At 60.5% G+C, this 57,671-nt stretch carries 46 protein-coding genes, 2 tRNA genes, 1 rRNA gene and 3 pseudogenes (1 of these 52 running past the window's edge); 22 read left to right on the top strand and 30 right to left on the bottom strand.

Features of this window, described 5'->3' with window-relative positions; translation table 11 throughout:
- A protein-coding gene (locus tag KUW18_RS18235) for a T6SS effector BTH_I2691 family protein (RefSeq protein ID WP_222562053.1) crosses the window boundary here: on the bottom strand, positions 1-1,723 show its 5' portion. It extends 953 nt beyond the left edge of the window; only the first 1,723 of its 2,676 coding nucleotides appear in the window; the start codon lies at positions 1,721-1,723; its stop codon lies off the left edge, out of view.
- A gap of 463 nt (positions 1,724-2,186) precedes the next feature.
- Between KUW18_RS18235 and KUW18_RS18230 the strand changes: the two genes are divergently transcribed.
- Together KUW18_RS18230 and KUW18_RS18225 are read left to right on the top strand one after the other, a co-directional pair.
- Positions 2,187-3,302 (top strand): glycosyltransferase, encoded by a 1,116-nt coding sequence (locus KUW18_RS18230; protein ID WP_222562052.1) that lies wholly within the window; start codon positions 2,187-2,189, stop codon positions 3,300-3,302.
- Positions 3,295-4,377 carry a YbhN family protein gene (locus tag KUW18_RS18225; protein WP_222562051.1) on the top strand — a complete coding sequence of 361 codons (1,083 nt, stop codon included), beginning with the start codon at positions 3,295-3,297 and terminating at the stop codon, positions 4,375-4,377. The genes KUW18_RS18230 and KUW18_RS18225 overlap by 8 nt, the downstream gene beginning before the upstream one ends.
- A 324-nt stretch (positions 4,378-4,701) precedes the next feature.
- On the opposite strand, the gene sucD is transcribed toward KUW18_RS18225, so the two are convergent.
- The 9 genes from sucD to sdhC all read right to left on the bottom strand — a co-directional run bounded on the left by sucD (position 4,702) and on the right by sdhC (position 16,362).
- Positions 4,702-5,574, bottom strand: a complete 873-nt coding sequence (gene sucD / locus KUW18_RS18220; RefSeq protein WP_206944421.1) for a succinate--CoA ligase subunit alpha — start codon at positions 5,572-5,574, stop codon at positions 4,702-4,704.
- On the bottom strand, positions 5,574-6,740 hold the full coding sequence (gene sucC, locus KUW18_RS18215; protein WP_206944423.1) for an ADP-forming succinate--CoA ligase subunit beta: 1,167 nt from the start codon (positions 6,738-6,740) through the stop codon (positions 5,574-5,576). The genes sucD and sucC overlap by 1 nt, the downstream gene beginning before the upstream one ends.
- A gap of 184 nt (positions 6,741-6,924) precedes the next feature.
- The gene (gene lpdA / locus KUW18_RS18210) at positions 6,925-8,361 is read right to left on the bottom strand and encodes a dihydrolipoyl dehydrogenase (protein ID WP_222164255.1); all 1,437 of its coding nucleotides are present in this window, start codon (positions 8,359-8,361) and stop codon (positions 6,925-6,927) included.
- 63 nt (positions 8,362-8,424) lie between these two features.
- On the bottom strand, positions 8,425-9,966 hold the full coding sequence (odhB, locus tag KUW18_RS18205; RefSeq protein WP_222164256.1) for a 2-oxoglutarate dehydrogenase complex dihydrolipoyllysine-residue succinyltransferase: 1,542 nt from the start codon (positions 9,964-9,966) through the stop codon (positions 8,425-8,427).
- A gap of 39 nt (positions 9,967-10,005) precedes the next feature.
- Positions 10,006-12,843, bottom strand: a complete 2,838-nt coding sequence (locus KUW18_RS18200; protein WP_206944429.1) for a 2-oxoglutarate dehydrogenase E1 component — start codon at positions 12,841-12,843, stop codon at positions 10,006-10,008.
- Between the two features lie 300 nt (positions 12,844-13,143).
- Complete coding sequence (locus KUW18_RS18195) at positions 13,144-13,854, bottom strand: succinate dehydrogenase iron-sulfur subunit (RefSeq protein WP_206944431.1); 711 nt, start codon at positions 13,852-13,854, stop codon at positions 13,144-13,146.
- A 12-nt stretch (positions 13,855-13,866) separates the two neighbouring features.
- The gene (gene sdhA, locus KUW18_RS18190) at positions 13,867-15,639 is read right to left on the bottom strand and encodes a succinate dehydrogenase flavoprotein subunit (RefSeq protein WP_222483599.1); all 1,773 of its coding nucleotides are present in this window, start codon (positions 15,637-15,639) and stop codon (positions 13,867-13,869) included.
- A 4-nt stretch (positions 15,640-15,643) separates the two neighbouring features.
- Positions 15,644-15,991: a succinate dehydrogenase, hydrophobic membrane anchor protein gene (sdhD, locus tag KUW18_RS18185; RefSeq protein WP_206944437.1), complete on the bottom strand. Its 348-nt coding sequence runs from the start codon at positions 15,989-15,991 to the stop codon at positions 15,644-15,646.
- Entirely contained in the window at positions 15,985-16,362 is a 378-nt protein-coding gene (sdhC, locus tag KUW18_RS18180) for a succinate dehydrogenase, cytochrome b556 subunit (RefSeq protein ID WP_206944439.1), read from the bottom strand. The genes sdhD and sdhC overlap by 7 nt, the downstream gene beginning before the upstream one ends.
- Before the next feature lie 477 nt (positions 16,363-16,839).
- Between sdhC and gltA the strand changes: the two genes are divergently transcribed.
- Both gltA and KUW18_RS18170 read left to right on the top strand, forming a co-directional pair.
- A complete protein-coding gene (gltA, locus tag KUW18_RS18175; RefSeq protein ID WP_206944441.1) occupies positions 16,840-18,126 on the top strand; it encodes a citrate synthase in 1,287 nt (428 codons plus the stop codon).
- 155 nt (positions 18,127-18,281) lie between these two features.
- A complete protein-coding gene (locus KUW18_RS18170) occupies positions 18,282-19,175 on the top strand; it encodes an NAD(P)-dependent oxidoreductase (protein WP_222164258.1) in 894 nt (297 codons plus the stop codon).
- 500 nt (positions 19,176-19,675) lie between these two features.
- Here the strand turns inward: KUW18_RS18170 and KUW18_RS18165 are convergent.
- From KUW18_RS18165 to gltX, 3 genes are all read right to left on the bottom strand, one after another.
- A tRNA-Glu gene (locus KUW18_RS18165) sits at positions 19,676-19,751 on the bottom strand.
- Between the two features lie 17 nt (positions 19,752-19,768).
- Positions 19,769-19,844, bottom strand: a tRNA-Ala gene (locus KUW18_RS18160).
- A gap of 263 nt (positions 19,845-20,107) precedes the next feature.
- Positions 20,108-21,595 carry a glutamate--tRNA ligase gene (gltX, locus tag KUW18_RS18155; protein ID WP_222562050.1) on the bottom strand — a complete coding sequence of 496 codons (1,488 nt, stop codon included), beginning with the start codon at positions 21,593-21,595 and terminating at the stop codon, positions 20,108-20,110.
- Positions 21,596-21,864: 269 nt separating this feature from the next.
- Here gltX and KUW18_RS18150 point away from each other — a divergent pair, with 269 nt between their 5' ends.
- Positions 21,865-22,620 carry an SDR family NAD(P)-dependent oxidoreductase gene (locus KUW18_RS18150; RefSeq protein WP_222562049.1) on the top strand — a complete coding sequence of 252 codons (756 nt, stop codon included), beginning with the start codon at positions 21,865-21,867 and terminating at the stop codon, positions 22,618-22,620.
- 102 nt (positions 22,621-22,722) lie between these two features.
- Positions 22,723-23,313: a helix-turn-helix domain-containing protein gene (locus KUW18_RS18145; protein ID WP_206944449.1), complete on the top strand. Its 591-nt coding sequence runs from the start codon at positions 22,723-22,725 to the stop codon at positions 23,311-23,313.
- Positions 23,314-23,491: 178 nt separating this feature from the next.
- Here KUW18_RS18145 and KUW18_RS18140 read toward each other — a convergent pair whose 3' ends face one another.
- Entirely contained in the window at positions 23,492-24,115 is a 624-nt protein-coding gene (locus KUW18_RS18140; RefSeq protein ID WP_224907398.1) for a hypothetical protein, read from the bottom strand.
- 278 nt (positions 24,116-24,393) lie between these two features.
- Here KUW18_RS18140 and KUW18_RS18135 point away from each other — a divergent pair, with 278 nt between their 5' ends.
- From KUW18_RS18135 to KUW18_RS18125, 3 genes are all read left to right on the top strand, one after another.
- Entirely contained in the window at positions 24,394-26,919 is a 2,526-nt protein-coding gene (locus KUW18_RS18135) for a collagen-like triple helix repeat-containing protein (RefSeq protein ID WP_222562048.1), read from the top strand.
- Positions 26,920-27,101: 182 nt separating this feature from the next.
- Positions 27,102-28,802, top strand: coding sequence for a ShlB/FhaC/HecB family hemolysin secretion/activation protein (locus KUW18_RS18130; protein ID WP_222483595.1), 1,701 nt, complete (start codon positions 27,102-27,104; stop codon positions 28,800-28,802).
- Between the two features lie 423 nt (positions 28,803-29,225).
- Positions 29,226-30,707: a YfcC family protein gene (locus KUW18_RS18125; protein WP_222483594.1), complete on the top strand. Its 1,482-nt coding sequence runs from the start codon at positions 29,226-29,228 to the stop codon at positions 30,705-30,707.
- 127 nt (positions 30,708-30,834) lie between these two features.
- Here the strand turns inward: KUW18_RS18125 and KUW18_RS18120 are convergent, their stop codons facing one another.
- The 3 genes from KUW18_RS18120 to KUW18_RS18110 form a co-directional block, all read right to left on the bottom strand.
- Entirely contained in the window at positions 30,835-31,170 is a 336-nt protein-coding gene (locus KUW18_RS18120; protein ID WP_206944459.1) for a zinc ribbon domain-containing protein YjdM, read from the bottom strand.
- 80 nt (positions 31,171-31,250) lie between these two features.
- Positions 31,251-31,943, bottom strand: coding sequence for a hypothetical protein (locus KUW18_RS18115; RefSeq protein ID WP_222562047.1), 693 nt, complete (start codon positions 31,941-31,943; stop codon positions 31,251-31,253).
- Between the two features lie 97 nt (positions 31,944-32,040).
- A complete protein-coding gene (locus KUW18_RS18110; protein WP_206944463.1) occupies positions 32,041-32,520 on the bottom strand; it encodes a YbhB/YbcL family Raf kinase inhibitor-like protein in 480 nt (159 codons plus the stop codon).
- A 204-nt stretch (positions 32,521-32,724) separates the two neighbouring features.
- Here KUW18_RS18110 and KUW18_RS18105 point away from each other — a divergent pair, with 204 nt between their 5' ends.
- Positions 32,725-33,186, top strand: a complete 462-nt coding sequence (locus KUW18_RS18105; protein ID WP_222562046.1) for a flavodoxin family protein — start codon at positions 32,725-32,727, stop codon at positions 33,184-33,186.
- Between the two features lie 139 nt (positions 33,187-33,325).
- On the opposite strand, the gene KUW18_RS18100 is transcribed toward KUW18_RS18105, so the two are convergent.
- Positions 33,326-34,276, bottom strand: coding sequence for a DMT family transporter (locus tag KUW18_RS18100; RefSeq protein WP_206944467.1), 951 nt, complete (start codon positions 34,274-34,276; stop codon positions 33,326-33,328).
- 107 nt (positions 34,277-34,383) lie between these two features.
- Here KUW18_RS18100 and KUW18_RS18095 point away from each other — a divergent pair, with 107 nt between their 5' ends.
- Positions 34,384-35,175, top strand: coding sequence for an AraC family transcriptional regulator (locus KUW18_RS18095; RefSeq protein ID WP_222483589.1), 792 nt, complete (start codon positions 34,384-34,386; stop codon positions 35,173-35,175).
- Between the two features lie 178 nt (positions 35,176-35,353).
- On the opposite strand, the gene fadA is transcribed toward KUW18_RS18095, so the two are convergent.
- A complete protein-coding gene (gene fadA / locus KUW18_RS18090; protein ID WP_206944471.1) occupies positions 35,354-36,532 on the bottom strand; it encodes an acetyl-CoA C-acyltransferase FadA in 1,179 nt (392 codons plus the stop codon).
- 23 nt (positions 36,533-36,555) lie between these two features.
- Complete coding sequence (gene fadB, locus KUW18_RS18085) at positions 36,556-38,709, bottom strand: fatty acid oxidation complex subunit alpha FadB (RefSeq protein WP_222562045.1); 2,154 nt, start codon at positions 38,707-38,709, stop codon at positions 36,556-36,558.
- 414 nt (positions 38,710-39,123) lie between these two features.
- Here fadB and KUW18_RS18080 point away from each other — a divergent pair, with 414 nt between their 5' ends.
- Together KUW18_RS18080 and slyA are read left to right on the top strand one after the other, a co-directional pair.
- Positions 39,124-40,434, top strand: a complete 1,311-nt coding sequence (locus tag KUW18_RS18080; RefSeq protein ID WP_222562044.1) for a DUF5924 family protein — start codon at positions 39,124-39,126, stop codon at positions 40,432-40,434.
- Between the two features lie 130 nt (positions 40,435-40,564).
- Entirely contained in the window at positions 40,565-41,011 is a 447-nt protein-coding gene (gene slyA, locus KUW18_RS18075) for a transcriptional regulator SlyA (RefSeq protein ID WP_206944476.1), read from the top strand.
- 174 nt (positions 41,012-41,185) lie between these two features.
- Here slyA and KUW18_RS18070 read toward each other — a convergent pair whose 3' ends face one another.
- A complete protein-coding gene (locus tag KUW18_RS18070) occupies positions 41,186-41,716 on the bottom strand; it encodes a preprotein translocase subunit YajC (protein WP_206944478.1) in 531 nt (176 codons plus the stop codon).
- Positions 41,717-41,826: 110 nt separating this feature from the next.
- Between KUW18_RS18070 and KUW18_RS18065 the strand changes: the two genes are divergently transcribed.
- A complete protein-coding gene (locus tag KUW18_RS18065) occupies positions 41,827-42,273 on the top strand; it encodes a universal stress protein (RefSeq protein WP_206944481.1) in 447 nt (148 codons plus the stop codon).
- Between the two features lie 93 nt (positions 42,274-42,366).
- Here the strand turns inward: KUW18_RS18065 and KUW18_RS20000 are convergent.
- The 3 pseudogenes from KUW18_RS20000 to KUW18_RS19990 all read right to left on the bottom strand — a co-directional run.
- Positions 42,367-42,582, bottom strand: a pseudogene (locus KUW18_RS20000) (ABC transporter ATP-binding protein); the annotation flags it as partial.
- A gap of 429 nt (positions 42,583-43,011) precedes the next feature.
- Positions 43,012-43,329: pseudogene (locus KUW18_RS19995) on the bottom strand (ATP-binding cassette domain-containing protein); the annotation flags it as partial.
- A gap of 192 nt (positions 43,330-43,521) precedes the next feature.
- A pseudogene (locus tag KUW18_RS19990) lies at positions 43,522-44,295 on the bottom strand (ABC-F family ATP-binding cassette domain-containing protein); the annotation flags it as partial.
- Positions 44,296-44,525: 230 nt separating this feature from the next.
- On the opposite strand from KUW18_RS19990, the gene KUW18_RS18055 reads away from it, so the two are divergent.
- Positions 44,526-45,380, top strand: coding sequence for a TatD family hydrolase (locus tag KUW18_RS18055; protein ID WP_242520956.1), 855 nt, complete (start codon positions 44,526-44,528; stop codon positions 45,378-45,380).
- Position 45,381: 1 nt separating this feature from the next.
- Positions 45,382-45,870, top strand: coding sequence for a hypothetical protein (locus KUW18_RS18050; RefSeq protein WP_206944485.1), 489 nt, complete (start codon positions 45,382-45,384; stop codon positions 45,868-45,870).
- Positions 45,871-45,876: 6 nt separating this feature from the next.
- On the opposite strand, the gene KUW18_RS18045 is transcribed toward KUW18_RS18050, so the two are convergent.
- Positions 45,877-46,437 (bottom strand): elongation factor P hydroxylase, encoded by a 561-nt coding sequence (locus KUW18_RS18045; protein WP_315900690.1) that lies wholly within the window; start codon positions 46,435-46,437, stop codon positions 45,877-45,879.
- 937 nt (positions 46,438-47,374) lie between these two features.
- Between KUW18_RS18045 and KUW18_RS18040 the strand changes: the two genes are divergently transcribed.
- From KUW18_RS18040 to KUW18_RS18020, 5 genes are all read left to right on the top strand, one after another.
- A complete protein-coding gene (locus KUW18_RS18040) occupies positions 47,375-48,433 on the top strand; it encodes a GSCFA domain-containing protein (RefSeq protein WP_222562043.1) in 1,059 nt (352 codons plus the stop codon).
- On the top strand, positions 48,430-49,152 hold the full coding sequence (locus KUW18_RS18035) for a hypothetical protein (protein ID WP_222562042.1): 723 nt from the start codon (positions 48,430-48,432) through the stop codon (positions 49,150-49,152). Before KUW18_RS18040 ends, KUW18_RS18035 begins: the two co-directional genes overlap by 4 nt.
- A gap of 560 nt (positions 49,153-49,712) precedes the next feature.
- Positions 49,713-51,158: an MATE family efflux transporter gene (locus KUW18_RS18030; RefSeq protein WP_315900689.1), complete on the top strand. Its 1,446-nt coding sequence runs from the start codon at positions 49,713-49,715 to the stop codon at positions 51,156-51,158.
- Complete coding sequence (locus KUW18_RS18025; protein ID WP_206944493.1) at positions 51,155-52,195, top strand: DUF3080 family protein; 1,041 nt, start codon at positions 51,155-51,157, stop codon at positions 52,193-52,195. The genes KUW18_RS18030 and KUW18_RS18025 overlap by 4 nt, the downstream gene beginning before the upstream one ends.
- 101 nt (positions 52,196-52,296) lie before the next feature.
- A complete protein-coding gene (locus KUW18_RS18020) occupies positions 52,297-53,007 on the top strand; it encodes a hypothetical protein (RefSeq protein ID WP_206944495.1) in 711 nt (236 codons plus the stop codon).
- 77 nt (positions 53,008-53,084) lie between these two features.
- Here the strand turns inward: KUW18_RS18020 and tusA are convergent, their stop codons facing one another.
- A complete protein-coding gene (gene tusA / locus KUW18_RS18015; protein WP_206944497.1) occupies positions 53,085-53,339 on the bottom strand; it encodes a sulfurtransferase TusA in 255 nt (84 codons plus the stop codon).
- Between the two features lie 26 nt (positions 53,340-53,365).
- Here tusA and KUW18_RS18010 point away from each other — a divergent pair, with 26 nt between their 5' ends.
- Positions 53,366-53,653 carry an antibiotic biosynthesis monooxygenase family protein gene (locus KUW18_RS18010; RefSeq protein ID WP_206944499.1) on the top strand — a complete coding sequence of 96 codons (288 nt, stop codon included), beginning with the start codon at positions 53,366-53,368 and terminating at the stop codon, positions 53,651-53,653.
- A 172-nt stretch (positions 53,654-53,825) separates the two neighbouring features.
- On the opposite strand, the gene rlmM is transcribed toward KUW18_RS18010, so the two are convergent.
- The 4 genes from rlmM to rrf all read right to left on the bottom strand — a co-directional run.
- Positions 53,826-54,887, bottom strand: coding sequence for a 23S rRNA (cytidine(2498)-2'-O)-methyltransferase RlmM (gene rlmM / locus KUW18_RS18005; RefSeq protein ID WP_206944501.1), 1,062 nt, complete (start codon positions 54,885-54,887; stop codon positions 53,826-53,828).
- Positions 54,877-55,314: a DUF2721 domain-containing protein gene (locus tag KUW18_RS18000; protein WP_206944502.1), complete on the bottom strand. Its 438-nt coding sequence runs from the start codon at positions 55,312-55,314 to the stop codon at positions 54,877-54,879. Before KUW18_RS18000 ends, rlmM begins: the two co-directional genes overlap by 11 nt.
- 163 nt (positions 55,315-55,477) lie before the next feature.
- A complete protein-coding gene (locus KUW18_RS17995; RefSeq protein WP_206944504.1) occupies positions 55,478-57,034 on the bottom strand; it encodes a BCCT family transporter in 1,557 nt (518 codons plus the stop codon).
- Between the two features lie 523 nt (positions 57,035-57,557).
- Positions 57,558-57,671, bottom strand: a 5S ribosomal RNA gene (gene rrf, locus KUW18_RS17990); the annotation flags it as partial.

Raw genomic sequence — 57,671 nt, 5'->3', positions numbered from 1 at the left:
AGGTATTGTTGGCGATATCAGCACTACTGACGAATCCCAGCTTACGAGCCATGGCGTCCGCCATTGTCGCCAACAGGTTCTCTGTCTGGGAGCGTTGATCCATGTCTGCCCCAAGCACACGTTTCAGCGGCCCCACGACCTTGCTGCCCCAAAACGCCGCCTCGAAGACCATCTCCTTAACCATATCCATGGCCGGCCTGTAGTTGGCAAAGGTGGCCCGCCACAGGTAAGAGTCGATGTCATCAAGCGATCGCTCGATCAGGTCGTCGACCGCCTCCTGGCCCACTTCCGTCATGCTCATGCCGACGGTCATGGCAGCGACCGCCACTTCATAGGCCGCACCATTATCCAGATCACCTTCGTCATAGCCCTGGAGGGCATGGCGGACATCGTCGGACGCCAACCAGTCCCGGTGAATCTCGGCTAGGCGAACTACCGCATGGGTATCCCGTTCAAGATGGGCACGATAGTGTGATTCAAAGTCGAGGCGCTGCTGTTCGTTGTAGCATTCCAGGTACTTTTCCCAACTTTGCTCGATAGCGCGACGTCGATACTCTGGCGCACGGGAATCCTGCTGCCCCCGCAGGATTTCCAGCTCTCGGCGACCTCGCTCGATCCTGCCCCGATCGATATCCCCCATCAGCGCCCAGCGACGCGCCTGCTCTGTATGATCTGTCAGCGCATCAAATTCTTCGGCAAGCCTCTGATCACCAAATACCTCTGCTCGTCTCACCCGCTCGATATACCGGTCAGCCTGGTGTTCAGCCTTACTTTGTACCGCCTCGCGGATCCCCTCGATCAACTCCGAAGTCACTTTCTTTTCCACGACATCCTTGCGACGGGCATAGCTATCAAGACAAAGCTTGGCCTGGTTGCGAAAGTGATTGACCGACATACATATGCCAATGGGATCCGGCACAGCCACGATTGGCGTCTTATCGATCCACTGAGGGGTATCCTGCACCATCCAGTTCATGCGCTCCCGCAACCTTTGTGTCGCTGAAGGCAGGCGGTCGTCGAGGCCAAGAAAGGGAAACCCATCATCCTCCTGGCCTTCTCGGGGATAGTAGTCACTATACTCCATGACGTACTTGCCAAGCTCTACCGAGGGAATCGCCCCAGCGCTGTCGCCCGTATTCAGCCAGGCGGCTACATCGAAAGGGCTGAACAGTCGATCTCTCAGGCCGCCCTCGTTACGCTCAAGCCGTCCCAGCATGGCGTCGGTCAAGGGATGATCACTGTAACCCACGTGAACCGTGCTGGCTTCCTGGGCTTTGGGCAACGAAATCAACCGTGCGGTGAGGTTATTCTCCGGCACATTACAAGGAGGGTTCGTATAGGTCTCACCACTCGTGATCGCCCCGGCATCACGTTTGATGGGGTCGAACTCTTCAAATCTCGAGTCATGGGTAATAGCCCACGCTTGCCAGCGCGCTCGACGTTCATCAAATAGATACAGATACCCTTCACGCATCAAACGAAGCACATAGCGTACCTCGCGCGGTGCAGGAAACTGACGATTGGCATGCACCGCCATGGACCAAGGAAGGTCCTGACGCCAGTCACTCGTATGGCGATCCGATACGCCATAACGCACTGGTAAGATGGGTAGTCCTATTCTGTCGCAGCAACGACATCCGGCCGGTTTGGTACCGGGCAATGAACTCGCTTCTTCCATCGCCTCAAGTAAGTGAACGACGTCCGAGAGTTTGAAATCTTCCATAGGTCACCGAGTCTTAACGGTCTATCATCCTGTGATAACGGGCCATGACACGCGGCGGAGTTTGTCGAACATCACAGCATGCCTCTACTACACCCAACGCAATGCTTGGCCCATGTCCATTTGTCGTCACGTACCAGTTCTTAAAGCCTGCGCCTCCCACATCTTCACTTAGAGGTACAACCAGGCATTACCCGACTACCAATAACCGTAATGTGCCCCGCCTCGCCTTACTTCAGCTTAAGGGATGGTCTATCAGCCCTCTGTAGGAGATCTCCCTAGTTCTTGCCCTATTCAACTGTTACCTCCGTTTTCCTGAGGCCGGGCTATGCTATTCAAGAAAACGGCGACCCGTGGGTCGCCGTTTTTTTGTTGGGCCTCAATGCGCACCGCCTCCCCCTGTCGCAGAACTGTCGCATTTCCCTCGTAGGCTCGTGGCTACGATGTCACTGCCACGGAGGCTTCCTTGCATCTCGCCGACGTCACCATGTTCCACGCGCCGTCTAGCGGCGGTGTTCGTACTTATCTGCAGGCCAAGCACCGGGTCTTTTCACGCTTTCCCGAGTGGCGCACAAGCCTGGTGGTGCCTGGCGCAGAGCGAGACAGTCTAGGGGACCACCATCAGCTGCCCTCCTTGCGTATTCCCCTGGGACAAAGCTATCGCTTTCCGCTTCGCCGCCGCCCCTGGAAAGACGCGCTCGTGGACCTGTCCCCCGACCTGATCGAGGCCGGCGATCCCTACGTGACGGCCTGGGCCGCCCTGGACGCCGGCCAGCAGCTTGGGATACCCGTGGTCGGCTTCTATCACTCGGATCTTCCACGCCTGATGGGCGATCGTTTCGGCGCCACAGTGCGACGGCGTCTGGAGCGCTATGTGGTCAACCTCTACCAGCGCTTTGACAGCGTGCTGGCGCCCTGCCAGGCCATGGCAGACCGACTTGCCTCCTGGGGTGTCGATCGCGTACGCGTGCAACCCCTTGGGGTGGATCTGGCCACCTTCCATCCTGACAAACGGGATCCAGCATTGAGACTCAAGCTGGGCCTGGAGGCCGATAGACGCTTGCTGGTCTTTGTGGGCAGGTTCTCCCAGGAGAAGAACATCGACATTCTGCTGGACACTGCCAAGCGCCTGGGCTCCCCCTATCACCTGCTGTTGATGGGTCCTGGCATGCCAACTCAGGTACCGTCCAACGTCAGCGTGATCAATCGCTGCGTTGGCACCCATGAAGTCGCCAGGGCCCTGGCCTCCAGCGATGCACTGCTGCACGCGGGCACCCGCGAAACCTTCGGGCTGATCGCCCAGGAAGCGATGGCCAGCGGAATCCCGGTGGTCGGGGCACGCGCCGGGGCCTTGATCGAGAACGTTCCGCTGGGCGGTGGCATTCTGTGTCAGCCGCATTCTGCCTCGGCCATGGCCGAGGCCACCGAAGCCCTGTTCGCCAACGATCCCAAGGCCTCGGGACGCCATGCCCGGCGCTTCGTCGAACGTCAGTTCGATTGGGACAAGGTCATGCTGTCACTGCTGCACCACTATGAAGCCGTCGTCGACCCTATCGTTCCTGCCAAGCGACGCCATGGCTGAAGGGCCATCCACCGATAGCGGACTCAGGCTTGCCCAAGACGGCACGCGCCAGTCTCCCCGACATCGCACAGGACTGCTGGTGAAGGCCGGCCTGCTGGCCCTGACCATCGTGCTCTCGCTGGTGCTGCCCTGGTGGCTGGGAGGGACTGGCACCCTGGGCGCGGTCATGGCCTTTCCCCCTGAAACGCTGTGCCTGATGGTGGCGTTGGCGATCCTCTGCTGGAATCTGAACGCGGCACGCCTGCGGCTAATGCTGAATGGCCGCGCAGGACGGCTTGGCCAGACGGGTGCCCTGGCCATCGAGATGTCGTCAAAATTCGCCCTATGCGCCACTCCGGCCGGCGGTGGCGGCGTCGCCACACTACTGTGGCTGCTGTCGCGCCGGGGTTATCCCGCGGCTCAGGGCTCGGCGATCTTTCTGGTCGACCAGCTGGCCGACATGCTGTTCTTCAGCCTGATGCTGGGGCTGCTGGTGGCGCTGTCGCTGGGAGGAGTGGCAAGCTGGCCCCATCAGTCGCTGGTCGAGGCGGCACTGATCGGGCTCATGGCCGCACTGGCCGCTTTCACCGCCATCATCGTCTGGCTACCGCGATGGCTTCGCTATCCGCCGCGGTTGTCCGCCATCACGGCCTGGTGGCCTGCACGCCTGTCTCTCAAACCGCGAGCAAGACGCTGGGGCGTCAGGCGCTTGCTGCGCTGTCGCCACACCCTTATGAACACACTTCAACTGCCGCCACCGATACTCGCAGGCATCTTCCTGCTTTGCAGCCTGCACTGGCTGGCACGCTACAGCCTTCTTTATCTGGCGGTGCTCGGTGTCGGTGGTCAGGCCGACTGGGCCTGGACCTTTCTGGTCCAGATGCTGGCCATGGCCGCCAGCCAGCTCAGCGTGCTACCCGGCGGCGCCGGGGCTGCTGAAGTCAGCGTCGGCGCGCTGCTGCTGCCCGTCATGGCGCGGGAGCAAGCGGCCGCCGCAGTGATCATCTGGCGTCTGGTCAGCTATCACCTTTACCTGGTGGCCGGGGCCCCGGTCTTTGCAGTGCAGCTATCAAGCGTGTGGAAGCGTCGCCGCTAAGGCGTCAGGGCGGGCGTCAGGGCGGGCGTCAGAGCGTCAAGGCTCTCGTCCGCCAGCTCAGAGGCCTTTAGACCTCGCGATAGACCTGCACGTTAGCCCCGCACGGTAGACTCGAACGTTAGCCCCGCACGTCAGACCCAAACGTTAGCCCCGGACGATAGACCCGCGATCTAGCCCCGCGATCTAGCCCCGCGATCTAGCCCCGCGATCTAGCCCCGCACATTAGAGACCAGAGATTCAGGCGACATATCCGTGGAAACGCCCACAAAAAAGGCCACCCGAAGGTGGCCTTTGTGCTGACGCCTGTTGTGACGCCAGGACCGCTTACCAGCCGGTCGCTTCCTTCAGGGCATCGCCGATCTGGGCGAGGGAACGCACGGTCTTGACGCCCGCCGCTTCCAGAGCCGCGAACTTCTCGTCCGCAGTGCCCTTGCCGCCAGCGATGATGGCACCAGCGTGGCCCATGCGCTTGCCAGGAGGCGCAGTCACACCTGCAATGTAGGAGACCACCGGCTTGGTGACGTGCTCCTTGATGTAGGCAGCGGCTTCTTCCTCGGCAGTACCGCCGATTTCACCGATCATGACGATGGCTTCGGTGGCCGGATCCTTCTCGAACATCTCGAGGATGTCGATGAAGTTGGAGCCCGGGATCGGGTCGCCGCCGATACCCACACAGGTGGACTGGCCGAAACCATGGTCAGTCGTCTGCTTGACCGCTTCATAGGTCAGGGTGCCGGAACGAGACACGATACCGACCTTGCCAGGCTTGTGGATGTGGCCCGGCATGATGCCGATCTTGGTCTCGCCAGGAGTGATGACACCCGGGCAGTTCGGACCGATCAGTCGCACGCCCAGCTCATCGCACTTGACCTTGACGTCCAGCATGTCGAGGGTCGGGATGCCTTCGGTGATGCACACGATCAGCTTGATGCCGGCGTTGGCCGCTTCCAGGATGGAATCCTTGCAGAAGGGAGCGGGCACGTAGATCACGCTGGCTTCAGCGCCGGTCTGCTCGACGGCTTCCTTGACGGTGTTGAACACCGGCAGGCCCAGGTGTTCCTGGCCGCCCTTGCCCGGGGTCACACCGCCGACCATCTTGGTGCCGTAGGCGATGGCCTGTTCGGAGTGGAAGGTCCCCTGGCCGCCAGTGAAGCCCTGGCAGATGACCTTGGTGTTCTTGTCGATCAGGATGCTCATTACTTGCCCTCCGCTGCCTTGACAACCTGCTGAGCCGCATCGGTGAGGCTCTTGGCAGCGATGATGTTCAGACCACTGGAGGCCAGTTTCTCGGCACCCAGCTCGGCGTTGTTACCTTCCAGACGCACGACGACCGGCACGTTCACGCCGACCTGCTCGACAGCACCGATGATACCTTCGGCGATCATGTCGCAACGCACGATGCCACCGAAGATGTTGACCAGTACCGCCTGGACGCTGTCGTCGGACAGGATGATCTTGAAGGCTTCCGCCACACGTTCCTTGGTGGCACCGCCGCCCACGTCAAGGAAGTTGGCCGGCTGGCCACCGTGGAGCTTGATGATGTCCATGGTGCCCATGGCCAGACCAGCACCGTTGACCATGCAGCCAATGTTGCCTTCCAGGGCCACGTAGTTCAGGTCCCACTGGGCGGCGTTGGCTTCGCGCTCGTCTTCCTGAGACGGGTCACGCATTTCCTGCAGGTCCGGGTGGCGATACAGCGCGTTGCCATCCAGGTTGATCTTGGCGTCGAGGCAGTGCAGGTTGCCTTCGTCGGTGATCACCAGCGGGTTGATCTCGAGCAGCGCCAGGTCCTTGTCGTGGAACATCTTGGACAGGCCCAGGAAGATCTTGGTGAACTGCTTGACCTGGGCACCCTCGAGGCCCAGGGCGAAGGCCAGTTCACGCGCCTGGTACGGCTGCGCGCCAACCAGCGGATCGATCTCGGCCTTGAGAATCTTCTCAGGCGTCTCTTCGGCGACCTTCTCGATCTCGACACCACCTTCGGTGGATGCCATGAACACCACGCGGCGGGTGCCACGATCCACCACCGCGCCCAGGTAGAGCTCGTTGGCGATGTCGGTGCAGTTCTCGACTAGAATCTTGGCGACCGGCTGACCGTGTTCATCGGTCTGGAAGGTCACCAGGTTCTTGCCCAGCCACTGCTCGGCGAAGGCCTTGGCCTCGTCCGGGCTCTTGATCAGCTTGACGCCACCGGCCTTGCCGCGGCCGCCAGCGTGCACCTGGGCCTTGACGACCCACTGCTCGCCACCGATCTTCTTGCACGCCTCATAGGCTTCTTCCGGGGTGTCGCAGGCAAAGCCCTTGGATACAGGCAGACCATAGTCGGCAAACAGCTGCTTGCCTTGATACTCGTGAAGGTTCATCGATTCATGCCATTGGTTGCATGTGACTCGAACGGCGCCCCACCCTGCCCCGCAGGATCAGTCGTGTGGGACGCCACCGACCGCCACCGATACATGGTCGGCGGCGATGCGTCGGCAACAAGCGCCGGCAAGCCTGCCAGAACTGCACAGGCTTGCCGGAGTGCGCCGGACGCTTGTTGTCTTGCTAGCGCTTCTTGCGGTTGGCGACGTGGATGGCATGGCCTTCCACTGCCAGTGCGGCTTCGTGAACCGCCTCGGACAGACTCGGGTGCGCATAGCAGGTCAACGCCAGGTCCTCGGCACTGGAGCCGAATTCCATGGCGATCACACCCTGGGCGATCAGCTCACCGGCATGCTGGCCGACGATATGCATGCCCAGCACGCGATCGGTTTCCGCATCGGCGATGATCTTGGCCTGACCGTCGGTGGCGTTGTTGGCCATGGCACGACCGCTTGCCGCAAACGGGAAGCTGCCGGTCTTGACCTTGATGCCAGCCGCCTTGGCGTCCTGCTCGTTCATGCCGACCCACGCCACCTCAGGGTGGGTGTAGATCACGCTGGGGATGGCGTCATAGTTCATCTGGGCCTTATGGCCAGCGATGACGTCAGCCACCATCACGCCCTCTTCAGAGGCCTTGTGGGCCAGCATCGGGCCACGCACGCAGTCGCCGATGGCGAAAACGCCCGGCACGCTGGTGCGGCACTGATCGTCGACGTGAATGAAACCACGCTGATCCAGCTCGACGCCCAGGCCATCAGCGACCACGCCCTTGGTGTAAGGACGACGGCCGACGCAGACAATCAGCTTGTCGAAGGTCAGTTCCTTCTCGCCTTCATTGTCTTCGTACTTGACGACCACTTCCTCGCCCTTGACCTCGGAGCCGGTCACGCGAGCATTCAGCTTGATATCCAGGCCCTGCTTCTTGAGCAGTTTCTGGGTTTCCTTGCCGATGGCGGAGTCGACCATGGGCAGGAAGCTGTCGAGCGCTTCCAGCACGGTCACGTCGGAACCCAGACGGCTCCATACGCTACCGAGCTCGAGGCCAATGACGCCGGCACCGATCACGCCAAGACGCTTGGGCACGTCCTGGAATTCGAGCGCGCCGGTGGAGTCGACGATCAGGCCTTCGGTCAGCGGTGTCGGCGGAATCTCTACCGGCACGGAGCCAGCGGCGATCACGATGTTATCCGCTTCGACGGTGCTGGTGCCGCCGTCCTTGTCAGTGACCTCGACCTTGTTCTTGGCCACGACCTTGCCGGTCCCTTCGATGGCAGTTACGCCATTGGCCTTGAACAGTCCGGAGATACCGCCGGTCAGCTGCTTAACGATCTTGTCCTTGCGGGCCATCATCTTGGACACGTCCATGCTGACGTCGCCCGCCTGGATACCCATGTCGTCGAAGTCGTGCTTGGCTTCGACGTACTTGTGGGACGCCTCGAGCAGCGCCTTGGACGGAATACAGCCCACGTTCAGGCAGGTACCGCCGTGCACTACCTTGCCTTCCTTGCCGATCCACTTCTCGACGCAGGCAGTCTTCAGACCCAGCTGGGCAGCACGGATGGCGGCCACGTAGCCCCCCGGGCCCGCGCCAATGACGATCACATCATACTTGTCGGCCATGTTGGCTCCTGTTCGTTCTGTGTGCAGAGGCTCTGCAATAAATCCCTGTCACTGCCAATCAGGTCAGATTTCCAGCAGCAGACGCGCCGGATCCTCGAGCAGCTCCTTGATGGTGACCAGGAACTGCACCGCGTCCTTGCCATCGATCATACGGTGGTCATAAGACAGCGCGAGGTACATCATCGGGCGAATCTCAACCTTGCCGTTGACCGCCATCGGGCGCTCCTGAATCTTGTGCATACCGAGGATCGCGGTCTGCGGGGGATTCAGGATCGGCGTGGACATGAGCGAGCCGAAGATGCCGCCGTTGGTGATGGTGAAGGTGCCGCCCTGCATGTCTTCAATGCCCAGCTTGCCTTCGCGACCACGCTTGCCGAAGTCGACAATGCCTTTCTCGACGTCGGCGATCTTCATGCTGTCGGTGTCACGCAGCACCGGCACCACCAGTCCACGATCGGTGGATACGGCCACGCCGATATCCTGGTAGCCGTGGTAGACGATGTCATCGCCGTCGATGGACGCATTGACGTCCGGGAAGCGCTTGAGCGCCTCGGAGGCCGCCTTGACGAAGAAGCCCATGAAGCCAAGCTTGACGTCGTGGGCCTTCAGGAAGGTGTCCTTGTACTGCGAGCGCAGCTCCATCACCGCACCCATGTCCACCTCGTTGTAGGTGGTCAGCATGGCAGCGGTCTGCTGGGCCTGGACCAGACGCTTGGCAATGGTCTTGCGCAGGCGCGTCATCGGCACGCGCTTCTCAGGGCGCTCGCCCTCGACGGCAGGTGCTGCCGCACTGGCGGCGGCCTTCTTGGCCGGCGCTGCCTTCTTGGCACTGCCTTCCTTGACCGCCTTGAGCACGTCTTCCTTGAGCACGCGACCGTCCTTGCCGGTGCCCGTGATCGCGCTGACATCAAGGTCGTGCTCGGCGATCAGCTTGCGCGCCGCCGGTGCCACGATCTTGTCGCCCACCTGCTCGTCGCTGCCACCGTCATCGGCACTGGCCTTCGGAGCCTGCTTGTCAGCGGTCGGAGCGGCACCACCAGCGCCGACTTCGAAGATCGCCAGCACGGCTTCCGACTCGACGGTGCCGCCTTCCTCGACCTTGATCTCGGCGAGCGCGCCATCTTCCGGTGCGACCACTTCCAGCACGACCTTGTCAGTCTCGATCTCGGCCAGCACTTCATCGCGCTTGACCGCTTCACCGACCTTCTTGGTCCAGCTCGCTACGGTGCCTTCCTGAACAGATTCAGGGAAGCTCGGCGCCTTGACGTCACGCTTCTCACCACCGCCCTTGGGAGCTTCTTGCGCGTCGCCTTCGGCGTCGCCCTTTTCGGCCGGCTTGGCCTCTGACTTCTGCTCGGCGCTGCCGCCGCCTTCACCGATGCGGCCCAGCACTTGCTCGGACTCTACCGTGTCGCCTTCTTCCACCAGCACTTCGGACAGGGTGCCAGCTTCCACCGCCACAACCTCGAGCACGACCTTGTCGGTCTCGATCTCGACGATCAGCTCGTCACGCTCGACGCTGTCACCGGGCTTCTTGTGCCAGGTGCCCACGGTGCCCTCGGCAACGGATTCCGGAAAGGATGGTGCCTTGATCTCGGTAGCCATGTCGTATCCTTAATGTTCTCTCTCTTCCCGATGGTCGCCTTAGAGATTGAAGGCGTCTTCCACCAGTTGGCGCTGCTGTTCGGTATGTACGGACATGTAGCCCGCCGCGGGTGCCGCTGACGCCGGCCGTCCAGCAAACTTCAGCTGGGAGCCCAGACCGTCCTTGAGCGAGTCGGCAACGACACGCAGGTTGTGCTGCATGGAGTACCAGGCACCCTGGTTGAGGGGCTCTTCCTGACACCAGACGATATCGGTGACGTTGGAGTACTCCTTGAGCGTTTCGATCAGCTCTTCCTTGGGGAAGGGGTAGAGCTGCTCGACGCGAACAATCGCCACGTCGTCGCGCAGGTTCTCCTCGCGCCAGTTGGCCAGGTCGTAGTAGACCTTGCCGGCACACATGATGATCCGCTCGACCTTGTCGGCATCACGCTGCCCCTGATCCGGCAGCACCATGTTGAAGCTGCCTTCGGCCAGTTCTTCCAGGCTCGAGGTCGCTTCCTTGTGGCGCAGCAGGCTCTTCGGCGACATCACCACCAGCGGCTTGCGCAGCGGGCGAATCACCTGGCGACGCAGCAGGTGGAAGATCTGGGCCGGCGTGGTCGGGACACAGACCTGCATGTTGTGCTCGGCACACAGCTGCAAGAAGCGCTCGAGACGTGCTGACGAGTGCTCAGGCCCCTGCCCTTCAAAGCCGTGAGGCAGCAGCATGGTCAGGCCACACAGACGTCCCCACTTGGTCTCGCCAGAGGAGATGAACTGGTCGACCACGACCTGGGCACCGTTGAAGAAGTCACCGAACTGAGCTTCCCAGATGACCAGCGCATTCGGCATGGTCGTCGAGTAGCCATACTCGAAGGCCAGCACCGCTTCCTCGGAGAGGAAGGAGTCGTGAATGGTGAAGCGCGGCTGACCGTCTGCCATGTGCTGAAGCGGCACATGGGTGGAGCCATCCTTCTGGTTGTGAATCACCGCGTGACGGTGAGAGAAGGTGCCACGCCCCACGTCCTGACCGGTCAGACGGATCGGATGGCCCTGATCCAGCAGCGTCGCGTAGGCCAGAGTCTCGGCAAAGCCCCAGTTCATGGCCATGCCACCGCCCTGCATCTTGCGGCGATCTTCGTAGATCTTGGCGACCTGACGCTGCACCTTCACACCGTCCGGAATCTCGCACATCTTGGCGGCGAGCTGCTTCAGTCGCTTCATGTCGAAGCTGGTATCGGCGTGCCCGGTCCACTCATGACCCAGGTACGGCTTCCAGTCGACAAACAGCGAGGTGTTGGGTTCCTGCACGAGCGCATTGGCCACGTGATTGCCGGCGACCAGATCATCGCGGTACTTCTCGACCACGGCCTTGGCGTCGTCTTCGGACAGCACGCCCTGCTTCACCAGACGGTCGGCATAGAGGGCACGAGAAGACGGATGATCCTTGATCTTCTGGTACATCATCGGCTGAGTGCCGGAGGGCTCATCCGCTTCGTTGTGCCCGCGACGACGGTAGCAGACCAGGTCGATGACCACGTCCTTCTTGAACTGCTGACGATAGTCCAGTGCCACCTGGGTCACGTGGAGCACCGCGTCGGGATCGTCACCGTTCACGTGCAGGATCGGGGCCTGCACCATCTTGGCGATATCGGTGCAGTACTCGGTGGAGCGTGCATCTTCCGGGTGGGACGTGGTGAAGCCCACCTGGTTGTTGATGACGATATGCACCGTGCCGCCAGTCTTGTAGGCGCGGGTCTGGGACATCTGGAATGTCTCCATCACCACACCCTGGCCAGCGAAGGCCGCGTCACCGTGAACGTTGATCGGCAGCACCTTGCCACCGTCCAGGTCATCACGACGATCCTGGCGAGCACGCACGGAGCCTTCCACCACTGGCGCCACGATCTCGAGGTGCGAGGGGTTGAAGGACATCGCCAGGTGAACTTCGCCACCAGGCGTCATCACGTTGGAGCTGAAGCCCTGGTGGTACTTGACGTCGCCGGAGCCGCGTTCGATCAGCTTCTTGCCGTCGAACTCGTCGATCAGCTCACCCGGGTTCTTGCCGAGAATATTGACCAGCACGTTCAGGCGGCCACGGTGGGCCATGCCGATGACGACTTCCTTGGTGCCGTAGCTTCCGGCGCGCTGGATCAGTTCGTCCATCATCGGGATGAAGGTCTCGCCACCCTCGAGGCCGAAGCGCTTGGTGCCGGGGTACTTGGAGGCCAGGTAGCTCTCCAGACCTTCGGCGGCTGTCAGACGCTCAAAGAGCTGCTTGCGGCGGTCATCACCAAAGTCGGGCGCAGAGCGCACGGACTCGAAACGCTGCTGCAGCCAGCGCTTCTCTTCCGTATCGACGATGTGCATGAACTCGCAGCCGATCGCGCGGCAATAGGTGCGATCCAAGGCATCGACGATTTCCTTGAGCGTTGCCTGCTCCTTGCCCAGGAAGAAGGACCCGGTCTGGAACTCGGTGTCGAGGTCGGCCTTCGACAGCTGGTGGAACGCAAGATCCAGATCCGGCACCGGCTTGGCATCGCGCAGCCCCAAGGGGTCGATGTCGGCCTTCTGGTGACCACGGAATCGGTAGGCGTTGATCAGCTGCAGGACCTTGACCTGCTTGCGGCTTTCTTCGCTGTCGGCAGTCGCTGCGCTGGCTACCGCGGTGCGGCGCTCGCGGCCCAGCTGATAGAACTGATCACGGATCGGTGAGAGGGGGGTCTCGTCGGACGGGGCGCCTTCCTGGCGGGACAACTCGTCGAAGTAGTCGCGCCATTCATCGGGGACGGCGCTGGGGTCGTCGAGGTACTGCTCGTAGAGCGCTTCCACGTAGTGGACGTTGCTGCCCGTCACGTGAGAGGAGCGCCACATCAACTCCATTATGCCTTGTTGCATCTCTCGGTCACCCTGCACTGATGGGGTGGTAGTGGGCTCGATGCTAATCCGTACCGCGGGCGTGCTGTCACAGGACATCTAGCGCGATGCCCTGCCCTTCATCACCCATGGCACTGACTATCAGCGAGCGCCCTGGTGGTTCTGCCGCGACCTGTCGGCCGTCGGTCTCTCTGCCTTGCGGTCTTGCTTCATGCTCAAAAGCCGGTGCCCATGGCACCGGCTCTTGACGCTGTCATCCGCGGGCGCGACATCGTGTCGCGCCCGCGAACCGGGACATGATAACAAGCCCGGCGCCACGTTTTAAGTGGCATTCGCGAGCAACATCTCGCGGATCTTGCCGATCGCCCGAGTGGGGTTAAGCCCTTTAGGGCACACCGCCACACAGTTCATGATGCCGCGGCAGCGGAACACGGAGAACGGATCCTCGAGCTCGGACAGCCGCTGCTGGGTGGCCGTATCGCGCGAGTCAGCCAGGAAGCGGTAGGACTGCAGCAGACCCGCAGGACCAACGAACTTCTCCGGGTTCCACCAGAACGACGGGCAGGAGGTCGAGCAGCAGGCGCACAGGATGCACTCGTAGAGACCGTCGAGCTTGTCGCGCTCTTCGGGGGCCTGCAGACGCTCGATCGCCGGCGCCGGCGTATCGTTCTGAAGGTACGGCTGAATCTTCTCGTACTGCTTGTAGAACAGCGCCATATCGACCACCAGGTCACGAATGACCGGCAGCCCAGGCAGCGGGCGCAGTACCAGCTTGTTGTTCTTGACCACTTCAGACAGCGGCGTGATGCAGGCCAGGCCGTTCTTGCCGTTCATGTTCATGCCGTCGCTGCCGCAGACGCCTTCACGGCAGCTGCGACGGAAGGCGACAGAGCTGTCGTCTTCCTTGATCAGCTCAAGCAGGTTCAACACCATCAGGTCACGACCCTGGGTGTCGACCTCGAACTCCTGCATGTAGGGTGCGGAGTCGGTTTCCGGATTGTAGCGGTACAGGGATACCTGAAGCTTTGACATGCTGACTCCCCCTTAGTAGGTGCGGATTTTCGGCTCGAACTTATCCATGGTCTTCGGCGCAAAGTTGACGTCGCGCTGACCGACGCGCTTGTCGCCGGGGAAGAACATGGAATGCTTGAGCCAGTTGGCGTCGTCGCGATCCGGATAGTCGTAACGCGAGTGTGCGCCGCGGCTTTCCTTACGCTCCAGGGCAGCGATGGCGGTGGCTTCAGCCACTTCCATCAAGTTGTCCAGCTCCAGCGCCTCGACACGTGCGGTATTGAACGCGTGCGACTTGTCCGCCAGGTGAGCGTTGGCAATACGGCCGCGCAGCTCCGCCAGTTTCTCCACACCCTCGACCATGTTCTTCTCTTCGCGGAAGACGCCGAAGGAGTTCTGCATGATGCTCTGCAACTCGCGCTTGAGCTCAGGCACGCTCTCACCGCCCTCGGACTCGTTCCAGCGAGTGATGCGCTTCATCGCCGTCTCGATGTCGGAGTCACGGGCATCCAGGTATTCGATACCTTCGTTCAGAGCACTCTCGATGTACATGCCCGCGGCACGCCCGAAGACCACCAGGTCCAGCAGCGAGTTGCCGCCCAGACGGTTGGCGCCGTGGACAGAAACGCAGGCAGCTTCGCCACAGGCATACAGACCGTTGATGATCTGGTCATTGCCATCAGCATCCTGAGCAATCGCCTGACCGTGCACGTTGGTCGCGATGCCGCCCATCATGTAGTGACACGTCGGCACCACCGGAATCGGCTCCTTGGCCGGGTCCACGTGGGCGAAGGTCTTGGCCAGCTCGACGATCCCGGGAAGGCGCTTGGACAGCACTTCTTCGCCCAGATGGTCCAGCTTGAGGAAGACGTGATCGCCGTTTTCGCCACAGCCACGTCCTTCCAGAATCTCCATGACCATGGAGCGAGCGACCACGTCACGGCCGGCCAGGTCCTTGGCGTTCGGGGCGTAACGCTCCATGAAGCGCTCGCCGTCCTTGTTCACCAGGTAGCCACCCTCACCGCGACACCCTTCGGTCACCAGCACGCCTGCGCCGTGGATGCCGGTCGGGTGGAACTGCCACATTTCCATGTCCTGCATCGGCACGCCGGCGCGCAGGGCCATGCCGATACCGTCGCCGGTATTGATCAGGGCATTGGTAGTGGAGGCATAGATACGGCCGGAACCACCGGTGGCCAGAACGGTCGCCTTGGACTTGACGTGCACCACTTCGCCCGTCTCGATGTCCATGGCGATACAACCCACCACGTCGCCGTTGGCATTCTTCACCAGATCGACGGCGTACCACTCGTTGAGGAAGGTGGTGTTGTTTTTCAGATTGTTCTGATACAGCGTGTGCAGCAGAGCGTGTCCAGTACGGTCGGCAGCGGCACAGGTACGTGCTGCCTGGCCACCCTCGCCGAAGTTCTTGGACTGACCGCCAAACGGGCGCTGGTAGATACGACCGTTGTCAAAACGGGAGAACGGCAGGCCCATGTGCTCAAGCTCGAACACCGCCTTCGGCCCTTCGGAACACATGTACTCCGCGGCGTCCTGGTCGGTGATGTAGTCACCCCCCTTGACGGTGTCATACATGTGCCAGCGCCAATCGTCATTGGGATCGGCAGAAGCGATGGCACAGGTGATACCCCCCTGGGCGGACACGGTGTGCGAACGGGTCGGAAAGACCTTGGACAGCACCGCGGTCTTCTTGCCGGACTTGGCCAGCTCCAGTGCGGCACGCAGGCCAGCACCACCGCCACCGATGATGATGGCGTCAAAGGTCAAACTACGCATGGTTGACATGTAATCAGGCTCCCCACAGCACTTGGATGCCCCAGACCAGGAACACGAAGATGGCAATGATGATGACGGACTGGGCGCCGACACGAATGCCGGTCGGCTTGATGTAGTCGGTGGTCACGGTCCACAGACCCACCCAGGCATGGGCGGCGAGAGACACAAAGGCCAACAGCGAGAAGATACGCATCCAGGTCTGTTCGAACAGACCGCTCCAGGTGGCGTAGTCGAGCTGCGGGTGAGCCAGCAGGTAGACCACCAGGAACACCGTATAAAGGGCCATGACCACCGCACTGGCACGCTGGATGATCCAGTCTGACAGACCGCTGCGGCTGAAGCTCGTGATGTTGGTTACCATACCCAGACTCCTGCCAGAATGATCAGAACAACGCTCGCCACGATAGTGATCTGAGCCTTCTTCACTGCGCCTTCAAGAGATACGCCGATGTTGGCGTCCATGATGAAGTGCTTGCAGCCAGCGACGAAGTGGAACGCCAGGGCGGACAACAGGCCCCATGCCACCAGCTTGGCGAAGAAGTTGTGCGCCAGCGCGTCACGCACGGCTTCGAAACCGGCGGGGGAAGACAACGAAGCGTCCAGCGCCCAGAAGCCGAAGATCAATCCGACAAAGAGGATGACGCCGGTGATCCGGTGGGTAATCGACGTCAAGGCGGGAAGGGGGAAGTGGATCGTGGACAGATCCAGATTTACGGGTCGTTTGCTATTCACGGCTCTCTACACACTCTCTTGGCCCACTCTACGACAGACGGGCCAGAGGCCCGAGCGGGCGGTGGTTTTGGGAAGGGCGCTGTCGTGAACCAACCCTCGACAAGTTGGACACGACCTCCTGTTCCTGCCAGTCGCGGCCTGAATTATAGGGACATGCCCCCACCATGACAAATGGCATCGCGTCACAATTTGCTCGCTGCTTCGAAGCAAAATGCAGCAAAGCTGCATAGAAACGCCACCTCGTCAAGATGCTGCGCCGCAAAACGCCCATTTTTGATGCAAAGCATCAAATACTATACAAACACTGTACTGCTAATTGAGCATAGTACAACAGCAAGGTTTCGATGGGAGAATTGACAATATCCTGAACGCTTCTATAGTGGGCGAACCTTTTTTGCCGGGCGACCCCCTATTCGTCGGCACGTTAGTGAGAAATAACTACGTATCGCTCCATATCGAACACGAAGGAGGCCAGACATGGCTGACAGAAAAGCGACCCTGACGGTGGATGGTCTGGAGAACCCTGTCGAACTTCCCATTCACTCGGGCACTCTGGGCCCAGACGTCATCGACGTCCGCGGCCTCGGTGCAGAAGGCCTCTTTACCTTCGACCCTGGCTTCCTGGCCACCGCCTCCTGCGAATCCGGCATCACTTACATCGATGGCGAGAAAGGCGTTTTGCTGCATCGCGGCTACCCGATCGAGCAGCTGGCCAAGAACTCCAACTTCGTCGAGCTCTGCTACACCCTGCTGTTCGGTGAACTGCCCAACGACGAGCAGTACAAGGATTTCGAGCATCGTGTGCGCAACCACACCATGGTGCACGAGCAGATCGCGAACTTCTTCAAGGGCTTCCGCCGCGACGCCCACCCGATGTCGATTCTGTGTGGCGTGGTCGGCGGCCTGGCGGCGTTCTACCACGACCACCTGGACATCACTCAGACCCAGGACCGCGAGATCAGCGCCATCCGCCTGATCGCCAAGATGCCCACCATCGCGGCCATGTCTTACAAGTACAACATCGGTCAACCGTTCAACTATCCGCGCAACGATCTGAACTACGCAGAGAACTTCCTCTACATGATGTTCAGCAATCCGTGCGAGCCCTACGAGATCAACCCGGTCTACGCCAAGGCGATGGATCGTATCTTCATGCTGCACGCCGACCACGAGCAGAACGCCTCGACGTCGACGGTACGCCTGGCAGGCTCCACCGGCGCCAACCCGTTCGCCTGCATCAGCGCCGGCATCGCCGCCCTGTGGGGCCCCGCCCATGGCGGCGCAAATGAAGCGGTCCTGAACATGCTCGACGAAATCGGTGACGATTCCGAAGAGAACATTCAGCGCTTCATCGACAAGGCCAAGGACAAGGAAGATCCGTTCAAGCTGATGGGCTTTGGCCACCGCGTCTACCGCAACTTCGATCCCCGCGCCAAGGTCATGAAAGAGACCTGCGACGAAGTCCTGGCGGAACTCGGCAAGGCAGACGACCCCCAGCTCAAGATCGCCAAGCGTCTGGAGCAGATTGCCCTGGAAGACGAATACTTCGTGGAGCGCCAGCTCTACCCGAACGTCGACTTCTACTCTGGCATCATCCTCAAGGCGATGGGCATCCCGACCAACATGTTCACGGTCATCTTCGCCGTGTCCCGTACCATTGGCTGGATTTCCCACTGGCACGAGATGCTCAGCGACAGCTACAAGATCAGCCGTCCTCGCCAGCTCTACACTGGCCACACCCAGCGCGACTACCCGACGAAGTAAGCGTCATCGCTTCGACACTGAGCATCAGCAAGGGCCGCCCACCGGGGCGGCCCTTGTCGTTAATAGGGTTCAAGGATGAATCAGCGGCACCACAAGCGCTATGCTGACCCTTCACGCCTTATCCAACAGCCACAAAATGACGAAGGAGCCTCTTGATGAGCCAGCAGATTTCCACGGTCGCTTTTATCGGCCTTGGCGTCATGGGATACCCCATGGCCGGACACCTTGCCCAGGCAGGGCTGGATGTGCGCGTCTACAACCGCACCTCGGCAAAGGCCCAGCAATGGACCGAGCAGTTCGGCGGCAGTCACCACCCGACCCCGGCAGAAGCCGCCAAGGGGGCGGATCTGGTACTGGTCTGTGTCGGCAATGACAACGATGTCCGCGACGTGGTCACCGGCGCCGATGGCGCCCTGCAAGGACTGGCAGCAGGAGCACTGCTGGTCGACCACACCACCGCCTCGTCCAGCCTCGCCGAAGAGCTCGGCAAGGCCTGCGCAGAGCGTGAGGTGGGCTTCATTGACGCCCCCGTCTCCGGCGGCCAGCAAGGGGCCGAGAAGGGTGCATTGACCATCATGTGCGGCGCACAGGAAGACAGCTTCGAACGTGCCCGCCCCACCCTGCTTCACTATGGAAGAGCCGTGACGCGCATGGGCGACATTGGCGCCGGCCAGTTGACCAAGATGGTCAACCAGATCTGCATTGCCGGCCTTGTCCAGGGCCTCGCCGAGGGCATGCACTTTGCAGAAAAGGCTGGCCTCGACCAACACCGGGTGATCGAGGTCATCAGCCAGGGGGCCGCCGGCTCCTGGCAAATGGAAAACCGGCACGACACGATGATCAAGGATGAATACGATCACGGCTTCGCGGTGGACTGGATGCGCAAGGATCTCGACATCTGCCTGAGCCAGGCGCGCCAACTCGATGCACGACTGCCCGTCACCGCTCTTGTCGATCAATTCTACGCAGAGGTCCAGGCCCTGGGCGGTGGACGCTGGGACACGTCGTCCCTACTGAGACGCCTTAAGGCCACGGATCGCAAAGACTGACTTTTCACATACCAGCAGGGGCAGCAACATCACGCTGCCCCCAGCCTGCCCTCTCGCGACTCCATCTGGAAAGCCAACCTCCTCCCCCTGATACCCCCAGGCTCTCGTTTTCCACACTTTCTGTGGATAACCCTGTTCACAACCTATCGAAACCGCCCCTCAATCGCCATGAAATGGGCCTCGACCTTAAATTGGTCAATTTTTGACCTTAAGTAAGCTGTTGAAATACAAGGAAAAAAATAAAAAACGCGTAACCACGGGCGCTATCCCCGAAGCGAGAGCTGACCGGGGCAGGTTGAGCAGTGGTGGTGGACAAATACCCTTTGCTGTCAAGCCGACAATGACAACAAATGGCAATAATCCACAGGCCAATTTGGCATCAACATCTGTTGACAGATGTAGCTAGGCAGAATGCTACGCAGACCAAGAAACCCTCAGCCTAATGCTTTTGCATTAAGCCAAGTGACAAGGCATATAGATAAGCGGCATCAAAAGAAGAGTGGCGTCCCATAGGGGGTTCGAACCCCTGTTCCCGCCGTGAAAGGGCGGTGTCCTAGACCACTAGACGAATGGGACGCAGCCTGAAACGAGGATGGTGGAGCCTAGCGGGATCGAACCGCTGACCTCGACACTGCCAGTGTCGCGCTCTCCCAGCTGAGCTAAGGCCCCGTCTCGTTAAGACGATGCGTATAGTACTGATTCCACTTGTTTCGGTCAAGCCATCCTGGCAGAAATTTGAAGGCCCGAGCGCCTGTGGCCGTCCTGTCGACGCCGCTGGCTGCTCACGGAGACTCGGCCACCGCCGACATCAAGGACTTAACGTCAAGAGGGCGCCAGCGACGTTGCGCTGGCGCCCTCTCTTGCTAGCCGCTCTTCAGCCTGTTGCCACCGCCCCTTGCAGACGGCGGTGCTAGCTTATCGGCAGCTCACGGCTATTCCGCCGGCAGCTCGCGGTACTCTTTCTCGAAACGCTTGGCCTGCTTCTTCGACACGCCGCCCAGCACACCAATGGCATGGCGCAAGCGGGCTCGGGTCATGTCGGAGCCAATGATCGCCATGGCATCCATGACGGAGGTGCTGGACGAAGAGCCGGTGATCGCGATGAACACGGGAGCCAACAGTGCCTTCATCTTGAGATCAAAGTGAGCCCCCAGGAGCTTGACCTCCTCCAGCAGCGACGCCTTGTCCCAACGGGTCACATTCTCGAAACGCCACACCAGGAACTGCAGCAGCTTGATCAGGTCTTCCCGCTCGAGCTTGATATCGCTGAAGCTTGCTTCACTGATATTCGGCAGTCCGGAGAAAAAATGGCCCGCCAAGGGCGCGACATCCGACAGGGTATCCACGCGTGTGCGCACCTGAGGGAGAATCTCGGACACGTACTCTTCGTTGAAGGCCCATTTCATCAGCGCTTCGAGAAAGCCACGATCATCCAGGTCTTCACGCAGGTAGACACCGTTGAGCCAGGTCAGCTTTTCAAGGTCGAATACCGGCCCGCCAAGCGACACACGCTGAATATCGAAGTGCTCCATCATCTCGGACAGCGAGAACTTCTCCCGGTCGTCAGGCATGGACCAGCCCATGCGACCAAGGTAGTTGGTCACTGCCTGGGGCAGGAAGCCCATGCGACGGTAGTAATTGATGGACGTCGGATTCTTGCGCTTCGACAGCTTGGACTTGTCCGGGTTACGCAGCAGCGGCATATGACAGAGAGACGGCATCTCCCAGCCAAAGTACTCATACAGGAGCTGGTGCTTGGGTGCCGAGTTGATCCACTCCTCACCGCGCAGCACATGCGTGATGCCCATCAGGTGATCGTCGACCACGTTGGCCAGGTGGTACGTCGGCATACCGTCCGACTTGAGCAGGATCTGCGCATCGACCTGCGCCCAGTCCACTTCGATCTCACCGCGCAACATGTCCTGCACCACACAGGGGCCACTGGCGGGTACGTTCATGCGCACCACGTAAGGCATGCCCTCACGCTCACGGCGTGCCTGCTCTTCCGGCTCCAACGCCAGATCAGCAGGCTTCAGGGCAAGATGCAGCCCCTCGGCCTTGCGCGCTTCACGCAATTCATCCAGCTCTTCGCTGGTGCGATAGCACTTGAAAGCATGTCCGGCATCCAGCAGCGTCTGCGCGTGCTGTGCGTAGATCTCACCACGTTCGCTCTGGCGGTAGGGTCCATGGGGGCCGCCCACATCAGGACCTTCATCCCAGTCGAGGCCGAGCCAGCGCAGCGAGTCGAGGATCATCTGCTCCGATTCAGCGGTGGAACGAACACGATCGGTGTCCTCGATGCGAAGGATGAACTCTCCGCCGTGCTGGCGAGCAAAGCACAGGTTGAACAAGGCAATGTAGGCAGTACCTACGTGAGGGTCCCCCGTGGGCGACGGGGCGATACGCGTGCGAACAGTCATAACGTCCTGCATCCTGAATAGGTTGAAGCCAAGCTGGTAGCGTGGGCGCATTATACGCACCGTGGACGCAATTGCGCAGGGGCCAGCGCCGCTGACCATCGCCCCACTCTATGCAGAGCGCATGGCAGGCTCAGCCTGACGTCGAGTCAACCCAGAGCACGCGCGGTGGCTCGCACAACGGAGCGACGGAACAGCGAAACCAACGGAACGACATAACGAACGTCACGAACGGCCGCCACATACAAACGCAACAACAGAGGAGTGAGATCATGTCGCAGTCATCCCCCAGGTTACCCGAGGACTACTGTGCCATCGTCGTGGGCAGTGGCGGTGGCATTGGTCGTGCGGTGCTGGAGCGGTTGCTGACCGATCAGCGTCTCGGTCGGCTTATCAGTGTCAGTCGTCGACCCACGGATCAGCTGGATCCCCGGCACGAGCCCATCGCCGCCGATATCACCGCGGCAGATGGCCGAGAGGCGCTGTCCCAGGCACTGCATGAGCAGGCAGGCGCGGTTCATCTGGTGGTCAATGCCGTCGGCCTGCTGCACGATGATGCTCGCGGCGTCCAGCCCGAGAAACGCCTTGAGGAGCTTGACGAAGCCGCCCTGCTCGCTCTCTACCAGATCAACGCCATTACGCCCGCCCTGCTTTTAAAGACGCTGCTCCCCCATTTCAAAGGCCAGCACCCTGCGACCTTTCTCAGCCTTTCCGCTCGCGTCGGGTCAATCGGCGACAACGGCCTGGGCGGCTGGTACGGATACCGGGCCAGCAAGGCCGCCCACAATATGCTGATGAAGACGGCAGCCATCGAACTCAAGCGTTTAAATCCACAGTCTTGCGTGCTGAGCTTTCATCCAGGCACGACCGACACCGAACTGTCTCGCCCGTTCCAGGCACGAGTACCTGAAGGCAAGCTGTTCAGTCCCGAGTTCGTTGCCGACGCTATCCTTCAGGTAGTGGAACAGCATGGCCCCGATGACAGTGGAGGCTTCTACGACTGGTCAAATACCTCTATTGACTGGTAGTTATCCCAGCACCCTAGGTATATCGTTGACTCCTGATATTGCATATGGAGACCTTATGAATGAGTATTCTAAGTTCTCTTATTGTGTCGACAGGGTGGTTCCATGGACGCGCTGGGTCCGCGCATCAAGTCTTTACGAATGGCAGCCGGCCTGAACAAGGCAGCACTGGCACGCCAGGTGGGGGTCTCGGACGTTACCATTTCCTATTGGGAGTCCGGCACTATCAAGCAGATTGGACATGAGCGCCTCGTGGCATTGTCCCAGGCGCTCAATTGCCCGCTCAGCCACCTACTGGAGGGTGAGCCAAGCCGCCCCTCTCCTCTCTATCTACGGTCATCACTACCACTGCCTTGGCAGGAAGTGGCACACAAGGGTATCGACCTTCCGCTGGAGCTGATTCCCGACCAGCGCTGGGACGGCGACTGCCATCTCGTGACACCGGCCCCACAGGAACACTTCGACTTTCTAGGCCCCCTGGACCTGGCAGCCGTCGCCCCGACGGATATCTTTCGCCAGCCCGGCCTTTACTTGATCGCGGAAGAACAGCAGCTCTATATACGCCGTGTGGCTCAGGACGCCAATGGCCAACTGACCTTCCAGCGCCAAGGACAAACAGCGACCACCCCTTATCACAGCGGCATGCGCCTCAAGGCGAAGCTCGTCGCCGTGTGGAGAAACGACAGCTCGGCGTGATCAACCAAAGGGCGAGCGGCAACGGAGCTGCCCTTGCCGCCGCCCACACGACAACGCTCAACGCCTATTTAGCGTATTCCGCCTTCAACACTCTTCTGCGCCAGATCTTCTCATTCCCCATCATTTGCCACGGCCTTCTAGCGGCTCTCGGCACACAGGCACTGACTGGCCCTCGCGGCTAGCGTTGCTGCTGGACCTCGACATCATCCAAGGTGCGTCGCACCTCCTGCCCCACCAGGAACCGCTCGCTGGCCTCCACCAGCTTGCCCAGACCGTGCTCGGATTCAACCACCAGCGGCCCCGACAGATATCTGCCTCGCTCGCCAATGCTGGCCTTTACCGCCGCTGGCTGAACGTCCGCAGGCGCCGTCGCGAATTCAATTCGGTAGTACCCGTCCGGCAGACCGCTGCCAGGCCCATACGGCCCGGCGCTGACAGCGCCATCGGTCACCTGGGTGCGTGACTGCCAACGAACGTTGCTGGCCTCGCGCACCACCCGAAGCTGAACCCGCGTACCCGCCGGCAGATTCGTTGTGGCCGTGACGTACATGCGCCGGTCAGGCCCTAGCTGACTGTCCAAGGCAACGGCCACCGGCTCGGCAAGACGCTCATCGATGGGAGATGCGTCCTCAGCCTCCTGGGGAGGAGACTCTTGTGGCAATTCCCTTGCCGCCATGGGCTGGCGTGCCTCAGTGGCGCGCTCCTGCTCGGAGGCCACATTGACGCCAGACGACTTGCCGTCGTCGTCACAGGCAACAAGTGCCACGGATATCAGTAACCATCCAATTCGCCATGCGGACATAGCCTTCCCCCTTGTCTACTCCAAAAGACTAACACGCGAGTGCAGGGGTGTACCTGTTAAGCGTCAGCGCAACTTTAACCAAAACACTAGCTCACCAATTACTTACATTTCTTAATGCATTAATACCAATTAAAACCCACAAAAGCTTAGTAAAAAGGAACTATGCCGTAAGAAGCATCTAATCTAAACCATAACAACAACAGGATGTGACGCTTGTAAAAAGCGCCAACCCGATGACCCCAATAAGCACTACTGCGGCATAGGCGAGGTACCGACCGATGACTCTACAAAAGAAACTTCTTGTGATCGCACTGGCCAGTGCAATGGCGACCCTGACCGCCTGCTCTGGCGACTCCAGCAGCTCTCGCACGCTGGCAAGCAATAGCCAGGACCCGATCACCAGTGATGATGATTCTACCGGAGGCGGCGGCGATGGAAGCGGTGGCGGCAATGGAAGCGGCGGCGGAAATGGAAACGGCGGCGGCGATGGAAACGGCGGCGGCGGCGATGGAAACGGCGGCGGCGATGGAAACGGCGGCGGCGATGGAGACGGCGGCGGCGATGGAGACGGCGGCGGCGATGGAGACGGCGGCGGCGATGGAGACGGTGGCGATGGTATTGCCCGCAGCTCGCTGGAAAACCTCAGCATTGCGACAGCCGACACGGCAGGCGGTATCGATCAGACCCTGACAGATATCGGCACAGGTATCTCCCAACAGCAGGCCGTTCCTCAGCTTTCAAGCGTCACACAGCCGGCTGGCACCATCGTCAGCGAGGGCGGGGACGTGGTCGGGGATGTCTCGACCGGCGTTCGTAGCGGACTTGGCGATATCAGTAACAATGACAACTATCTCGGCACCACCGCTGCAGGCATCACCAATGGTGCCGGCGAAGCGGGCCAGATGGTGTCGGCCACCGGAGCCACGGTGGAAGCCCTCGCCACCCTCCCGGTCGTCATGGAATTGAACGCTAGAACAGGTCTCGTCACCAAGCTTGGCACCACTGTCCAGGGACTCGGCGGGAAGGTAGAACGGGTCGGAGATGCCCTCAGCGTCAACCTGGAGGACTCGGACCAGGTGCTGGGTGGGCTCACGACCAAGCTCAGCACGAGTCTGCGCCCAGTGCTGCTGGGAACCGATGGTAAGGTGACCCGCGTGGCCCAGGCGCTGGTACTGCCCGCCCAGGCTGGCAACCTTTTGCTGCGCAGCGGCGAAACCTTGGGCGAACTCGGTCAGCGGATCGGGCAGCGTTACACCTTGCTGGGCGGGGCAGGTAACAGCGTCACCGGCACCGGTGGGATCGTCATCGCCACAGGGGAACTGCTCGGTGGAGGCAGTGCCAACGATGGTAGCGGCCTGGGTGACCTGCTTACTGGCGACACCACGGCACCCAACGATGGTCGAACTGACCTTGAGCGCACTGTGGCCGGTGCAGGCCAGGCCGGTACTGGCGTCGGCAACGCCGTGACTTCCCTGGGTAACGGCATCTCTCAGCAGAGCCTCGGCGGTCAGGGTGAATTCATTACCGATGGCCTGGGCAATGTCGTGATCAACTCGGGCGAGGCCGTATCGGGGGTCACTGGTGGCCTCAGCAACGGTGTCGGCAATATTTCCAACAACCCCAATGCCTTGGGTACCAGCCTGGCGGGAGGTGGCGTCGCGGTATCTGAGACCGGAGAAGTGGTCTCAAGTCTCGGTGCCACCGTGGGCGATCTGCGCCAGCTCCCGCTGGTCATGCAGCTGGACAACCGCACCGGCGCCATTTCTCAACTGGGCAGCAGCCTGGCGCAACTGGGAGGTGGCGTGACCCAGGCCGGCAACGCCCTGGCCCTGAGCTTCAATGATCAGACATCCCACCTTGGTGGACTGACCAGTGAAATCACCGCCGTTGTTCGCCCTGTGGTGATCCATACCGACAGCGGAGTGACGCAGCTCAGTCAGGCGCTGGTGGTCGGGCCTGAAGCCGGCAACTTGCTGATTCGTGCGGGAGTGGCCGTGGATGGACTGGGTGGACGCATCGGCGGCAATGGGGCACTCGCCTCAGGTCTTGGCAGCACGGTCAGCGGTGTCGGTGGCGTTGTCGCCAACACCGGCCGACTGCTGGGAGGTGACGAAGCGCGCCTTATCGCAAGCCTTGATGGGCAAGGCCTCAGCAAGCTCGAATCTGCTGGCCTGCTGGGTGACGGCGCACTGCTCTCGGGACTTGGCGGTAGCCAGGACGGCAATAGCCTCACCGGCGGCCTGGACAGTCAGCTGGGAGGAGACAGTAACCTGATCGCTGGCCTCAACGACAGCCTTGGCGGCAATCTGACCCAAGGCTTGAACGGAGCTCTGGGAGGCGATAGCTCAGGTGGCCTCACATCCGGACTGGGCTCGACCCTGGGTGGCGGCGACAGCGGTGGCGGCCTGGTCTCCGGCGTCAATGACACCCTGACCAACACCCTGGGAGGCGGTAGCAGCGGTGGCGGCCTGGTCTCCGGCGTCAATGACACCCTGACCAACACCCTGGGAGGCGGAAGCAGCGGTGGCGGCCTGGTCTCCGGCGTCAACGACACCTTGTCCAACACCCTGGGAGGCGATAGCAGCGGTGGCGGTGGCACAGGCGTCACGTCAGGTATCAGCAACGCCCTGGTGGGTTCAGAGGGTGATGGTGGCCTGGTCGGCGGCACCCTGGATACCGTCGGCGGCGTCACCGATAAGCTGACGGGAGGGCTTACCGGCAGCGAGGGCTCCGGCTCTGAAGGGGGGGCCAAGACAGGTGGCCTGACCGGCATCGTGGGAGGTCTGCTTGGCGGCAACAAATAAGCTGCGGCTGAGATGATCTGAAGGCCCGACACCCTGACGGGTGTCGGGCCTTTGTTCTCTCTGCCTTCTCTTTGTGCTCGGCCTTTGTGTGCGGCCTAGACCCATAACGATAAACGAGGCCTCGCCTGCTGCGACGCGCCTTGAGCGCCATACCCCACTGGGAACGACAAGGATATCAACGAATGCGCAGGACTTTTTCTCCTCTGGCAGCCACTGGCTGTCTTCTCCTGGCGTCTGCGGCCATGGCCCAGGAAACTCTGGACACCGTCGACGATATCATCGAGAACCAGCGACTCCTTCCCCCCGAGCGTGATGTGCAGACCGAAGTGGATCTGCCCGATGACGCCAACCCAGGCGTCCCTGACAGTGTCACAGTACGCCATGTGCGCTTTATCGGTGACAGCGTGCTCGACCTGAGTGCGCTATCCAGCGGACTACAGGCCATGGTCGGGCAGACGGTATCCCGCGAGGCCGTGGAGGCCGAGGTCAAGACCATCACCGACGCCTACCAGTCCTCGGGTTACCCCTTGTCATTCGCCTACCTGCCGACCAACAACTTTATCGACGGCAATGTGCGTATCGTGCTGGTGGAGGGTCACATCGCACGTACCGAAATCGTCGTAGACGACGACCCCGTGGCCCGCCGCGTCGAGCGACTGGTCATGCCGTTGCTGGATGAGCGCCCCCTGACACGGGCAACCTTCGAGCGCGTCAGCGGCCTGATCGAGCAAATCCCCGGCGCCAGCTTGACCCTCAAGGCCCCTGTCCCGCGCACCCCCAATGGCGCCACCACCCTGCGAGTGGAAGAACGCCGCATCGACCATTTCGACTATGCCGGCAGTGTTAGCGGGGGGGATGAGGAAGACGCCGTGTTCATCAACCGGGTGTCGACACAAAGCCTCACCTCCTGGGGGGAGAGCCTGGGCTTTTCCTGGCTATGGCCCATCGACAATGACAATGAACTGTACGCGCTGGACTTCCGCACCGGCATTGGCAGCGATGGCCTGACACTATCGGCGTCTGCCGACACCTACCGCGGCAGCGATGATGAAGATCTTATCTACCTGCTCAACGGACAGCGCTTCGACCTCAGCCAGGATCAGGACACCGATCGCGAGCGCTATCGCCTGGGTCTGTCCTATCCGGTGCTGCTGACACGTTCTTCAAGCCTGACGCTGGGGGGCGCCCTGCGCCATCACGACGAAACCAAGACCACGACCCTACGCTTCGAGGATCGCACGCTCAACCAGCTGGTCGATGACTATGAATATTCCGCAGCGGACCTGGACCTGAGCTATCGCACCCAAGCCAACCGGTCACTGTGGCAGGCCTCGGCGGCCGTCCGTCAGGGTGTCGACCTGGGCGGCAACGAACAGCGGAGCCGTTTGAATGGCACTCCTCTGGAGACCACCAGCGACCTTCACTTCACCCGCTGGCAGCTGGAGACTCAGTACCGACACCTGTTAGGAGAGCGCTGGCGGCTGACCGCGGCTGCCAACGGCTTCTACTCCGACGACGAGCTGCCCGAACCCGAGCGCGGCAACTACGGTGGCCAGCGTTTCGGGCGCGGCTACGATGCGGGTCAAGCCGAAGGGGACTATGGCTACGCGGGCTCACTCGAGCTGCGCTACCTGCATACGCTCGATAGTGACTGGCTCAGTAACGTGGAGCCCTTCCTGGTCGTCGACGGTGCACGCACCGAGTTCCAGAACCGTGATGTGGATAGCCATCTGGCATCTGCCGCAGCGGGCGTTCGGCTAGCCAAAGGACGATGGTACGGACTGACGCTGGAGTACGCAGAGCCCATCGGCGACCGCGACCCGGACACCGACAGCCGTGACGGGCGTATCAATGCTCGGCTGGTGTGGAACTTCGAAGGCTAAGCGACTCGAGGTATCCACCGCCGACGGCATTCTTCGCTGAAGGCAGCACGGCCAGGATCCCAGACCCTGGCCGTTTTCATGTCCGCCCCGCCGCTTCACGCCACAGACGGCCATCAACCCTGCATCAATCTTCCCCCCTGTTCTGCGACGAGGTCGTCGCGCGACGGCTACTGCAGAATGCCCTCGCCCCATTCCTTGAGCCAGGCCAGCATAATTCCCGCTCCATCACCGCAGATCGTCCCGCTCCTTGCAGCGGGTCAAGACTTGCACCGAGGACCGCCCAACTGGCGGCTTGACCCTCGTAGACTCGAACGGTGGGCGCCACTCTCTCGGCGCCTGCTGGAGCACACCAAACACAACAGAGCCCACTCCATGACCTGATGATCCGGCCCATGAACCGACTACTGAACCGAGGAACACGAGATGGAAACGCAATCGATCTCTTCCCGTAAACGCAGCCGCCTACGTATGCCGACGGTGTACACCCTGCTGTTCCTGATCACCATCATGGTCGCCCTGCTGACGTGGGTGATGCCCGCCGGCAAGTACGACTATCGCGTCGAAGGCACCGATACCGTCATCCCCGCCACCGAAGTCCTCGACTACGAAGGCGATGAGCGCCTGCTGCCGATTCCTGGCACCTATCAAGTACTGGAAAGCTCGCCCCAGGGGCCCATGGACGTCTTGATTGCCCCCATCAAGGGGTTTCACAAGGCCGTTGATGTCGCCTTGTTTGTCCTGGTGATTGGAGGTTTTCTGGCGGTCACCATGCACTCGGGCGCCCTCGATGCAGGGATCGGCGCGGTGGTGGCCCGCTTCCAGGGAAGGGAACACTTTTTGATCCCGGTCTTGATGATCCTGTTTGCACTGGGGGGCTCCACCTACGGCATGGCGGAAGAGACCGTCGCCTTCTGGGCCATTATCCTGCCGGTCATCACCGCCGCGGGTTACGACCGTATGGTGGCGGCAGGTATCGTCCTGCTCGGCTCGGGCACTGGGGTACTCGCCTCCACCGTCAATCCCTTCGCCACCGGTATCGCCTCGGGATTTGCGGGACTGCCGATCGGCGCCGGTATTACCCTCCGACTGGTCCAGTTCGTGATTCTGGTATCACTGGCCATCTGGTTCGTGATGCGCTACGCCGCCCGCGTCAAGCGCGACCCGCAGCGCTCCGTCCTGGCTGACCTGAGTGCAACACCAGCAAGCGCCAGCGCCCCCGTCACCAGCGGTGCCTACACCCTGCGCCATAAGCTGACCATGACGGTCTTCTTCCTGACATTTGGCATCATGGTGTACGGCGTAGTGCCCTGGGAAGACATGGGGATCACCCTGTTCCCGACCCTGTGGTGGTGGTTCGACGAGCTGTCTACCCTGTTCTTGACCTCTGCGATCCTGATCGCGGTCATCAATCGGCAGCCAGAATCCAGCTTCATTGCCAGCTTCCTGGATGGCGCTCGGGACCTGATCGGGGTTGCCCTGGTCGTGGCGGTGGCAAGGGGAATCTATGTCGTGATGGACAATGGCGTGATCATCGACACCATCCTCAACTGGGCGGAAGGTGCGGTGCAGGGACTATCGACCGGCATGTTCGTCGTCGTCTCCTACGTGGTCCATATCGTGCTCAGCTTCTTCATCCCTTCCACGTCGGGCCTTGCCACCGTGTCGATGCCACTGATGGCACCTCTGGCAGACTTCTCTGGCGTCGAGCGCGAGCTGGTCGTCACCGCCTTTCAGTCAGCCAGCGGTTGGATCAACATGTTTGCTCCGACGGCGGCCCACCTAGTGGCGGGCCTGGCGCTGGCGAAGATTCCCTACGAGCGCTTCGTCAAGTGGGCCATGCCCTTCATCCTGCTGACCTTCGGCGTCAGCGCGGTGACCCTGTTCGTCGGCGCCAGTCTGGTCTGAACACGGCGACGCGCGCACACGACTCAGGCGCCGATAACCGTCACCGTCCATTCATCTGACTCATCCAGCCCCAGCGCTCCTTGCGAGCGCTGGCGGCGTTGCCGAGACCCTGCCAGCTTCCGCCAACTCACGCCTTCTTGACGTACATCGACTTGAGCTTCATGGCACCGAACCCATCGATCTTGCAGTCAATATCGTGATCTCCGTCGACCAGGCGAATGTTCTTCACCTTGGTACCGACCTTGACCACCGACGACGATCCCTTGACTTTGAGATCCTTGATCACGGTGACGGTATCGCCATCGTTGAGCGGGTTTCCGTGGGCATCGCGAATACCAGGTTCTGCGTCGCTCTCTGCTGTCTCCAGGGACCACTCATGACCGCACTCGGGGCAGATCAGCGAAGGGCCGTCCTGATAGGTATAAGGTGACTGACAGGCGGGACAGGCGGGCAAATCGCTCATGACGCTCTCTCTCATTGAAGGAAGGCGCTGACGGTACTCCCCCACCGCGCGAAAAGCCAGTCACCCGCCTGGCCAGGTCATCAGTCGCCTTGCTCCCTTTCCGGCTCTTCACCCTCGCCCTGGGCCTGACGCTCGTGAATCCGCTTGATATCGCGCTTGAGCTCCCTGCGCTGCCTGCGGGTGCTGAACTGCAGGGTGTCCCAGGTCTCTGGCACCAGCGTGCAGCTATCGTCGGTTTGGTGAAAGACAAAGCGGCGCTCGGCGCCAATCGGCAGGTTTTCCGAGCAATAGGTGCCAATCACCCGAACACACATCGCCTTGAGCACCAGGTCATCCTTCATTCCCTCTTTGTCGTCCAGACCAGCGATATCGATGATCCGCTGCTTCAAGGCGTTGAAGGAGCCGATATGGACGAAACCACCACTGTCCAGCGGTCCCTGATGGGTGCAGCGACCGTCTGGCGTTCGCTCTTGGTCACTGTGGTCGTCTTCCAGGTCCGCCTCATGGTCGCTGACGTCCAGTGTCCAGTCGCCCTTGGAGGTCTCCAGGGTCATCATGATGTGCTGAAGATAGATAGGTTCGGCACTCATGTTGCTGATGACACAGAGAGCATCGAGGTTCTTGCGCTTGCCGCGGTTGATGATCAAGCGCGGACGGCGCTGACGGCGAAAGCCGAAGTACAGCAGCTGAGCATAGATCAGCCAGATGAGAAAGGAGCCCACGCTTGCCAGCGTCTGCAGAATGTCCTTGTGGGCTGAAATCCAATCGAACATGAGCGTCATCCTTGATCACTCGCCATGCGGCCGAAACGGCACACATGCGTTGAGGAAGTAAAAAAGCCCGCCCTGGAGGCGGGCTGTCAGCCTGTTCTCAGGCCTCGCGCTGATAGGTGCCCACCAGGCGATTGATACCCAACAGGTGCGGTTCGACCTGTTCGAGCAACTCGCTCATGCTGAGACCTTCGGGCAACTGGGTCGCGGTATCCAGCGCCAGCACCCAGAAATAGTACCGATGCAGCCCATGGCCCTCGGGCGGCAGGGGTCCGTTGTAGCCGAGATTACCCGCATCATTGCTCCCCTGAGTCCCCTGCTGGGTGCCTTCCTCAAGGGACGTCAGCGACGCAGGCAGGTTATACAGTACCCAATGCACAAAACCGTAGCTGCCATGTTGCACCAGCGGCGCATCCGGGTCGTGACAGATGACCGCAATCCCTTTAGTGCCTTCTGGCAGGTATTGCCAGGCCAGCGCCGGTGAAATGTCCTCGCCTTCCTGGGTATGACGTGCGGGAATACCAGCGTCATTGTCGAAAGCCGGGCTGGTGACGCTTAATGAAGAGAGCGCGAAAGGCATGGGGGTTTCCTCCCTGGAACGGTGGTCTTTGGTGCATCAAGTGAGCTCTTGGGCACAAGCCAATAGCCAGCCCAAGGCGCCACATGCACCTTAATCACCCTTCCTAGGGTCGACAAGCCGCCACCCGCTGTCAAACGCGCATGTTATTGACACGAAGAACCCTTCACTGTCGCCATTGCCCACATGACCATTGCGGAGCCACGCATGAAACGTCTGTTGGTCGTCGCCCACGCGCCCTCCCCCAATACCCTGAGACTGCGGGAAGTCACTTGCCGCGCCACCTGTCACCCGGATATCGGGAACGTGGACATCGTGGTGCTAGCCCCCCTGGAGGCAGGCCCCGAGGACGTGCGTCAGGCAGATGCCATCCTGCTTGGGACCACCGAAAACCTCGGATACATGAGTGGCGCCCTGAAGGATTTCTTTGATCGCAGCTATTACCCACTGCTGGATCACACTCAAGGCCTTCCCTGCGCCCTGTATATCCGCGCCGGCCATGACGGCACCGGCACCATGCGAGCGGTCGAGTCGATTGTCAGCGGACTGCGCTGGCGCTGGGTTCAGCCCCCGCTGATATTGAAGGGCGCATGGCAGGACGACTTCGTCGACCAGGTGGAAACGCTATCCCAGGCCATGGCCGCTGGACTGGACGCGGGTATTCTCTGACACCTTCGTCTGCTGGGCACGACGTATGAGACAGACGCGTCCTTGGAGAAAGACGCGCCCTGGGGGAAAGACGCGCCCTGGGGGAAAGACGCGCCCTGGAGGAAAAGCGCGCCTATGCCTGTGAAAGTTGTCCTGCTGCCTACTTGCCGAACATCGCCGCTTGCCTACGGCGGGAGGCGAGCCACTGACGGATCCACCCTTCACCGCTGACCAGGGTGATCCCCGCCACCACCATGACCGCACCGATCATAAAACCAGGCTCTATGGGTTCGTCCAGCAGCCAGGCGCCAAACCCGACCCCAAATAGCGGGGTCAGAAATGACAGCACCCCAATCCTCGACGCCTGGTAGTGTCGGATCAGCCAAAACCAGACCAGAAACCCGGCAAAGGAGACGATCACAGACTGGAAGGCAAGGCTGGTCAACGCCAGAGGCGTAGGATCAATCGCCAGCTGTCCCAGCACCGCGGCGCTGGCCAACAGCACCACGAACGCAGCCACCAACTGGTACATCAAGGTCTGCTCTGGCGCCAGCGAGGACAGTCGCGTGGTACGCACCAGCACCGTCGTGGCGCCCCACGCCACGCCGGCCAGCAATGCCAGCAGATCGCCCCACAGCGATGCTTGCCCAGCGGCCTCCACATCGCCCCCCGCAGGCAGCAGAAAGGCCACTCCTATGCCCACAAACGCCAGGCTGATCCCCAGCCACTGCATCGCTGCCATGCGCTCGTCGCGGACTAGAAAATGCAGCAATAGCGCAGTGAAGATGGGAGCGGTGTAGAGAAACACCACCGCATGGGAGGCGGTGGTAAAACGCAGCGCTTCTCCCAGCAGCACGTACTCCAGTGAGAACAAGCCGCCCACGATCAGACCTGGCTTCCAGCTCCCATCCCCCAGAGACATCCGCTGTCCCCGCGCCAGCATGTAGCAGGCAATCAGCGCGGCCCCCAGGCCAGAGCGCAGGGCGATCTGTAAAACCGGTGAAATATCGTCGCCGGTCGCCTTCAGGGCAACCTGCTGCATACCCAGCGTCAGGCAAAAGACCAGCATCAGGCCCACGGCGTGTGCGTCTAGCGTCCTACGATCCCCCATGACCTTCTCCCATCGCTACTGTCGGCCATGAAGTATGCGATTGTCGCATTCACCGCATATAGCTAAGATCAGACAAGCCATGCCTTCCCTCGGACAGGGTGCCGATCATGCCCCACACACCCAAGCATTTGCTGTTTCCGCCCTTTCACGATGCGCTGCCCGCGCCGGTCGTCTTTCGTACCGGCTATATGCCAGCAGATGCCGCCTATCCCCGTCATCGCCACAGCTGGGGAGAGTTCGTCTATTCCTACAGCGGGGTGGTCCAAGTCGATGTGGGGCAAAGGCGCTATCTGACACCGTCGCACTACGGGTTGTGGCTACCCCCCGGGGTAGAGCACCAGGGCCTTAATCGTCAGGCCGCCTGTCATTGTTCGCTGTACATCGCCACGCCTCAGGCCAGTGCACTACCTGATATCACCTGTGCATTGACCGTTGGGCCCTTGACCCGGGCCTTGCTCGAACACCTACGCCACCACCCCGCAGAAGCGCCCTACCCCGACGACCTGACGCGCCTGCTCGACGTGCTGGTGGACCAGTTGGCGGTCGCCGAATGCGCGGGAAGCTACCTCCCTACCTCCGCAGACCCTCAACTGCGCCGAGCCCTGCAACGGCTTGAGGACGACCCGACCGCCACTGCCAGCGTGGGAGAGCTGGCCAAGGCGGTGCACGTCACCGAGCGTACCCTGCTGCGCCGCGCTCAGCGCGACCTGGGGATGACGCTTACCGAATGGCGCCAGCGCCTCAAGGTCGTCAAGGCCATGCCGATGCTCGAATCCGGTGCCAAGGTCGAAGCCATCGCCATGGACCTTGGCTATGCCAGCGCGTCTGCCTTTATTGCCATGTTCCGGCGGCTGACAGGACAGACACCGGACGAATACCGGCGTGGGCAGGAGCGATAGCACCTCAGCACGGACAGCACAGCCTTCGCCCAGGAGCACTCGGCGACAGCGCGACAGCTCCCGGCAGCAACATCGTTCGGCCTGGTGTTGGGTGCACAAAAAACGCCGGCGCTGCTAGGCAGCGCCGGCGAGATCAGAACAACGGCTCAAGGCCGACTTGGCGAATTACTTCAAGGGATCAATTCAGGCGTTCGAACACGGTAGCAACGCCCTGGCCCATGCCGATGCACATGGTCGCAAGGCCAAGGCGCGTGTCCTGGCGCCGCATGACCGTGAGCAGGCTGTTGCTGATTCGGGTCCCGGAGCAGCCCAGCGGGTGCCCCAGGGCGATGGCCCCTCCGTGCAGATTGACCTTCTCGTCCATCACATCGAGCAGCCCCAGATCCTTGAGTACCGGCAGCGCCTGGGCAGCGAAAGCCTCGTTGAGCTCCACGGTCTCAATGTCATCGATCGTAAGACCCGCCGCCTTCAAGGCTTTCTGAGAGGCAGGAACCGGTCCATAGCCCATGATGGAGGCATCACAGCCGGACACCCCGGTCGACAGCACGCGAGCGATCGGCGTGAGGCCGAGAGCCTGGGCGCGCTCGTAGCTCATCACGACCATCCCGCTCGCCCCAACGGAAAGCGCTGAGGATGTGCCCGCCGTGACGGTACCGCCACGAGGATCAAACACCGGCCTGAGTCCTGCCATGCTCTCCAGGTTGGCTTCCGGGCGAATGACCTCGTCGCGCTGGACCAGGATCCGACGCCCGTCGGCGTCATGCCCCTCGACACCGATGATCTCGCTATCAAAGGCGCCGCTCTGCTGCGCCTCATAGGCGCGCTGGTGAGAGCGCACGCCGAAGTTGTCCTGCTGCTCGCGGGAAATGCTATGCAGCTTGCCAAGCAGCTCGGCGGTCATGCCCATCATCATCGCCGCCTTGGCGGCATGCTTGCTGGCGCTGGGATTGACGTCGACACCGTAGGTCAGCGGGATATGCTCCATGTGCTCTACCCCACCCACCAGGTAGACGTCGCCCATTCCGGCCTTGATATTGGCGGTCGCGATATGCAGGGCGCTCATGGAGGAGCCGCACAGCCGATTGACCGTCTGGGCCGGCACACTACGCGGCATAGCGGTCATGATCTGGGCGTTACGGGCGACGTTGAAGCCTTGCTCCAGGGTCTGGTTGACGCAGCCCCAGATGACATCATCCACCTCGGCCGGATCAAGTTGCGGCACTCGCTGCAGCAGAGCGTTCATCACTGCCGCAGACAGATCCTCGGCACGCACGTGGCGAAAGCCACCGTTCTTGGCCTTGGCCATGGCGGTACGGGCACCATCGACCACCACGACGTCTCTCGGGTTCAAGCTCATCTGTCTTCTCCTGTCTCGTGGGGTCACTTGGTGTAAAAGGTCTTGCCCGCGTTGGCCATCTCGCGCAGGCCATCCGTGGGGGCATACAGCGGGCCGAGCTCAGCCGCCAGGCTATCCGCCAGGGCGACAAACTCTGCCACTCCCATGGCGTCGATGTAGCGCAGCGCACCGCCACGGAAGGGAGGGAAGCCAATGCCATAGATCAACGCCATATCAGCCTCTGCGGGCGTGCCAACAATGTTGTCCTCAAGGCAGCGCACGGTTTCCATGCACAGCGGCACCATCATTCGCGCGACAATCTCCTCATCAGAGAATTCGCGGCTTTCCGTCACGACCTGACTCACCAGCTCGACCGCGCTCTCGTCGCGCACCTTCTTCGGCTTGCCCTTGCGATCCTCTTCATAGGCGTAAAAGCCCTTGGCGTTCTTCTGGCCGAGACGATCGTTGTCGAACATGACCTGAATCGCCGTCTTGCCTTCGCGGGCCATGCGATCAGGGAAGCCTTCCGCCATCACCTCATTGGCATGGACGGCCGTATCCATTCCCACCACATCCAGCAGGTAGGCAGGTCCCATGGGCCAACCGAACTTCTCCATGACCTTGTCGACTCGCTGGAAGTCGGCGCCTTTCTCCACCAGCAGGCTGAAGCCACCGAAGTAGGGGAAGAGCACTCGGTTGACCAGGAAGCCAGGGCAGTCGTTGACCACGATCGGGGTCTTGCCCATTGCCTTGGCGTAGGCCACCGTCGCCGCCACGGCGGCATCGCCGGTCTTCTCGCCGCGAATGACCTCGACCAAGGGCATGCGGTGCACCGGGTTGAAGAAGTGCATGCCGCAGAAGTTCTCCGGGCGCTTGAGGTTCTGCGCCAACCGGGTGATGGAGATCGTCGAGGTGTTCGATGCCAGGACGGTGTTCTCGCTGACCTGTGCTTCGACCTCGGTCAGCACCGCATCCTTGACCTTCGGGTTCTCGACCACGGCTTCGACGACCAGATCGACCGTGCCGAAGTCACCATAGGACAAGGTAGGACGAATATTGGTGAGCTTCTCCGCTGCTGCCTCAGGTGACAGCTTGCCCCGAGCCGCCTGCTTGCCAAACAGCTTGCGTGCCTCCTTGAGCCCCAGCTCGATGGCATCCTCCTTGATGTCCTTCATCAAGATCGGAGTGCCCTTCGAGGCGCTCTGATAGGCGATTCCACCGCCCATGATCCCGGCCCCCAAGACGGCAGCCTGACGCACGGGCTGAGCCTGCTTGGCATACTGTCCGCCCTTTTTCTTGACGACCTGATCGTTCATGAACAGGCCGACCAGGTTGTAGCAGACATCGGTCTTGGCCATCTTGCAGAATGCCTTGGCCTCGATGGCCTGCGCGCGTGCCCGCGTCTCGCCAGCGCCCTTCTGGATCACCTTGATGGCTTCCACTGGCGCCGGATAATGTGGACCCGCCTTGCCAGCCACATAGCCCTTTGACGTTTCAAACACCATCATCTGCTCGATGGGGTTCAGGTTGAGCGGGCTGTTCTTCTCTTCTCGACGTGCCTTGACGTCAAGCTCTCCGGCGTTGGCCCGGGCCAGGATATCCAGCGCCGCCGCCTCGAGGTCTTCTCGGGGCACCACGGCGTCAACCGCTCCCACCTTGAGGCATGCATCGGCGCGGTTCTCGGTGCCTCCGGCAATCCATTCGATGGCGTTATCGGCGCCGATGACCCGCGGCAGGCGAACACAGCCGCCCCAGCCCGGCACGATGCCCAGCTTGGTCTCCGGCAGGCCAATCTTGGCTTCCGGGCTCATCACACGGAAATCCGTCGAGAGCACCACCTCACAGCCGCCCCCCAGGGCCAGGCCGTTGATCGCGCTGACCGTCGGGAACGGCATGTCTTCCAGGCCATTGAAGATGCTGTGAACCTGCTCGAGCATGGCCTGAATCTCCGCCTCGTCCTTGTCGAACATGGCGTGAAACTCAGTAATGTCGGCGCCCACAATGAAGGCTTCCTTGGCGCTCTTCAGCAGCAGCCCCTTGAGCCCCTGATCACCGCGCACCGCCTCGAGGGCTTCACCGAGCTCCTTGATCACGGCGCCGGAGAGCTTGTTGACCGATTCATCCTTCAAGTCGAAGGTCAGGATGGCGATATCGTCGCCATTGCGAGCCACCGAAATGGCGTTGCCTTGATAGATCATCCACGCATCTCCACTGAAGTCATCCCGTGTTACCCGGACAGTGGCCTGTGTCCCTGTCCAGGTGAGCGGTATTCATACGGCCGTTTGATTTTGCCAGCTTGGTGCAAAGATTCACTTCCGTCAACCCCTACCATTACCTTAGAGGGATTACACGACGTTGAAGCAGGTAAAGGCATCCTGGCAGCGTTTAAGCATACTGTTAACAGAGCGCTGGAGAGGTGTCGTGGGAGCTGGCAGGGCCACCGCCGCTATGCCCTTGCGTAGGCCAGGTCGGGAGCGCAGCTTGCCTATGGTTAAATGGCGGCCTTGCGCTACACCCGCTGTCGATTGAGCGGCTGCGCATGACCTTGAGCACGACCCTGCGTTCAGCGCTTTTTGCAGTGCCGACTGTCTTTCATCGTTACGGATTCTCCTATGTCTACGCCGCCCGCCCAGCGCACCACGCTGAACGCCCTCCAGCGCACCATCGAAACCTGGGTTGCCCGCCTGCGTCCCTGGCACTGGGTCTGGCCACCGCTGGCCTTTGCCGCGGGCGTTGCCAGTTTCTTTCTGGTGGAGCGACAGCAGTGGTTGGGTGTCCTGCTCGCCACTGGCATGCTGCTGGCGTGGATTCTGCTGCTGTCAGAGAGCCTGATCGGGAGAATCATGGTGCGGCGGGGCTACCCGTCCCTGCCCCGCGGCGTGACCACCTTTATTGCCCAGATGATTCACCAGGAAACCTTGTTCTTCACGCTTCCCTTCCTGGTCGCCACCACCGTCTGGACCAGCGGTCAGGCCCTGTTCACCTTGTTCATGCTGGCCATGGCTATCCTGTCGATTGTCGATCCCCTGTACTACCGTCTGGCCGCCCGCAAGCGCTGGCTGTATTTCGTCTTCCATGCCCAGTGCGTGTTTCTCGTCGTGCTGGTCACGCTGCCGCTGGTGCTGCACCTGAGTACCGGACAAAGCATGCTGGCGGCAGTGGTCGCCATGCTGCTGTTCAGCCTGCCAAGTCTATTGCATCTCCTGCGGCCACTCAGCCCAAGCCGGTGGCTGGCCATGTTCGCCTTGCTGCCGGTGTTGGCGGGGGCGGCCTGGCTCGGGCGTGTGTGGGTCCCTCCCGCCACGCTTTGGCTGTCTGGAAGCGCGCTCTCCCCCGCCTTCGACGAGGCCAGCCGCACACCTCAGGGCAACATGGCGCTGACCCCGGAGGCACTGACGTCTCGCGGTCTATATGCCTATACCGCGATTCACGCGCCGCGAGGACTCAAGGAAGAGGTCGTGCACGAGTGGCGTCATGAGGGGCAGCTGGTCGACCGCATCGCGCTTGAGATATACGGCGGCCGTGCAGAGGGATATCGCGCCTGGACCCGCAAGCAGAACTTCCCTGACAACGTGACCGGCAGCTGGCGGATCGACGTCATGACCGCCGGGGGACAGCGCATCGGCGTCCTCAGGTTCGAGGTAGCGGATGATCCTGACCAGGCCACCAGGGCAGATGCCACTATCGACACTCAGGTCGGCATGCCAGGGCTGCGCTTGCGGTGGCTGACGGCCGGCCCTGAGGGCCAAGAGGCAGACCGGGAAGAGGAAAAAGAAGACGCTGGTACAGCTCCCGGATTGACGGAAGACCACTCAGGCCGCAGCGAAAGCAGCGAAAGCAGCGAAAGCAGCGAGGATAGTGAAAACACCGCAACCAGTGCGCCAGCCCCCAGCGAGGCCGTGCCACAGTCAACAGCGCAGTAACAGGATCGGTGGATACCTCAATCGGACGATCGAGAAGGTGCATCAGAGGGCAAACCAGGGTGGTGGCTTGCATTCCCGCGCCAGCGTTCGGACAATCGAATCATTTGCAGCCTTGCGATTCTAGGTCGATATGAACGAGAACATTGGATTCCAACTCTCCCGTGCACCGCGCATATGGCGGGCGGTGCTTGATCAACGTCTGGCTCCGCTGGGGCTCACCCAGACCCGTTGGGTGACGCTCTATCATCTCTGGCGCATGCCAGAAGGCCAGCCACAATGCGACCTGGCTCGCGCTATCGGTGTCGAGGCGCCTTCACTGGTACGAACCCTTGACCAACTCTGCGAGCAGGGCCTGGTGGAGCGCTGCCCCTGCGATCAGGACCGCCGCACCAAGCGCGTCCATCTCACGGAGCAGGCAACCCCGCTGCTGGAGAAGATCGACGCCATCGTGCGTGAAGCCAGGGAAGAAATGCTGAAGGGCCTGGATGATGAAGAGCAGGAACGCTTGAGTGACATGCTCAATCGTATCGAAGCCAATGGCCAGGCACTGTTAAGCCCGGAAGACTGCCAAGGCTAAGTGGCGCTGGCTTGGCTTGGCTTGATCAGGTCTGGTCTGGTCTGGTCTGGTCTGGTCTGGTCTGGTCTGACCCAGCATCGGCGGCGCGCATCCGCAGTATCGCAAAAGCGCGCCCTCCAAAGCAGAGCGATATACCTTTAGCAGAGCGTCTTATCTTATCCCGCCCCGCGGAGCCTAAGGCGGCGAGCCCGGGACGCTGCCGGCCGGACGATCAGGACGCCCCTGCAGCGCATCTCGGAGTGCCGCTGCTGGCGCCGAGATAGCGCCAAACTCCGGCGCCTCGAGAGACTCCTCCCACCAAAGTGTCAAGGCTTTGTCACAGGATTCCACCACCCAGGCGTCGTCCGGCAGTTGTGACAGCAGCCTCGACAGGCGTGCGCTGATGACAGAGGGCAATGGCTCCAGCGGCTGTACCCTCCAGCGCCAGCCTTCATCGTATTTAAAGTGCTTCAACGACTCGCTGGCCCGAGCCTTGCGCACCAGCACAAAATGCGGTCCCGGGCGCTGAGCAGGATAGGCCCAACGATAGGCCGCCATCTTGTCGACCTCACCATGCAACGGGGGTGCATCCAGCTTGACGCTGGCACCTGCTTCAATGGCAACCTGACGCAGCTGGCTCTGCCGACGCTCCCTGGCGGTGGGCCTGAGCCACATCGCTGGTGCGAAGACCATCCCTACGACACCCAGTATCAGTAGCCACAACATACGGTTTCCTTTGCAAAAACGTTGATCGTCGGCATTGTTTTGACTGCCACGGCGTCCTAGAGTGACATTACGATACCTCTTTTACTTGACCGCCGAGGAGGCGTAGTCCCGTGAGCAATGAATATCGTCATGTGCTGGTGGCAGTGGACCTCACCAAGGACTCTCACAAGATCCTCGAACGAGCCTTGCAGGTCGCTGACCGCAACCACGCCAAGCTATCGATCATGCACACCCTGGAGCCACTGGGCTTTGCCTATGGCGGTGACATTCCCATGGATCTCACCAGCATTCAGGATCAGCTGGATGACCATGCCAAGCAACGTCTGGCGGAGATCGCCGATGCCACGGTCGCCCGGGAAGATCAGCATGTAGTGGTGGGCATGCCAGATACCGAAATTCACCGTTTTGCCGACGAAAACGGCGTAGACCTTATCGTGGTTGGCTCACACGGTCGCCATGGTTTCGCTCTGTTGCTCGGCTCCACCTCTACCGGGGTACTCCATGGAGCCCAGTGCGATGTGCTGGCCGTGCGAGTCGGCAAGGAAAGCGAAGAGTAAGCACACCACCCACCACCCTATCGGGTGTCATGCATCTCCAACGTTGGCGCCGGCTTCATGCCGGCTCCAACGACTGCCTTGGCCACAGCTGGGTTACTCCCCGGACGCCATGGCCTCGAGTTCCATCCAGCGTTCCATGGTCGCGTCCAAAGCATCCTGGGTCTGCTGCAGCAACGCCAGTCGCTCGGCCACCACGCCGGAGGGCTGCTGGTAGAAGTCTGGGCGCCCTGCCTCGCTTTCCAACTCGGCCACTTGGTCTTCCAGCCGCTCAATCTCGGCGGGCAGGCCATCCAGCTCACGCTGCAGCTTGTAGGACAACTTGACCGGCTTGGCCTTGCCTTGCCCGGTCGGCCTGGAGCTACCCGCTGAGGGCGTTCCCCCCGCTGAAGGCTCTTTATCAGCTGAAGGCTCTTTATCCGCTGAAGGCTCCGTATCCGCTGACGGCTCCACCCGCTGACGCGCGGCCCCCTCCCAAGGTGCAGGCGGCAGTTTACCGCCCTGACGCACCCAGTCGGTGTAGCCACCCACATATTCACGCACCTGACCACGCCCCTCGAAGGCCAGTACGCTGGTCACCACATTGTCCATGAAGGCGCGGTCGTGGGACACCAGCAACAAGGTCCCATCGAAGCCCAGCAGCAATTCTTCCAACAGCTCCAGGGTCTCGACATCCAGGTCGTTGGTCGGCTCGTCCAGTACCAGCACATTGGCTGGCTGAGTGAACAGCTTGGCTAACAGCAGTCGATTCGACTCGCCACCCGACAAGGCCTTGACCGGCTGGCGGGCGCGCTCAGGCGAAAACAGGAAATCCTGAAGGTAGCTCATCACATGGCGATCGCGGCCACCCACCGTGACACGATCACTTCCCTGGGCCACGTTATCGTAGACGGTACGCTCCGGCTCGAGCCCGGCTCGCAGTTGGTCGAAATAGGCAACTTGAAGCTTGGTGCCAACCCGCACATTGCCCTCGCTGGGGGTCAGCTCGCCCAGCAGGATCTTCAGTAGCGTGGTCTTTCCCGCGCCATTACGGCCGATCAAGCCGATGCGGTCACCCCGTTGAATCTCGATGCTGAGATCACGGATGACCGTCGCTTCCTCGAAGTGCTGGGTGACGTTCTCCAGTTCGACCACGCGCTTGCCGCTGCGCTCACCGGAGTCGACGGTCAGGTTGGCATTGCCCTGACGCTCCCGTCGCTGACTACGTTCACGGCGCAGCTGCTCAAGGGCCCGCACGCGCCCTTCGTTGCGGGTGCGACGAGCCTTGATACCCTGACGAATCCAGGCCTCTTCCTGGGCCAGCTTCTTGTCGAACTCGGCATTCTCGCGCGCCTCGATCTCGAGCTCGTGCTGCTTCTGCGCCTGGTAGGTGGCGTAGTCGCCGGGGTAGCGGCCCAGCTTGCCCCGGTCCAGCTCAAGAATGCCGGTGGCAAGCCGCGACAGGAAAGCCCGGTCGTGGGTGATAAACAGCACCGCCCCGGCAAACGCCGCCAGCTGCTCTTCCAGCCAGGCAATCGTATCCAGATCCAGGTGGTTGGTCGGCTCATCCAGCAGCAGCAGGTCGGGCTCCGCCACCAGGGCTCGCGCCAGCGCTACCCGCCGCCGCCAACCGCCAGACAGCGACGACATGGCAGCATCTTCGGGCAGGCCAAGACGTGTCAGCACGACGTCGATGCGCTGGTGAAACGACCAGCCATCGATGGCCTCCAGACGGGTCTGCAGCTGCGCCATGCGGTGCATGTCCGGGTCTTCCGACTGCACCAGGTGGTGGTATTCCGACAACAGCCCGCCTGCCTCCGGCAGACCTTGTGCCACAACGTCAAAAATCGTCTCTCCGCTGGCCTCGGGCAGGTCCTGCTCGAGGACACCAATCTTCAAGCCCGGCGCACGCCACACCACACCGCCGTCGGCCTGGTTTTCCCCCGACACCAGGCGCAGCAAGGTCGACTTGCCAGTACCATTGCGGCCTACCAGCGCCAGCCGTTCACCCCACTCCAGGGTCAGGTCCGCACCATCAAGCAACACATGGTGGCCATAGGCCAGTTGCAATTGCTCCAGTCGTAGCAGGGTCACGCTTCACCTCATCGCTTGATCATCGTCATAGTGTACCTCAAGCCCCGGGCTCTCTGGCATGGGCAGCATCTGCCAAGCACTCTCGACCAGGCCGAGGTCCGAGCCACTTGGCGCCAATGGTGGTCACGCCTCGCGACAGGTACAATGCGCCCCCTGCTTCATTCCCCGCCAAGGAGCCCGCCTTGTCAGCCTGCGATGACACTCAGGATGATCTGCTACCTGACGCCCTGCGCTTTCGTTCTCCAACGCCACTGGTCGACATTGGCGCCAACCTTACCCATGAGAGCTTCGCCAAGGACCTCGACGCGACCCTGACAAGAGCCCGCCGTGCCGGCGTCGAGACAATGGTGCTGACAGGTACCGACCTGGCTCACGCACGCCAGGCCGCGGAGCTGGCAAAGCACCATCCGGGCTTATATGCGACGGCAGGGGTGCACCCCCACCACGCGAGCGAATGGTCCACTGAGTTGGAAGCCGCCATGCGCGCTCTTCACCGCCTCCCCGAGGTCGTCGCCGTAGGTGAGTGCGGGCTCGACTTCCATCGCAACTTCTCCACGCCTGCACAGCAGGAGGCTGCCTTCGAGGCGCAGCTAGCATTGTCGGTGGAATCAGGCCTCCCACTCTTTATCCATGAGCGAGACGCGGGTGAGCGGATGCGTGACATCCTGCGGGCATGGCGAGATGATATTCCACGGGCCGTGGTGCACTGCTTTACGGCCGATCGGGACACGCTGCACGGCTACCTCGATCTTGATCTGCATATCGGCCTGACCGGTTGGCTGTGCGATGAGCGCCGTGGCCACCACTTGCGCGACATGGTAGGCGACATTCCCGCCAATCGGCTGATGGTAGAGACCGACTGTCCCTACCTGCTGCCCCGTAACCTGCCAGCCAAGCTCAAGGGACGCCGCCATGAGCCGGCCCTGCTGCCATGGATCGTCCGTGAAATCGCTCATTGGCGTGGCGAAGATGAGGCCACCCTGGCAGCCAGCAGCACCGCCACGGCGAGAACGTTCTTTGACCTCAAGGAGTCCTGACATGGGCGACATGCCTGCCTTTATCGCCGTAGAAACCGGCGGCGACGGTGACCTGCCCCTGGCGATCGCCTGGAGCCTGGATGACGGACGCATCAAGCACACCCTGATTCAGCCCGACGAGGACTGGCTGGACGCAGAGACCGTCTCACTGGGCGACTACAGTCGTGAGGAGCTGGCCAGCATCGGCGTCAGCCCCCTCGACGTCATCCGAGAACTCGAGACCGATCACTTCAACGCGACCTTGCTTACGGCGGGCGTATTTGATGACGAGGCGGCCATTTCTCGCCTGTTCGACACCTACGGGCTGGACCCCTTCGTGGAGCTGGCACCGGCAGAGACCCTGTATCCTGACCTGGACCCCGGTGAGTGGGCGAGAGCGCGTAATGAGCTGTTCGGTGAACTTGGCCTGGAGCCGATGCGCCCCGAGCAGGAGGTCGAAGTCATGCTGCACCTGCATCGCCGTCTCAGCGGCAGCGTCGACGACGAATAAGGCGACTCAGCTGATCACTGGCTCAGGTACAAGCCGCTTGCGGCCACAGCGAATCGCCTCTGCCAGCCCCCTGCCCTCGAGATAGAACGTCTTCAGAGCCGCTTCAAATGCCGCGGCTCTGAGCGGCAACCCATCACGGCAATAGCGCTCGGCGCGGGCAGCCACCCGCCGGGAAAAGGCTTCCCGATCAACCTCGACCTCTCCCAGGTTGTCGACGCTGACATGGAAGCTCAGTCCTGCCGCTCGGCAGAACAAGCTTTCAAGGGCCTGAGGTGCCACCTCGACCTGTTCAAAGGCCTGTTGCTGGTGCTGGTCGCGCCCATCGGGCTCATACCAGTAGCCATAATCCTCGAGCTGTCGCCGCCGGGCCCCGGCGATGCACCAATGGCTGACTTCATGCAGTACGCTGGCAAAAAAGCCGCGGGCAAAGATCACTCTGTGCCAAGGGGTATGCTCATCGGCAGGCAGATACAAGGGCTCATCTCCACCGCGTTCAAGGCGGGTCTGGAAAGACTCTGAAAACAGGCCATCGAACAGAGCGATGACATCTTCAAGGCGGTGCTCCACTGGGGCTCCTTGCAAAGGCGGTGATAGAAGGCTCGTCATGAACGTCCGGCGCTGCACCGGGCGACGGCAATGCCGCCAGGCGTGCAAGAATAACAAGACCCGGGATAACGCCAAAGCCACAGGCTATGGCGATGCTGTGCCAATCCAGCAGCTCGCTTCCACCCAGCTCAACCGTGGAGCGCGGTGCAGACCTTTCACGCCATGCTGACGTCCTCTCGGCCAGCACTATGACCGAGTTCACTAAGGCGACGAAAACCTTCACGTTGTGCCAGCTGTTTTCTCCGTCCTCCTGCTGCCGAGAGCATCCGCGCTGTTGCTACTCATTACTGAGCCAGCTACCTGCAGTAAAGGCGGCTGAATGCAGCTACGGCGAGCTCGCCAAGACACTATCAAAGGTGATATTCGAGCGGGATCGCATCTAAGGCACAGCATGTAAGAAAAATAGCACAACCTGTTTAGGCCATTACCCATTCCTTTTGATTTTTTTTGTCCTAGAAACTTGATCCACCCAGCTTTGACTTCGCTCAACTAAAGACACTCTGTTAGCATGGTCTTCGAGACAATCCATCTTCTTCATATTAGGTGTTTTTTCGAAAAAGTAAAAATCAAAAAAGATGACGTCGACCTGCTGAATATTTTCGGCAAGGATAACTACGATAATCATTTTTCGTTAGTTTCTTGAGGCACATGTAGGCTGTTGACCGCTCTCGATATCGACGCTGATGCTCGATATTGCAGAAATCTAAGTATCTAGGATATGCGCATCACACAGTTGGATTACGTAAAAAAGGGAATAGCAGCGACCTCATCGCCATACGGACTAATAAAGAAAAACACTTTCTATATTGTTTTTTGATCTAGCAATGAAAAAAGCCGAAATAAAAAATAGTAACTGCCACATCTCAGAACACGCTCCTCATTCCTAATGGAGAAAAAAATGAACCCATACGAAAATTTACCAGATAATGCCTTCTGGAAAAAAATGGTGGCCGAGAAGTCGATCTTCGATATATCGGAGCTGTGGTCACCAAAGTTCAAGGTTGCTCGTAGACATAAGGTAGTAACTTTTGGATCTTGCTTTGCACAGCATATCGGCAACGCACTAGAGAGCCGGGGTTACCATTGGCTTTCGACAGAAAAACCCCCAGCGCGCCTTTCTGAAGATAACGCAAGAAAATATAACTACAATGTATTTTCAGCAAGAACCGGAAACATTTACACCACTTCACTGCTCAAGCAGTGGGTCGAATGGGCGTTAGAAACAAGAGAGGTACCAGATGAAGTCTGGGAGAAGGATGGTCGCTTTTATGATCCCTTTCGCCCTGTCATCGAGCCGCAGGGTTTCTGTAGTGAAGAAGAGCTGAAGCTTTCTCGACAGCAGGCTATAGCGTCGTTCAAAGAATGCATCGAGACGTCGGATCACTTTGTTTTTACCTTAGGCTTGACCGAGGGATGGTACAATTCGGAGCATGGCTACGAGTATCCGATGTGTCCGGGCACCTCTGCAGGAATGTATCAGGACAATGTCCACGCCTTCAGTAACCAGGTATTCCATGAAGTCCTTAAGCGCCTGAGTGAAGCGATGGAGATGATGCGACATGTCAATCCGTCGCTAAAATTCATACTGACCGTTTCTCCAGTTCCACTAGTGGCCACCCATTCGGGCAACAATGTACTGGTTGCAACGATGGAGTCCAAATCAGTACTTCGCGCTGTCGCGGGACAATTAGCTAGAACTCGCCCCTATGTCGACTATTTCCCTTCTTACGAAATCATCAATAGCCCAGTATTCAAGGGTGTATTTTTCGAGCCGAATCAAAGAAATGTTAATCCCGCAGGCGTCCGATTTGTCATGGACCACTTTTTTCAATGCCAACAGGAAAAATTCGGTGCGGAGTCACCCGTCACGAAAAGAAGCGTGAAAGATAGTGGCATAGACAGCAGTGAGCTCGTGTGTGAAGAAGAGATACTCGAAGCCTTTGGAGGCGATATATGAAAAGAAAGATCTGCGTTATAGTCAATAGCCACGTCGGCGCCTTGAAGACAGCTTGGGACCTGATGCCAGAGTGGCATAGCGAAAACGAACTCGTCTTTTTTGCCGCGAGAGCCAATGGAATGAGTGACCTTCATCTTGAGGGCAAACATCTTATCCCTCGTTCATTGAAGCTGGAGGAGTCAATAAGATTTACATCAGGAGGACTGAGTAATATTGATGTCTCAGACTATGACATCTTCTTAATCTACGGACTTCAGATGGAGGCTTTTTTTATTGAGCAGGACACTTTCTTTTCAGCGGCAGTGGTCAGGCAATCTGTAATAGACAGTGTCAGCAACACTCTTTCCCTACACATCTTGAAACAAATAAGAAGTGTGACGGACAGCGGCATATATATTGGACACTGCCCTTTACCTGAATTGCAAAGTGTCGAAGAGGAAGTATATTCTACAGAGGACTATATTTCCGGCGTAGAAGTGATGAATGATGAGGTGTTCAAATCGTTCCGCGCGAAGTTGATCCCACAGCCCGTCGCTACGATCGTCAATGGAGCCTTTACCAAACCAGAGTTCTCGAAGGGCAGTAAAAGGCTATCTGTGGGTGATGACCGGGATGAGCAGGAGCATCCGGAGCACAATAGGAAGCACATGAACGACGCGTTTGGCAGAGAGTGGCTATCACATTTTTTTGAGCAGGCCTCAGCAGGATCGTCATATTGATAAGGGTAAGCGCGATGGAGTGCGGAAATCTCGTCACACCCGCTGGCTGGATAGATCCTGCTCTATCTGCCTGCGGATGGACACTACGACCAGTCTGCTGACCGGCGTCATCAGGGCGTGGCCCCCAGCCGGTGCGCTGGCGATTGCAGGCTGAGTTTTACCTCAGCCTGCAATTACCGCGAGAACTGACCGTTCAGAGAGGCTTCGCTAGAGGCGGATACCAGTGCCGCTATCTGCCATCTAGTCGACACTGTCGAGGTCATGGACGGTTGGCGTGCGGCTGCCTGTACGCCGCCTTCGGCTCGCACCGAGGTTTGGCCAGGGGATAATGACCAACATTTGATACCTGCTGGATGAACGAGCACCTGCCACGTAAGGCTGCGCTGAGAAATGGTGCAGAGGCATACCGTCTTTTCCATTGATGCTCGCAGCCAACGCCGCTGACAGGCGCCAGAATGGTGCATCGCTGATACACTCACACCATCTCCTATCGGCCGACAGCGCAGGATGCGGATAGCCAGGGCATGACGCCCGTTACCTTTTGCATGGAGCCTTAGATCGTGCGCCCTTTTCCCACTGGCCTTGGCGCCACGAGCCGGCGAGAAAGCTGGCCGCTTATTCGTCTTGCCCTTCCCATCTGCGGTGCTCAGCTGGCCCAGGCCGGAATGAGCGTGGTCGATATCATGATGACAGGCCGCCAGAGTGCTACCGACCTGGCGGCGGTGTCGGTGGGCGCCAGCCTGTGGATGCCACTGATGCTGTTCATGACAGGCACCCTGATGGGGCTGACGCCGATCGTCGCGCAGCTGATGGGAGGAGGACGTCAGGGCGGTATCCGGGCCAACGTTCATCAGGCCATGTGGGTAGGGCTGGGCCTTGGACTGATCTCGGCGTTGCTGCTGAACCTGGCAGTGGCGCCCGTGTTCCATTGGATGGCAGTGCCTCCTGCGGTTGCCGAACGCGCCGCTGACTACGTCGGAGCCGTGGCATACGGTATGCCCGCCGTGGCCATCTTTCTGGCCCTCCGGGCCTTTTCAGACGGAATGAACCATACCCGACCCGCACTGTGGATCAGCCTGATTGGATTGGCCGTCAATATTCCCAGCAACTATGTGTTGATCTACGGCGGAGAAGGCCTGGTGCAGCTGTTGGGTCCGGCAACGCCAGACTGGCTAGCGACCTTGCCTGCTCTCGGTGCTCATGGTTGCGGCATTGCCACTGCCATTGCCATGTGGGTCATGACGCTGGCCATGGTTCGCTATACCCAGAAAAGTCGGGCCTATGGCAGTGTTGAGCTATGGCGCCAGCCAAGCCGGCCAGACCTGAAGTCGATGGCTGAGCTGCTTTATGTTGGGGTGCCCATTGGGGTCGCGATCTTTGTCGAGGTGACGCTTTTCACGCTGATTGCCTTGTTCGTCGCAAGCCTTGGAGAAATCGTGGTGGCAGCTCACCAGGTGGCGCTCAACTTCACTTCACTGCTGTTCATGCTGCCGCTTTCGTTGGGAATGGCGCTGACTGTTCGTGTCGGCAATGCCCTGGGAAGCGGCGATGCCCGTCTGGCCCGACTGGTCGCCTGGAATGGCATCCTGATCGCACTGCTGGTGGCGCTGTTCAACAGTGCCGTCCTGTGGCTGTCCGCCGATCTGGTGGTCGGCCTGTATACCCACAACACCCAAGTACAGGCCCTGACGCTGTCACTGGTGGGCCTGGCCATGCTGTACCAGGTATCCGACTCGCTGCAGGTTGCCCTGGCCGGTGCCTTGCGAGGCTACAAGGACACCAGAGTCATCATGTTCATCACCTTGCTGGCATACTGGCTGGTCGGGCTGGGCGGTGGCCACCTGCTCGGCCGCTACGGTCTAGGAACCTGGCTGCCCCCCCTGGGCGTCCATGGCTACTGGATCGGATTGATTGCCGGATTGACCGTGGCGGCGTTGCTGCTAGGGGAACGTTTTCGCGTTAAGGCCAGACAGGTGGCCCGCGCCAATATCGACATCGCCCCATGAAGGCATGCCGCCTGTTCGCCCTGCTGGCGGGGCTCGCTGTGTTGCTCTGTGGGTGCGGGCCGTCGTCCCTGGAGCGTGAGCTCATCGCCTATCAGCACGAGCTTGCCGACGCCACTGGGTTATCACCGCCAGAAACCAGCGATGTGCCGAATATCGGTGATTTCCCCGAGCGCCGGTCACTGACGCTGGAGATTCCTGAGGTCCGCGAAGGCCTGCTTGACGTTTTCGCCTTGCGTAGCTGTCACATCGCCAACCTGGTGGCCCAGCGCAACAACCAGCTTGGAAAGACCGCAGCACCGAGCCAGCACTGGCTCTACGAATTGCAGCTGTGGCGACGGCTTGACCATTGCATGAATAACCCTGCCGTCGACTCGCTCAGCCCGGAAGATCGCGAGCGCCTGGCCAGGCTGACCGAGACCAAGACCCGCCAGCTTCCCTTGGCCAGCTACAACGCCTTGGTCGCCTCTTCAGAGTGGGCAGGCAGTTTTTCACGCGCCAGTGCTGTACTGGACATTGACGAACTGACCGCCGTGGATGCTCAGCTACCCGCCTTGACCTACCTGACCCAGGCCGTAGATCGACAGTTCGACCATCAGTGGCAGCCAGACTCAGGCAAACTCGAGCAGGCGCTGAAAGTGCTCCGTGATCGTCCACTCAGCGCCGAACTCATGCGCACACTCCAGCTCGCCACGCTGCGGCTGAAAGAGGCCAACGGCCTGCTGGAAAGCGCGCTGGGCAACACCAGTCTGCCGCCCCAGGCGAGCTGTCCGCTGGCTGAGAAAACGCCCTCGGCGGATCTCCTGCTTCGACAGATGGAGCGTCTGCTACGTCAATCGCGACGCTGGTTTAGCGCCATGGACCAGCTCCTGGATGCCCACCTAGAGGGCGCAGCCGAACTCCAGCGCTACCGCAGCCAGTGGCTCTCGCCCAGCGGCGCTGACACTCCGCTGGTGCGTTTCCGCGAGGTCTTGGACCACCACAGGCTACTGCGCCAGCAATGGGATCAACGCTGTGTGGGCGACAGGGACTTACGCTAGTCGATCAGTCTGTGCTATTGATGAGAACAGGGACGTAGAGCGCAGCGTCCGGCCTTCGCCGAGATGCACAGCCGTTAGCAAGCAGCCGCTGGAGGGAGATCATGGGCATTCCACTATCACCCCGCCCCGCTCGGGTCATCGACCTGGAAAGCATGCGCCAACGCCAACAGGCGCGTCGACGCCTGGTCAGGCTGGCGCCGGAGCTAGACGGTCTGGAAATGGTGTATCGGCTCGATGCACATCCTGACACCCTCTATGGCATGCCTATCCTCGCTTGGGGAATGCGAGAGAACGGCGACATTGTGGGCCTGGTACCCTGGATGGAGTCACTGACTCCCTGCGAACAGCTTGATGATCCAGACCATGGACACTTCGTCGGTTACCGGGATCCCGAAACGGAAGAGCTGTTCGATCAGCCACCGGAACACAAGGAGATGGAGCTTGCTCACGCGGCTGCCTACTTCGAATACGAAGACACCAGTGACACCACGCTCATCCAAACGCTACCTGACCACCAGGGAACCCATGCGCTGTGCATGGACGATGAGGGCGAGCCTTGGCAGCTCAAGCAGGTCTTTGGCTGGCGCCTGTACAGTGACGGCACCATTGAAGCCTTGCTGGCTGACGAAGAACTGATTGAATCCGTACCCGTTCTGCCGGGCGACGCCTGCCTGTATCCCGGCCATAGCCGCCACAAGGTGGTCTACTTCTTCCAGCGCCAGATTGCCAACCGCATCCGTCAGGAAGACCCGGCAACGCTCGAGGCTCTGGCCATGATGGTCATGCCGGACGACGAGGATGACGTCGAATAAAGGCCCCATGCCCAGCACGGGGCGTCACCGTCGACGCCCCCTTCAAACAAGCGCGATGTCACAGGCCGGCGGAGCTGTCACCCAAGGCGAATAAAGTACCAGTGAGTGCCATCTTCCAGCGTGTGATGCTGCTGCAGATCGTGACCGAGAAACTGGCAAAACTTGGGCACATCACGCGTGGTGGCAGGATCCGTCGCAATCACCTTGAGCACCTCGCCGGTCGTCATGTCACGCACCGCATTGTGCATCATCATGATGGGTTCGGGGCAAAACAGACCACTAGTATCCAGCTCCTTGTCGCTGGCGGGCAGGGCATCTACAGAATCCACCATCACTACCTCTGGGTTGGAGTAAAAGCATGATCAAGATCATCATCGAGCGACGTGTCATGCCGGGGTTGGAAGAAGAGTACGAACAAGCCGCCCGAGAAGCCATGCGCCAGTCACTTGGCGCCGATGGTTTCTTTGGGGGCGAAAGCCTCGTCGAACAAGGACGCTCGGACCGCCGACTGATGATTACCAAGTGGCGCGACCTGCGCGCCTGGAAAGCATGGTACACCAGCGAAGCCAGAGAACGCGTCATGCAACAGGTACACCCCCTGCTCACCGAGGCCGAGACCGTCAGAATCTTCGAGCCTGCCTACTAATCTTTGTCGAGTTGACCTTCACAGACCAGGCCTGAAAAGACCAGGCCTTCCTGTTCCAAGCCTTCACAGCACTGGCCTGCATGGACGACCGGCGTCGCCGCGGTATCGACGAGGCATTCAAGCGGCGCGCCACCAAGAGCTACGTCTACGCAGGTATCTCAGCCGTACTGTTCTAAGCGATACGAACGTAGACCGTGACTTCTTCCCTGTCATGGTAGAGGTGGCGGCAACGTATCTCGGCCTTCACACCGGTCTCGTCAAGCTGATCGGCCAGGGTCGCCAGGCACAGCGATACCTCCTCCCAACGTTTTTTCATTGGCAGCTTGAGGTTGAAGACAGCTTCTCGACACCAGCGGTTTACAAGCCAGCGTTGCACCATGGCAATGACGCGGGTCGGCTTGTCGACGATGTCGCATACCAGCCAATCCAGGCGCATCGGCGGCTGCCACACGAAGCCGTCCTCTCGTAGATGCTCGACCATCCCAGACGCCATCAGTGTGTTATCCATCGGGCCATTGTCGATGGCATACACCTGCATCCCACGCTGTACGAGTTGCCAGGTCCAGCCACCGGGCGCCGCACCGAGATCAGCAGCCTGCATCCCCTCCCCCAGACGCTCATCCCACTCATCTCTTGGGACAAATTCGTGCCACGCTTCCTCGAGCTTCAAGGTCGAGCGGCTCGGAGCAGCATGAGGAAAACGTAGCCTTCGAATGCCTCCAGGGAACTCGCTTCGATTACCCGGAAAACTCATGGCCAGCTGCACGCGGTCACCGTCTCTCCAGACCAGGTGGAGGCGCCGCCCCCCCGCCTTGCGCCTCAGAGCACCACGCTTCTTCAAGCGCATCGTCAGGGGCCGCTCAAGCGCCTTGAGCAGGCTACTCAGTGCCTTGGCTTCATTGGTATCAGGCGTCTCCTGCCAGATGGACTCGAAACTCCAACCACAGGCTTTCAACTGCTCGAGGATGGCCGTCAGCCGGTCATCCCTGGACAATCTCAGCTCCGGCAACGCCAACAGCGACTGCCTGGCAAACACCAGCTCATCAAACCGCAGCGACCGATGCAGGTCATTGGCCGGGTATCCGTCCGCCATGACGACCCTGACAAGCCCCTCCTCCATCAATGGCTCGACGCTTGCCACCGTGGCATCGCGCCCGAGTCGGTCAGTCAGTTCGGCACACAGGTCAGGTTCAAAGCCTGGACGGCAGAAAAGCAGTATTTGGTCAGGCGTCATGAGTAAAGGTTCTCTTTCTCCAGGCAAGATCCGCCCGCCCCTTGGCGGACAGCTCGATATCCTTGAGCTGCACATTCAGCGCATTGGTGGAAATCACGACTTCCCACAGGGAAAACACCAGCGAAATCGATAGCGACACAAGGCTAATGCCGAACAGCAGCATTCCCAGCGGTGTCCAGCTGAGAAACAAGGCAAACATGGACAGGGTGCACAGCAGAAAGCTGAACACACCAGCTATCTGCATGCGCTTGGTCAACGAGATGCGCCGGCGCAACAGGCGAATCTGCGTGATGTGATCATCTTCACCGTCCTTCACCTGTTCCGCCAGCTTGCGTATCAATCCCGCCAGGGTCAAAAAGCGGTTGGTATACGCCAGCAGCAAGAGAGATATCGCAGGAAACAACAAGGCCGGCGTGGTCAGGTTCACGGTGAGCTCCAGAGCGTCGACGAAAGTCGATTATGGTAGCAGTCGGCACGCCCAACGACGAGCCATCTTGCACGTTCCACGCCCCCTGATACATGGCCAAACGAAACGGCCCCCGACTCACGTCGAGGGCCGTTTCCGGATACCACAAGTAGCGTCAGGCGACTTACCGAATACCTTGCTCTCGGGCCATTTCCAGCGCAGCACGCGGCGCCGTCCACAGGGTCGGCAGGAGTACCAGCGAGACGGGAATGGCAGTGATCACGATAAACTGCTGCAGGGCACTGATCTGACCGGCTCCCATGCGCAGAAGAATCGCTGCCATCAGCGCCATGGCGATACCCCAGAAGGCACGGACCATGGGGTTTGGCTCGTCATGACCGGCTCCCACGACCGAGATGGCGTAACTCATAGAGTCACCAGTGGTCGCAACGAAGATAGTGGTCAACAGCAGGATCGCCAGCGCCATTAGCGTGCCACCCGGCAGTGCCTGAGCCACGGTCAGCGTCGCGACATCGAACTGAAAGTTGTTCAGCGCCTCGGTCAGGTCAATCGCTCCAGACAGCTGGTAGTAGATCCCGGAGCCGCCCAGCAGGGTGAACCACACCATGGTAGCCACCGGAGCCATGACCGCCACGGCCAGAATCATCTGCCGAATCGTCCTACCGCGGGAGATCCGTGCGACGAAGATCGCCATCAAGGGCCCGTAGCCGATAAACCAGGCAAAGAAGAACACCGTCCACCACTGCATCCACCAGTCAGGGGCGGTTTGGGTGGTCATCGTGGCCATCTCGAAGAAGGATCCCAGATAGCGACCCAACCCCTGAGTGAAAGCATCGGTCAGGAACAGCGTCGGCCCGAACAGGAAGATCGCCACTGCTATCGCCAGCGCCAGGAAGACGTTGAACCGGCTCAGCACCTGGATACCCTTGTGAATCCCGGTAACCGCCGATGTCACATAGACTGCCCCCAGGCCTGCCAGCACCATCAGCTGGGTGCCATAACCTTCACTGAAGCCGAACAGCTCGTGCAGGCCGAAGCTGACCTGAGTCGCGAGGAAGCCGATGGGGCCTACCGTGCCGGCAACCACCGCAATCACACAGAGTGCGTCAACCAGACCACCCAGGGGCCCCTGCATGGCTCGTTCGCCCAGGACTGGCGTCAACAGCGTTCGTGGCTGCAGGGGTAGTCCCTTGACGTAGTGGGCATGGGCCAGCACGACGGATGCCAGAGTGCCCAGCACTGCCCACGCCAGCAGCCCCCAGTGCATGAAAGACTGGGCGAGCGCACCTGCAATAGCGTCGACAGTTCCTGCTTCAGTATCGAAGGCCGGCGGTGTCACAACAAAGTGATAGACCGGCTCGCCGGCAGCAAAAAACACACCGCCCCCAGCCAGCAAAGTGCACATGATCATCGACAGCCACTTGAAGGTGCTGATCTCAGGTGCATCCAGGTTGCCGATCCGCGCCTTTGCGCTCGGACTGACCGCAATGCCGATGGCAATGAAGAATGTCGCCAGCAGGAGCAGCTGGAAGTAACTGCCCAGGGTCTTGGCTGTCCAGGCAAAGCCCGTCGAGATGCCATTGGCGACCATCTCAATGTCGTACAGCGACAAGGCAACGAAGCCCAGGATAAATCCCACACTTAGGATGAGAACGATGGGGTCGCCCAGCCGGGCGCTTGAAGACTTCCGCGTATCGGTGCTAGCGGTGGAATGACTCATGTCGTAGGTAGCGACAGACGACGAGGCGTCGGGCTGTCGGACTCTCCTTTCGGGAAAGATGAATGGCGCCCTGATGGGCATGAAGGAAGCACGGAGGATTCCGCGATTTCATGGCAGCTCTGTGGCTGAAGGGAAAGGATTCACCGCGCCTCATGCGCGGATCACATCCGGCGACACACCTGTAACGAGGTTCCAAGCGTGTCGTAAAAAGCATGACAATGTCGACGTCGCATGACCACCCTCTGAAAAGCGCGATGGTTCAACGCTTGAGTCTTTCTCCGGTCATGCCAGCATGCCACTGGCGGGGGATACGAACTCCGGGCGTCACATAAACAACAGCGCCCTTGCACGGAGATGAGTCACCCTGGAGCTTTTTGCAAGGGGTGGCGAACGCCACGAGCCCGCCCTTGAGGAGAGCCAGGCCGGACCGCACGCAATGCGGCCCCACACATAAAAAGTGGGGTCGACCCATGCGTACGAAAAAGCCCAACTCCTTTCGGAATTGGGCTTCTTCTGAATAAATGCCTGACGATGACCTACTCTCGCATGGGGAGACCCCACACTACCATCGGCGCTGAGCGGTTTCACTTCTGAGTTCGGCAAGGGATCAGGTGGTTCCCACTCGCTATGGTCGTCA

Source organism: Halomonas sp. DP5Y7-2 (assembly GCF_019802025.1).
Lineage (GTDB): Bacteria > Pseudomonadota > Gammaproteobacteria > Pseudomonadales > Halomonadaceae > Halomonas > Halomonas litopenaei_A.
The sequence above is the reverse complement of the archived record's forward strand: the minus strand, read 5'-3'. Positions and strand labels throughout refer to the sequence as shown.

Coding starts and splice junctions, on each gene's coding strand:
- KUW18_RS18225 (WP_222562051.1), top strand. CDS start 3,295: ATGGCTGAAGGGCCATCCACCGATAGCGGACTCAGGCTTGCCCAAGAC.
- sucD (WP_206944421.1), bottom strand. CDS start 5,574: ATGAGCATCCTGATCGACAAGAACACCAAGGTCATCTGCCAGGGCTTC.
- sucC (WP_206944423.1), bottom strand. CDS start 6,740: ATGAACCTTCACGAGTATCAAGGCAAGCAGCTGTTTGCCGACTATGGT.
- lpdA (WP_222164255.1), bottom strand. CDS start 8,361: ATGGCCGACAAGTATGATGTGATCGTCATTGGCGCGGGCCCGGGGGGC.
- odhB (WP_222164256.1), bottom strand. CDS start 9,966: ATGGCTACCGAGATCAAGGCACCATCCTTTCCGGAATCCGTTGCCGAG.
- KUW18_RS18200 (WP_206944429.1), bottom strand. CDS start 12,843: ATGCAACAAGGCATAATGGAGTTGATGTGGCGCTCCTCTCACGTGACG.
- KUW18_RS18195 (WP_206944431.1), bottom strand. CDS start 13,854: ATGTCAAAGCTTCAGGTATCCCTGTACCGCTACAATCCGGAAACCGAC.
- sdhA (WP_222483599.1), bottom strand. CDS start 15,639: ATGTCAACCATGCGTAGTTTGACCTTTGACGCCATCATCATCGGTGGC.
- sdhD (WP_206944437.1), bottom strand. CDS start 15,991: ATGGTAACCAACATCACGAGCTTCAGCCGCAGCGGTCTGTCAGACTGG.
- gltA (WP_206944441.1), top strand. CDS start 16,840: ATGGCTGACAGAAAAGCGACCCTGACGGTGGATGGTCTGGAGAACCCT.
- KUW18_RS18170 (WP_222164258.1), top strand. CDS start 18,282: ATGAGCCAGCAGATTTCCACGGTCGCTTTTATCGGCCTTGGCGTCATG.
- gltX (WP_222562050.1), bottom strand. CDS start 21,595: ATGACTGTTCGCACGCGTATCGCCCCGTCGCCCACGGGGGACCCTCAC.
- KUW18_RS18150 (WP_222562049.1), top strand. CDS start 21,865: ATGTCGCAGTCATCCCCCAGGTTACCCGAGGACTACTGTGCCATCGTC.
- KUW18_RS18145 (WP_206944449.1), top strand. CDS start 22,723: ATGGACGCGCTGGGTCCGCGCATCAAGTCTTTACGAATGGCAGCCGGC.
- KUW18_RS18140 (WP_224907398.1), bottom strand. CDS start 24,115: ATGTCCGCATGGCGAATTGGATGGTTACTGATATCCGTGGCACTTGTT.
- KUW18_RS18135 (WP_222562048.1), top strand. CDS start 24,394: ATGACTCTACAAAAGAAACTTCTTGTGATCGCACTGGCCAGTGCAATG.
- KUW18_RS18130 (WP_222483595.1), top strand. CDS start 27,102: ATGCGCAGGACTTTTTCTCCTCTGGCAGCCACTGGCTGTCTTCTCCTG.
- KUW18_RS18125 (WP_222483594.1), top strand. CDS start 29,226: ATGGAAACGCAATCGATCTCTTCCCGTAAACGCAGCCGCCTACGTATG.
- KUW18_RS18120 (WP_206944459.1), bottom strand. CDS start 31,170: ATGAGCGATTTGCCCGCCTGTCCCGCCTGTCAGTCACCTTATACCTAT.
- KUW18_RS18115 (WP_222562047.1), bottom strand. CDS start 31,943: ATGTTCGATTGGATTTCAGCCCACAAGGACATTCTGCAGACGCTGGCA.
- KUW18_RS18110 (WP_206944463.1), bottom strand. CDS start 32,520: ATGCCTTTCGCGCTCTCTTCATTAAGCGTCACCAGCCCGGCTTTCGAC.
- KUW18_RS18105 (WP_222562046.1), top strand. CDS start 32,725: ATGAAACGTCTGTTGGTCGTCGCCCACGCGCCCTCCCCCAATACCCTG.
- KUW18_RS18100 (WP_206944467.1), bottom strand. CDS start 34,276: ATGGGGGATCGTAGGACGCTAGACGCACACGCCGTGGGCCTGATGCTG.
- KUW18_RS18095 (WP_222483589.1), top strand. CDS start 34,384: ATGCCCCACACACCCAAGCATTTGCTGTTTCCGCCCTTTCACGATGCG.
- fadA (WP_206944471.1), bottom strand. CDS start 36,532: ATGAGCTTGAACCCGAGAGACGTCGTGGTGGTCGATGGTGCCCGTACC.
- fadB (WP_222562045.1), bottom strand. CDS start 38,709: ATGATCTATCAAGGCAACGCCATTTCGGTGGCTCGCAATGGCGACGAT.
- KUW18_RS18080 (WP_222562044.1), top strand. CDS start 39,124: ATGTCTACGCCGCCCGCCCAGCGCACCACGCTGAACGCCCTCCAGCGC.
- slyA (WP_206944476.1), top strand. CDS start 40,565: ATGAACGAGAACATTGGATTCCAACTCTCCCGTGCACCGCGCATATGG.
- KUW18_RS18070 (WP_206944478.1), bottom strand. CDS start 41,716: ATGTTGTGGCTACTGATACTGGGTGTCGTAGGGATGGTCTTCGCACCA.
- KUW18_RS18050 (WP_206944485.1), top strand. CDS start 45,382: ATGGGCGACATGCCTGCCTTTATCGCCGTAGAAACCGGCGGCGACGGT.
- KUW18_RS18040 (WP_222562043.1), top strand. CDS start 47,375: ATGAACCCATACGAAAATTTACCAGATAATGCCTTCTGGAAAAAAATG.
- KUW18_RS18035 (WP_222562042.1), top strand. CDS start 48,430: ATGAAAAGAAAGATCTGCGTTATAGTCAATAGCCACGTCGGCGCCTTG.
- KUW18_RS18025 (WP_206944493.1), top strand. CDS start 51,155: ATGAAGGCATGCCGCCTGTTCGCCCTGCTGGCGGGGCTCGCTGTGTTG.
- KUW18_RS18020 (WP_206944495.1), top strand. CDS start 52,297: ATGGGCATTCCACTATCACCCCGCCCCGCTCGGGTCATCGACCTGGAA.
- tusA (WP_206944497.1), bottom strand. CDS start 53,339: ATGGTGGATTCTGTAGATGCCCTGCCCGCCAGCGACAAGGAGCTGGAT.
- KUW18_RS18010 (WP_206944499.1), top strand. CDS start 53,366: ATGATCAAGATCATCATCGAGCGACGTGTCATGCCGGGGTTGGAAGAA.
- rlmM (WP_206944501.1), bottom strand. CDS start 54,887: ATGACGCCTGACCAAATACTGCTTTTCTGCCGTCCAGGCTTTGAACCT.
- KUW18_RS17995 (WP_206944504.1), bottom strand. CDS start 57,034: ATGAGTCATTCCACCGCTAGCACCGATACGCGGAAGTCTTCAAGCGCC.